This window comes from Frankia sp. CcI49 (genome assembly GCF_001983215.1).
Classification (GTDB): Bacteria; Actinomycetota; Actinomycetes; order Frankiales; family Frankiaceae; genus Parafrankia; species Parafrankia irregularis.
This window is the reverse complement of record NZ_MOWP01000040.1, coordinates 1-57,671: the sequence shown is the minus strand read 5'-3', so window position 1 is coordinate 57,671 and position 57,671 is coordinate 1. Positions and strand designations below refer to the sequence as shown.

General features: G+C 69.5%; 45 protein-coding genes and 1 pseudogene (1 of these 46 running past the window's edge). 29 read left to right on the top strand and 17 right to left on the bottom strand.

Going from position 1 to position 57,671, the window contains the following annotated elements; all coding sequences use genetic code 11:
• Nucleotides 1-1,830: the 5' portion of a molybdopterin-dependent oxidoreductase gene (locus CcI49_RS34225; protein WP_054566284.1), read on the bottom strand. Its footprint begins 342 nt before the window's first position; the window shows 1,830 of its 2,172 coding nt (coding positions 1-1,830); its start codon is at nt 1,828-1,830; its stop codon lies off the left edge, out of view.
• 93 nt (nt 1,831-1,923) lie between these two features.
• Between CcI49_RS34225 and CcI49_RS41800 the strand changes: the two genes are divergently transcribed.
• A complete protein-coding gene (locus CcI49_RS41800) occupies nt 1,924-2,790 on the top strand; it encodes a helix-turn-helix domain-containing protein (protein ID WP_054566285.1) in 867 nt (288 codons plus the stop codon).
• Between the two features lie 121 nt (nt 2,791-2,911).
• On the opposite strand, the gene CcI49_RS34215 is transcribed toward CcI49_RS41800, so the two are convergent.
• Entirely contained in the window at nt 2,912-3,565 is a 654-nt protein-coding gene (locus tag CcI49_RS34215; protein WP_054566603.1) for a TetR/AcrR family transcriptional regulator, read from the bottom strand.
• Nucleotides 3,566-3,678: 113 nt separating this feature from the next.
• Between CcI49_RS34215 and CcI49_RS34210 the strand changes: the two genes are divergently transcribed.
• The 4 genes from CcI49_RS34210 to CcI49_RS34195 all read left to right on the top strand — a co-directional run bounded on the left by CcI49_RS34210 (nt 3,679) and on the right by CcI49_RS34195 (nt 8,549).
• Entirely contained in the window at nt 3,679-4,686 is a 1,008-nt protein-coding gene (locus tag CcI49_RS34210) for a hypothetical protein (RefSeq protein WP_054566286.1), read from the top strand.
• Between the two features lie 85 nt (nt 4,687-4,771).
• Entirely contained in the window at nt 4,772-6,076 is a 1,305-nt protein-coding gene (locus CcI49_RS34205; RefSeq protein WP_076833537.1) for a hypothetical protein, read from the top strand.
• Nucleotides 6,077-6,163: 87 nt separating this feature from the next.
• Nucleotides 6,164-6,796, top strand: a complete 633-nt coding sequence (locus CcI49_RS34200) for a Uma2 family endonuclease (RefSeq protein WP_076833628.1) — start codon at nt 6,164-6,166, stop codon at nt 6,794-6,796.
• 175 nt (nt 6,797-6,971) lie between these two features.
• The gene (locus CcI49_RS34195; protein ID WP_076833626.1) at nt 6,972-8,549 is read left to right on the top strand and encodes an ATP-binding protein; all 1,578 of its coding nucleotides are present in this window, start codon (nt 6,972-6,974) and stop codon (nt 8,547-8,549) included.
• A 98-nt stretch (nt 8,550-8,647) separates the two neighbouring features.
• Here CcI49_RS34195 and CcI49_RS34190 read toward each other — a convergent pair whose 3' ends face one another.
• Both CcI49_RS34190 and CcI49_RS34185 read right to left on the bottom strand, forming a co-directional pair.
• Nucleotides 8,648-9,868, bottom strand: a complete 1,221-nt coding sequence (locus CcI49_RS34190) for a hypothetical protein (RefSeq protein ID WP_076833535.1) — start codon at nt 9,866-9,868, stop codon at nt 8,648-8,650.
• A 151-nt stretch (nt 9,869-10,019) separates the two neighbouring features.
• The gene (locus tag CcI49_RS34185) at nt 10,020-10,439 is read right to left on the bottom strand and encodes a VOC family protein (protein WP_076833532.1); all 420 of its coding nucleotides are present in this window, start codon (nt 10,437-10,439) and stop codon (nt 10,020-10,022) included.
• Nucleotides 10,440-10,515: 76 nt separating this feature from the next.
• Here CcI49_RS34185 and CcI49_RS34180 point away from each other — a divergent pair, with 76 nt between their 5' ends.
• Nucleotides 10,516-11,187: a TetR/AcrR family transcriptional regulator gene (locus CcI49_RS34180; RefSeq protein WP_076833624.1), complete on the top strand. Its 672-nt coding sequence runs from the start codon at nt 10,516-10,518 to the stop codon at nt 11,185-11,187.
• Between the two features lie 306 nt (nt 11,188-11,493).
• Here CcI49_RS34180 and CcI49_RS34170 read toward each other — a convergent pair whose 3' ends face one another.
• The 3 genes from CcI49_RS34170 to CcI49_RS34160 all read right to left on the bottom strand — a co-directional run bounded on the left by CcI49_RS34170 (nt 11,494) and on the right by CcI49_RS34160 (nt 14,896).
• Entirely contained in the window at nt 11,494-12,696 is a 1,203-nt protein-coding gene (locus tag CcI49_RS34170) for an acyl-CoA dehydrogenase family protein (RefSeq protein ID WP_076833530.1), read from the bottom strand.
• 62 nt (nt 12,697-12,758) lie between these two features.
• The gene (locus CcI49_RS34165; protein WP_076833528.1) at nt 12,759-13,946 is read right to left on the bottom strand and encodes an acyl-CoA dehydrogenase family protein; all 1,188 of its coding nucleotides are present in this window, start codon (nt 13,944-13,946) and stop codon (nt 12,759-12,761) included.
• Entirely contained in the window at nt 13,943-14,896 is a 954-nt protein-coding gene (locus CcI49_RS34160) for an amidohydrolase family protein (RefSeq protein WP_347280163.1), read from the bottom strand. Before CcI49_RS34160 ends, CcI49_RS34165 begins: the two co-directional genes overlap by 4 nt.
• Nucleotides 14,897-15,309: 413 nt before the next feature.
• Between CcI49_RS34160 and CcI49_RS34155 the strand changes: the two genes are divergently transcribed.
• The 6 genes from CcI49_RS34155 to CcI49_RS34130 all read left to right on the top strand — a co-directional run bounded on the left by CcI49_RS34155 (nt 15,310) and on the right by CcI49_RS34130 (nt 22,925).
• The gene (locus tag CcI49_RS34155) at nt 15,310-17,025 is read left to right on the top strand and encodes an acyl-CoA synthetase (RefSeq protein WP_076833526.1); all 1,716 of its coding nucleotides are present in this window, start codon (nt 15,310-15,312) and stop codon (nt 17,023-17,025) included.
• A complete protein-coding gene (locus tag CcI49_RS34150; RefSeq protein WP_076833524.1) occupies nt 17,012-18,469 on the top strand; it encodes an aldehyde dehydrogenase in 1,458 nt (485 codons plus the stop codon). The genes CcI49_RS34155 and CcI49_RS34150 overlap by 14 nt, the downstream gene beginning before the upstream one ends.
• A gap of 1 nt (nt 18,470) precedes the next feature.
• Entirely contained in the window at nt 18,471-19,583 is a 1,113-nt protein-coding gene (locus CcI49_RS34145) for a TIGR03857 family LLM class F420-dependent oxidoreductase (protein WP_076833522.1), read from the top strand.
• On the top strand, nt 19,580-20,782 hold the full coding sequence (locus tag CcI49_RS34140) for a phosphotransferase (RefSeq protein ID WP_076833520.1): 1,203 nt from the start codon (nt 19,580-19,582) through the stop codon (nt 20,780-20,782). The genes CcI49_RS34145 and CcI49_RS34140 overlap by 4 nt, the downstream gene beginning before the upstream one ends.
• Before the next feature lie 23 nt (nt 20,783-20,805).
• Nucleotides 20,806-21,603, top strand: coding sequence for a coniferyl-alcohol dehydrogenase (locus CcI49_RS34135; protein WP_083749882.1), 798 nt, complete (start codon nt 20,806-20,808; stop codon nt 21,601-21,603).
• Between the two features lie 131 nt (nt 21,604-21,734).
• Entirely contained in the window at nt 21,735-22,925 is a 1,191-nt protein-coding gene (locus tag CcI49_RS34130; RefSeq protein ID WP_076833518.1) for an amidohydrolase family protein, read from the top strand.
• A gap of 91 nt (nt 22,926-23,016) precedes the next feature.
• Here CcI49_RS34130 and CcI49_RS34125 read toward each other — a convergent pair whose 3' ends face one another.
• On the bottom strand, nt 23,017-23,961 hold the full coding sequence (locus tag CcI49_RS34125) for an alpha/beta hydrolase (protein ID WP_241840395.1): 945 nt from the start codon (nt 23,959-23,961) through the stop codon (nt 23,017-23,019).
• A gap of 129 nt (nt 23,962-24,090) precedes the next feature.
• Nucleotides 24,091-25,854: a DUF262 domain-containing protein gene (locus CcI49_RS34120; RefSeq protein WP_076833514.1), complete on the bottom strand. Its 1,764-nt coding sequence runs from the start codon at nt 25,852-25,854 to the stop codon at nt 24,091-24,093.
• A gap of 543 nt (nt 25,855-26,397) precedes the next feature.
• Here CcI49_RS34120 and CcI49_RS34115 point away from each other — a divergent pair.
• From CcI49_RS34115 to CcI49_RS34105, 3 genes are all read left to right on the top strand, one after another.
• Complete coding sequence (locus CcI49_RS34115; RefSeq protein ID WP_076833618.1) at nt 26,398-27,831, top strand: HNH endonuclease signature motif containing protein; 1,434 nt, start codon at nt 26,398-26,400, stop codon at nt 27,829-27,831.
• A 165-nt stretch (nt 27,832-27,996) separates the two neighbouring features.
• Complete coding sequence (locus CcI49_RS34110; RefSeq protein WP_076833616.1) at nt 27,997-28,746, top strand: crotonase/enoyl-CoA hydratase family protein; 750 nt, start codon at nt 27,997-27,999, stop codon at nt 28,744-28,746.
• A gap of 67 nt (nt 28,747-28,813) precedes the next feature.
• Nucleotides 28,814-30,457 carry an AMP-binding protein gene (locus CcI49_RS34105; RefSeq protein ID WP_076833511.1) on the top strand — a complete coding sequence of 548 codons (1,644 nt, stop codon included), beginning with the start codon at nt 28,814-28,816 and terminating at the stop codon, nt 30,455-30,457.
• A gap of 56 nt (nt 30,458-30,513) precedes the next feature.
• Here the strand turns inward: CcI49_RS34105 and CcI49_RS34100 are convergent, their stop codons facing one another.
• The 3 genes from CcI49_RS34100 to CcI49_RS34090 form a co-directional block, all read right to left on the bottom strand.
• Nucleotides 30,514-31,692, bottom strand: coding sequence for an acyl-CoA dehydrogenase family protein (locus CcI49_RS34100; protein ID WP_076833508.1), 1,179 nt, complete (start codon nt 31,690-31,692; stop codon nt 30,514-30,516).
• Nucleotides 31,682-32,806 (bottom strand): acyl-CoA dehydrogenase family protein, encoded by a 1,125-nt coding sequence (locus tag CcI49_RS34095; protein WP_241840394.1) that lies wholly within the window; start codon nt 32,804-32,806, stop codon nt 31,682-31,684. Before CcI49_RS34095 ends, CcI49_RS34100 begins: the two co-directional genes overlap by 11 nt.
• Before the next feature lie 128 nt (nt 32,807-32,934).
• Complete coding sequence (locus CcI49_RS34090) at nt 32,935-33,543, bottom strand: TetR/AcrR family transcriptional regulator (RefSeq protein ID WP_076833504.1); 609 nt, start codon at nt 33,541-33,543, stop codon at nt 32,935-32,937.
• A gap of 279 nt (nt 33,544-33,822) precedes the next feature.
• On the opposite strand from CcI49_RS34090, the gene CcI49_RS34085 reads away from it, so the two are divergent.
• The gene (locus tag CcI49_RS34085; protein ID WP_347280164.1) at nt 33,823-34,680 is read left to right on the top strand and encodes an amidohydrolase family protein; all 858 of its coding nucleotides are present in this window, start codon (nt 33,823-33,825) and stop codon (nt 34,678-34,680) included.
• 71 nt (nt 34,681-34,751) lie between these two features.
• Here CcI49_RS34085 and CcI49_RS34080 read toward each other — a convergent pair whose 3' ends face one another.
• Together CcI49_RS34080 and CcI49_RS34075 are read right to left on the bottom strand one after the other, a co-directional pair.
• Complete coding sequence (locus CcI49_RS34080; protein WP_076833499.1) at nt 34,752-35,666, bottom strand: cyclase family protein; 915 nt, start codon at nt 35,664-35,666, stop codon at nt 34,752-34,754.
• A gap of 221 nt (nt 35,667-35,887) precedes the next feature.
• On the bottom strand, nt 35,888-37,108 hold the full coding sequence (locus CcI49_RS34075; protein ID WP_076833497.1) for an amidohydrolase family protein: 1,221 nt from the start codon (nt 37,106-37,108) through the stop codon (nt 35,888-35,890).
• A gap of 224 nt (nt 37,109-37,332) precedes the next feature.
• Here CcI49_RS34075 and CcI49_RS44605 point away from each other — a divergent pair.
• Nucleotides 37,333-37,938 (top strand): annotated as a pseudogene (locus CcI49_RS44605) (helix-turn-helix domain-containing protein).
• 59 nt (nt 37,939-37,997) lie between these two features.
• On the opposite strand, the gene CcI49_RS34065 reads toward CcI49_RS44605, so the two are convergent.
• Together CcI49_RS34065 and CcI49_RS34060 are read right to left on the bottom strand one after the other, a co-directional pair.
• Nucleotides 37,998-38,849, bottom strand: coding sequence for an SDR family oxidoreductase (locus tag CcI49_RS34065; RefSeq protein WP_076833614.1), 852 nt, complete (start codon nt 38,847-38,849; stop codon nt 37,998-38,000).
• A gap of 95 nt (nt 38,850-38,944) precedes the next feature.
• Nucleotides 38,945-39,472 (bottom strand): nuclear transport factor 2 family protein, encoded by a 528-nt coding sequence (locus CcI49_RS34060; RefSeq protein ID WP_076833494.1) that lies wholly within the window; start codon nt 39,470-39,472, stop codon nt 38,945-38,947.
• Nucleotides 39,473-39,912: 440 nt separating this feature from the next.
• Between CcI49_RS34060 and CcI49_RS34055 the strand changes: the two genes are divergently transcribed.
• Genes CcI49_RS34055 through CcI49_RS34045 form a run of 3 tightly spaced genes read left to right on the top strand, consistent with a single transcriptional unit; the run spans nt 39,913 to nt 43,466 of the window.
• The gene (locus CcI49_RS34055) at nt 39,913-41,088 is read left to right on the top strand and encodes a hypothetical protein (RefSeq protein WP_076833612.1); all 1,176 of its coding nucleotides are present in this window, start codon (nt 39,913-39,915) and stop codon (nt 41,086-41,088) included.
• Complete coding sequence (locus CcI49_RS34050) at nt 41,085-42,302, top strand: cytochrome P450 (protein ID WP_076833491.1); 1,218 nt, start codon at nt 41,085-41,087, stop codon at nt 42,300-42,302. The genes CcI49_RS34055 and CcI49_RS34050 overlap by 4 nt, the downstream gene beginning before the upstream one ends.
• 60 nt (nt 42,303-42,362) lie before the next feature.
• The gene (locus CcI49_RS34045) at nt 42,363-43,466 is read left to right on the top strand and encodes a phosphotransferase family protein (protein WP_076833489.1); all 1,104 of its coding nucleotides are present in this window, start codon (nt 42,363-42,365) and stop codon (nt 43,464-43,466) included.
• A 199-nt stretch (nt 43,467-43,665) separates the two neighbouring features.
• Here the strand turns inward: CcI49_RS34045 and CcI49_RS34040 are convergent, their stop codons facing one another.
• Nucleotides 43,666-45,180: a helix-turn-helix domain-containing protein gene (locus CcI49_RS34040; protein ID WP_241840393.1), complete on the bottom strand. Its 1,515-nt coding sequence runs from the start codon at nt 45,178-45,180 to the stop codon at nt 43,666-43,668.
• A gap of 255 nt (nt 45,181-45,435) precedes the next feature.
• Between CcI49_RS34040 and CcI49_RS34035 the strand changes: the two genes are divergently transcribed.
• The 9 genes from CcI49_RS34035 to CcI49_RS33990 form a co-directional block, all read left to right on the top strand.
• Complete coding sequence (locus CcI49_RS34035) at nt 45,436-47,241, top strand: siderophore-interacting protein (RefSeq protein ID WP_241840392.1); 1,806 nt, start codon at nt 45,436-45,438, stop codon at nt 47,239-47,241.
• 70 nt (nt 47,242-47,311) lie between these two features.
• On the top strand, nt 47,312-47,854 hold the full coding sequence (locus CcI49_RS40190; protein WP_083749881.1) for a transposase: 543 nt from the start codon (nt 47,312-47,314) through the stop codon (nt 47,852-47,854).
• 52 nt (nt 47,855-47,906) lie between these two features.
• Complete coding sequence (locus CcI49_RS34020) at nt 47,907-48,893, top strand: ABC transporter substrate-binding protein (protein WP_076833482.1); 987 nt, start codon at nt 47,907-47,909, stop codon at nt 48,891-48,893.
• Nucleotides 48,894-48,922: 29 nt separating this feature from the next.
• Nucleotides 48,923-49,936, top strand: a complete 1,014-nt coding sequence (locus tag CcI49_RS34015; RefSeq protein ID WP_076833611.1) for an iron chelate uptake ABC transporter family permease subunit — start codon at nt 48,923-48,925, stop codon at nt 49,934-49,936.
• A 68-nt stretch (nt 49,937-50,004) separates the two neighbouring features.
• Nucleotides 50,005-51,042, top strand: a complete 1,038-nt coding sequence (locus CcI49_RS34010; RefSeq protein ID WP_241840390.1) for an iron chelate uptake ABC transporter family permease subunit — start codon at nt 50,005-50,007, stop codon at nt 51,040-51,042.
• Nucleotides 51,039-51,917, top strand: coding sequence for an ABC transporter ATP-binding protein (locus tag CcI49_RS34005; RefSeq protein ID WP_076833480.1), 879 nt, complete (start codon nt 51,039-51,041; stop codon nt 51,915-51,917). Before CcI49_RS34010 ends, CcI49_RS34005 begins: the two co-directional genes overlap by 4 nt.
• Nucleotides 51,917-53,671, top strand: coding sequence for an ABC transporter ATP-binding protein (locus tag CcI49_RS34000; protein WP_054566323.1), 1,755 nt, complete (start codon nt 51,917-51,919; stop codon nt 53,669-53,671). The genes CcI49_RS34005 and CcI49_RS34000 overlap by 1 nt, the downstream gene beginning before the upstream one ends.
• Complete coding sequence (locus CcI49_RS33995; protein ID WP_076833477.1) at nt 53,668-55,428, top strand: ABC transporter ATP-binding protein; 1,761 nt, start codon at nt 53,668-53,670, stop codon at nt 55,426-55,428. Before CcI49_RS34000 ends, CcI49_RS33995 begins: the two co-directional genes overlap by 4 nt.
• A gap of 341 nt (nt 55,429-55,769) precedes the next feature.
• Nucleotides 55,770-57,671, top strand: a 1,902-nt coding sequence (locus CcI49_RS33990) for an AMP-binding protein (RefSeq protein ID WP_158230854.1), incomplete at its 3' end; no start/stop codon positions are given.

The window sequence follows — 57,671 nt, the reverse complement described above, 5'->3', positions numbered from 1 at the left end:
GGGGCGTCTCGTCGGCAGGTTTCCCATGGCCGAGTTCAGCGCGTCCCGGGTTCGTCTCGTGACCAGTTTGAAGCGCCCCGGATCCTCGGCCCGGAGCTCCTCGAACAGGGCGTGCCCCCGGGCGAGCGTCGAACCGAGCGCCTCGGGCACGCAGTCGAGCGGGCCGTCGACCCCCAGCCGTTCCCGGGAGCGTTCGGCGCCGTCCTCATGTAACGGCACGACGCCGCCCGCCGCGCGCAGCGCGGGCACGTCGAGGCCCTTCGGGGCGAGCGCCCGGTCGAACAGCAGCGGCAGGGCGTCGGTCGCGGCCGGGTCGAGCAGGGGCGTGCGGCCCATCGCCTGCAGAATCTGGCCGAGGATGCGCCACTCCTCGCGCTGCTGCGCGTCGGCCTCGACCACGGCCGGTGTCCACTGCAGGTAGGGCTCCACCTGAATGCCCTGGACGAAGGTGTTGAGATCTGCCCGCTCGAACTGGTCGGTGGCCGGGAGCACGAAATCGGCCAGCTCACCGGTGGCGTTGCGGTAGAGGTCGATCGTGACGAGCAGGTCGAGCGAGCGCAGTGACTGCGTGAGCTGGGGTCCGCCGCCGACGCTGAGCGCCGGGTTTCCGGCCACGACGACCAGCGCCCGCAACGGCTCCTCGGCCGCGCCGATGAACTCGGGGAGCAGGGCGGCGGGGAGCAGGCCCATCGCGCGCCGGAAGTCACCCCATTGAGTCGTGTAGAACGAGGCCGCGGTCCGGTCGACGGGTCCGAAGCGTGCCCCGATCCCGCGGGCGGGGAAGTAGTTACCGCCGGGCCGGTCGAGGTTTCCCGTCAGCAGGAGCAGCATCTGGACGAGCCAGTAGGCGAGGGCACCTTGGCGGCCCATGTTCAGGCCGGTGGACACATGGATCGCCGCGGACCCGGCGGCCGCGAAGTCCCGGGCGAGCTGCGCGATGACCTCGGCGGGAAGGCCCACGACGTCGGCCACCGCGTCGGGGGAGTACGGGGCGACGAACGCGGCGACCTGCTCGGCACCGGTGACCGTTCCCTGCTCGGCGTCCGTCCGGAAGCCCACCGTGCGGTGGATCTCGTGCAGGATCGCGGCGAGCAGGTAGGGGTCGCTGTCCGGCCGGATCTGCAACGTCGGGCCGATGTCCGGTTCGACGTCGACGGGGTTCACGAAGATGACGCGGCCGCCGCGGTCGCGGATGCGCCGCAGCTCCACGACCGGGTTGGCGACGCTGATGAACGACGACTTGCTGACCCGCGGGTTGGAACCGATCACGAGCAGCAGCTCGGTGCGCCTGAGATCGGGGATCGGGTTCGCGCTCGGCGAGCCGTAGAGCAGCTCGGCGACCGCGTACTTGTTGGAACAGTCCTGCGTGGCGGCGGAGAAGACCCGATCCGTCCCCAGCGCGCCCGCGAAGTGCCCCGAGGCCGCGCTGCCCAGGGCGTTGAACGCGACCGGGTTCCCGATGTAGATGCCCGCCGCCCTCGGGCCGTGCTCGGACATGGCGTCCCGCATCCGCGCGGCGATCTCCTCGAGGGCTTCGTCCCACGAGACGGGGACGAAGCGGTCGCCTTCCCTGCGCAGCGGTACCCGCAGCCGGTCCGGGTCGCGGTGCAGGTCGATGGCGCGAAGGCCCTTGTTGCATGCGGCGCCGCGGGTGACGGCGTGATCGTGGTCCGGCCGGAGACGGACGAGATGGCCGCGCTCGACCGTGGCGACCGTTCCGCAGCCGGCCTCGCAGAGCCGGCAGTAGGTGCGGACGGTGCCAGCCGGCCCGTCGAGCAGCCCGGCCGCGGTGCCTGTGCGCCCATGGAGGTGAGAGGACTCAGGATTCATGGATCACCAGATCGTGCATGGCGGCAGACTCGCATGGTTGAGACATGCACCACAAGGGTTGCATTATGCAACCGGCGTGGCAAAAGTACGGACATGGCCCGCCCATCGCCGCAGACAGACAGGGTTGTCGCGCTCATCGAGCTGATCGCGCTGCGTCCCACCGAGGGCGTGACCCTGGCGGACGTCACCCGCGGCCTGGGCGTGAACAAGTCCACCTGCCACTCGATGCTCAGCGCCCTCACCTCGGCAGGCTGGCTGCTGCGCGACCCGGTCCGCAAGCGCTACTGCCTCGGCCCGGGTCTGGTCGCGGTCGGCCGGGCGGCCGACGACGGCTTTCCCGCGCTCGCCTTCGCCAGGCCGGCGATGGCCGAGCTCAGCGCCGCCGCCGGCGCGAACTGCCTGGTGCTGACCATCGGCCGAGACCAGTTGACCGTCGTCGACGAGGTTCGTCATCCACGGGCCGCGGCCGGCGGCCTGCGGGTCGGCTCCACGGTCCCTCTCCGTCCACCGTTCGGCACCGCCGTCCTCGCCGGCGACGACACCGACCGCTGGCTGGCGCAGGCGCCGGCCGCGCACCGCGAGCGCTACGCCGCGGCGTTGGCCTCGGTCCGGGCGCGGGGCTACGCCGTCGAGCTGGCGCCCGCCCCCACCGAACAGCTGCGTCGCCTCGCCAGCCGCCTCGGCCTGCCCGGGCTGATGGAGCGGCTCACGGAGGAACTGACTGGTGATGACTACCACCTGGTCCAGGACCTCGAGCCCGAACGCGAGTACGACACGACCTCGATCAACATCGCGGTACCCGGCCCGGGGGCCCAACCGGTCCTGCTGCTCGGCCTGACCTGCCTGCCCGCGCCGCTGTCCGGTGCCCGCATCGCCGAGCTCGGCAGCCGGCTCATCGAGGTGGCCGGCCGGCTGGGCACCGCCCTGGCGGGGACGTCCGGAGCAGCGCCAGCCTCGTAGCCCATTCACCGGCGTGCACAGACCGCTGCTGGTCAACGCTTCTTCCAGCGCGGCGGCCGCTCGCACCCACTCCGACCGCACCCGGTGACAGTCGCGGACAACCGGTCGGGCGTGCCGCACGTCAGGGTGATGACGACCGGGTGGGGCTCTCGGCGGCGTCGAAAGCGGGCGCGAGCGGGGCCAGCGCGCCGCGGAGCAGGTCGGGCAGCGGGCCGGAGGGTATGAGCAGTCCTGTCGCGCCGGCGCCGGTCGTGCCTGCGCCCTGAAGCCACTCGTCGAGCGCGATGCGCACGGCCGTGGCCACGCTCGCCGCAAGAACGCGGGCGGTGCGTGCCTCGGCATCGCCGAGGCGCTCGGCGATCACCGCCGCAAGAGGGGCCTCGATGCCGGCGGTGCTGTCGAGGAACGCCGCGCGCAGCGCGGTCCGGGTGGTGATCAGCAGCAGTGCCGCACGTTCGTCCTCGCGGGTGTTCGTGTACTGCTCGACCACCGCCTCGGTGACCGCGGCGGCCAGGCGCACCTCGGCGGGCCGGGCCGCCACCGCCGCCGCGATCCGTGCCTCCCGGTCCGCGGTGACGGCGGCGACGATCGCCTGCTCGCGGCTGGCGAAGTAGTTGTTGTACGTGCGTGGCGAGACCCCGGCCGCTTCGGCGATGTCCTCGACGCGCACTCCGTCCGGTCCGCGCTCCACGGCCAGGCGCAGGGCCGCCTCGCGCAGCGCCTCGCGCGTGGCCTGCTTCTTCCGCTCTCGCAGCCCCGGTGGTGATGTCACGATGCCAGCCTTCCACAGATGACTGCGTACACGCAAATTTGCGTGCGCGCATTTTTTCTGCGAGTCTCGGCTCCACCGCGACCGATGGAAGGGATGACGCCATGCGAGCCAGAGGAATGACCTACGACACCGGACTCGTCACACACGGCCGGATCTCCCGTGAGCACCTTGACCCCGTGGTCGTGCGACGCGAACTCACCGTCATCCGCGACGACCTGCACTGCAACGCGGTTCAGATCATCGGCGGCGACCCGGGCCGACTGGAGCTGGCCGCCGGCTGCGCCGCCGAGCTCGGTCTGGAGGTCTGGTTCTCGCCCTATCCCCTGGAGCTGGACCCGCAGCAGATCCTCGCGCTCTTCCGCGACTGCGCCGAACGGGCCGAGCGGCTACGGATGCAGGGCGCCACCATCGTGTTCGTCGCCGGTGTGGAGCTGAGTGTGATGAACCGCGGCTTCCTTCCCGGCGACCGCCCGGAGGAGCGGGTCACGCAGCTCATAAGCGATCCCGAGCGGCGAGCGCACGCGATGAGCGAGCTCGGCGTGCGCATCAACACGTTCCTGCGCGACGCCGCGGCAGCGATCCGCGAGCGCTTCCGGGGAAAGCTGACCTACGCATCCATCCAGTTCGAGCAGGTCGACTGGACTCCCTTCGACTTCATGACATTCGAACTGATCCGCTCAGCCGAGGTCGCCGACCGATTCCGAGAGGGGGTGCGTGCCCTGGCACGAGGCCCGAAGCCGCTGGCCCTGACCGGTTTTGGCACCGCGGCCTACCGCGGCGCGGGGGACCGGGGTGGGCGGGTACTGGAAGTTGTCGAATACGACCCGCACACCGGGGCACCGGTGCGGCTGAAAGGGATATACGAACGCGACGAGACCGGCCAGGCCGCATACCTCAGCGAACTGCTGGAAATCTTCGACACCGAAGGCGTGGACAGCGCATTCGTCTACCTCTTCGCGCTGTCCGGCTTCCCCTACCGCCCCGACGGTGACCCCCGCGACGACCTGGACCGCGCCAGCCTGGGCATCGTCAGACTCCTCGAAGGGCGCCAGGGGCATACCTACCCCGACCTGGAGTGGGAGCCCAAGGAGGCTTTCACCGCAGTGGCACGGCGGTACCGGTAGTCACGAGCCACCTTCACCCTCGGGCTACAGACGGATCACCGGTGGGCGCCCGGGACCAGGACGGGCAGTCAATACGATCGTCGACATGTCGCCGGTGTCGCGTGGACGCAAGCCGAAGAAAAGCAGGAAGCGGCCCGCCGGCCGTCCTGGCTCCGGGCAGAGGTCGGGGGCTGGGAGCCCGCGCGCCGATCCGGACTGGCCGACCGTTCTCGCGCATCTGCGGTCCCGGACGCGGCGTGGCGAGGAACCGTTCTGGTTCTGGCCAGGGATCGAGGAGATCCTCGACGAGGCCGGTGTCGTGCTGTCCGCTGACGGTCCGCGGGCACTGGAGGAGATGACGTCGACCCTGCTCGGCCGGCCGCTGCGCCTCGCCGCGCGCGCTGAGCTCGCCGGGGATTTCGACCGGTGGCTGCTGGAGGTCATCGCCGCGCTGACCGAGCGCGCTCGCGGTGAGCTGGAGGCTGGTGGCGATGGGTGGGAAGCGCCGTGGCGCCTGCTGTACGGCATCACCTCGGTCGCTGTCCCGCCGCTCGCGTTCGGCGCGACGAGCGCGCTCCGGAGCCTGGTTCCGCACCTGATCGCCGTGGCGCCGGAGCCGTCCTGGCTTGATGCGCTGCTCGAGATCGCCGCGACCGGCGAGGTGTGGAAGATGCGGGATGCCTACGGAACCCGCCTGGCGGTGATCGCCGGCTTCACCTACCCGGGCGGGCTGGACCCGTCGGTGTTCCTCTTCGATATCGACGCCTGCGGGGTGGTCACGATCGCCAATGCGGGCGTGCACGATGACGTCGCGCAGGCCGCCGCTGCCTGGCGGAGGTATGCCGGTGAGCCTGCCGCCGGCACCGAGCCGTGGCCCGTGACGACGGCCGACGACCTGGTGTGCCTCGTCCAGGCGGACCAGGACGAGATGGACCTCGATGGTGACGAGTCGGATTCCGCGTTGGACAACTGGTTTCGGGCACTGCGCCGCGGCATCGACGTGGCCGACGACTGGAAGCGGCGCGGGACACCGCTGCCGGCGTGGAAGTCCCTGTACGGCGACGCCGATCCGGAGCCGACCGCCGCGGCGTTCACCACCTGGTACACCGCCCGGCACGGCGAGCCTCCGGACGCCGACGCAGTCGACGTGCTCGCGGGGGAGTGGCTCGACGGATGCCTGCCGGAAGCCCGGCACGGCGCTTCGCCGCACCGGGTCCGGTACTTCCGGGAGGTGATGGGCGACTGGACGGTCGATCCGGTCACGGCCGAGGCGAAGGCACTTTTCCTCGACTGGATTCGATGGAACTGCGAACAGGCGGGCGTCTCCGACCGTCTCACCGCCAGGTCCGTCGCTGCCGCCGAGGCCCCGTTCGCACAGTTCCACCAGAACGGGTCGGCCTGCGCTCCGTGACCCCGACGGGACCTACGCTGGGCGTGGGCGGTTCTGGCCAACGGGACGGTCGGGCCCGCGATGGTTCATCCCACCGAGGAGGCGATCGTGTCGACGGCGCTGCCGGAGGACAGCTGGCTGCGTGCCCTGCGCCCGCAGCCCGCCCGAGTGACGGCCGCCGAGTACGAGGCGTTGCCCGAGGAGATCGCCCGGGCGATCGAGATCGTCGACGGCTATGTCATCTTCTGCGAGGCGCCGACCCCCGAGCACCAGACAGCCGGCCGGAGGCTGGCCAATCTGCTGGAGCGGCACGCCCGGGATGCGGTGCGATCCGGCCGGTACGGCTGCCTGACGGTTAACAACGATGTTGACCTGCGGCTTCGGGACGTCCCGCTGCTCAACCGGCGGCCGGATGTCATCCTCTATCGTTGCCTGGACCGTTCCCGCGGCGAGCGGCTGCGGGCCGAGCATGCCCTCCTCGTCGTCGAGATAGTCTCGCCCGGCTCGGAGACCCAGGACACCACCGACAAGCTGGGCGAGTACGCCCGGGCTGGTATTCCGCACTACTGGATCACCCGGCTCGACAACGACGGGGTGACCAGCATCGAGCGTTTCGCGCTCGACCGCGCCAGCATGGCCTACAAACACCTCGGCACCGTCATGAAGGACGAGGCCGGCCTCCCACCCGAGGTCACGAATCCCATTCCGCTCACCATCACCTGGTCCGACCTGACCTTCTGAGCGTGAAGTCCATTTCGGTCGTCGGTGTCAATGCGAGCGTCGGGTCGAAGACGGGCGTTGTCCGGCCAACCTCGTGGTGCTGCCGCTTGGCCGGGGCGCCGGACCGTGACGGCGGCTACGTAAGGTGGTTGTCCGGGCAGGTGGGTGGCGTCGGACGCGGCGGTCGGGGGTGACGATGAGTCGACGGTTCAACACCGCGGGTCCGTGTCGGCCCGGAATCGACTACATGGTGCCGGCGGCGGCGCGGCTGCCCGAGGCGCTGGGTCTCATCGAGCAGGATGGCTACTTCGTCGTTCACGCGCCCCGGCAGACGGGCAAGACGACGACGATGGAAGCGCTCGCCCGTGAGCTGACCGCCGCCGGCCGGTACGCCGCGCTGCTGTTCTCCTGCGAGTCCGGGCGGGCGTGGGAGGACGACATCGGTTCGGCGAGCCGTGCGGTCCTGGAACGGATCCGGGCGGAGGCCGATCGGGTACTGCCACTGCCACTGCGGCCTCCGGCCTGGCCCGAGGCCGCGGAAGGAGCCCTGCTCGTAGCGGCCCTGACCGCATGGGCGCGGGCCTGCCCCCGGCCGCTGGTGCTGTTCGTCGACGAGATCGACGCGCTGCGCGGGCAGACCCTGATCAGCGTCCTCAGCCAGCTACGCGATGGCTACCGCGGTCGCCCTGGCAGCTTTCCCGCCTCGGTTGCCCTGTGCGGTCTGCGCGACGTCCGCGACTATAAAGCGGCTTCCGGTGGTGACCCCTCGCGGCTTGGGACGTCCAGCCCGTTCAACATCAAGCTGAAGTCGCTGCGGCTGGGGGATTTCACGGCGGACGAGGTGCGCGAGCTCTACGGCCAGCACACCGCCGAAACCGGGCAGGAGTTCACCTCGGCCGCTGTCGACCGAGCGGTAGAGCTCACCGCCGGCCAGCCGTGGCTGGTCAATGCGCTCGCCCGGGAGATCGTCGAAGAGATCGGAGTTCCACCCGCCGAGCCGATAAGCATCGACCATGTGGAGCAGGCCAAGGAACGGTTGATCCTGGCCCGTGCCACGCATCTGGACTCGCTCGCGGCCAGGCTCGCGGAGCCGCGGGTCCGCCGCGTCCTGGGCCCGGTGCTCGCCGGGGACGTCCTGACGATCGAACCCTATGACGATGACATCGCCTACCTGCGCGATCTGGGCCTGATTGCGCAGGATCCGCCGGTGCGGGCCGCCAACCCGATCTACCGAGAGGTGATCGTGCGGGTCCTGGCCAGCCGCATTCAGGAAAGCGTGATCGCCGACCCGCGGTCGTTCGTGCGCCCCGACGGCACGTTCGACCTGCCGAAAATGCTCAGCGAGTTCACCGAGTTCTGGATGGAACACGGCGAGTTCCTCACCTCTCGCGACTACTACCACGAGGCTGCGCCCCAACTGGTCCTCATGGGCTTTCTGCAGCGCGTCGTGAATGGCGGTGGCTACGTCGACCGAGAGTACGGCGTCGGCACCGGGCGTACGGACCTGCTGATCCGCTGGCCCCACACCGCCGAGGACGGTACCCGCCGCCTCCAGCGGGAAGCTCTCGAGCTCAGGGTGTGGCGCGAGGGCCGGGCCGACCCGCTGCGCGCCGGCCTGCGCCAACTCGACGGTTATCTCGACCGTCTGGGCCTGGCCACCGGAGTTCTCGTCGTCTTCGACCAGCGCCCGAACACCGTCAACATCGTCGAGCGCACGCTCATCACCACCGTGACAAGCCCCGTCGGACGCACCATCACCCTCCTCCGCGCGTAGCCAGCGGAGGGGGTGATCCGTCGGTGGTAGTGCCCTGAAGCCGACGGCGGGGAAGGACGCATCGCGTTGAGCTGAACTGGCTACCGTCGAGAAGGACGTCAGGCGGCTGCGGTTCCGGCGTCGGAAGAGCGACTCGCGTCGGCGTCATCCGCTGCGGGACCGGGCGTCGTCTCCCGCAGCTTCAGGTAGACCGCACGGACGGCGAGGACCCGGCTGATCTCCTTGAGGACGGAGTTGAAATACCGCTGCCGGTACTCGTCGTCGGTCATCGACGAGACCGCGAAGTACATGACGCTGAAGCCGGCGAGCAGGGCGGACACTTTGACGGTCTCCACCGATATGCCGGGCAGGAGGTCCCGGGGCGCCGCACCGATCCAGCTCTTGGCGGTGCTGCTGGTGATCGTGATCAGACCGAGAAGCCCGAAGAACAGAAACACACCCACGCCGACCACGGTGGCCCGGATCAGCTGGCGGGAGGCCAGAACCAGCAGAATGTTCCGTTCTTCGGCCCGCTTGAGGCGGGTCACCTGCGTCAACGGCGCCAGCTCTGCCGCGACCGGTTCCAGGGGTGTGCCGTGGCACGCCCGCTCCAGCTCCGGGGTGGACATGGAAGTCACCAGATTGTCCAGCTCCTCGCGCAACCGGGCGCGGATGGCGAGTACGATCACCGCCGCGAACAGGACGAAAAGGAAGCCGAGGCGCCAGCGAGACAGATTCTGGGTCAGCTTCCATATATCGCCGGTGAAGAAGAGGAAGGCCGTCAGGAACAGCACGGCCGGCAGGGCGTGTCCCAGCAGGCCGAAGCTGTTACGGAGATCGCCGGCCACGTGCCGGAGCGCATGCATGAACAGCGCCACCAGCCCGTACCGGGTGGCGATGTTCGCGACCCCGAACGCAAAAGTCAGGACGACGAGCTCAAAGGTCACGATCAGAGTTAGGTCGCCGGGCTCGACCTCCTCGGGTCGGGCGACGACGTACGCTGTGGCCGCCAGTGGGGATGCCAGGAAGTATGCGCTCACCAGGATGACTGCCAGCCAGGTCGGTACGGGGGGCGGCGGRCGACGCCTGATACGGGTCACGAACAGCCACAGCGCGGTCGACAGGAGTACGGAGACGGCCAGCGTGACGCGCCAGTCGGCTCCGAGGAAGTCCTCGAACGGCTCTTCCACGGCGACCACGTCGACAAAGAACAGGAAGGGGAACATCCGGGCCAGTGTATGGCTGCGGAACCCCTGCTTCGCAATGAACTTCGGTAACGCCTGACGAAACAGCCACCATTCGGTGCGTCGCAGCATTATCGACCGTTCCTGGTCCACCATGGCAGCACCCTCTGAAATGGATTGAAGTGTCTTTTCGCGATCCGGATCCCGGCGATTCGGTGTTCCTGCTCGCCGCAGGGACCTCGAACAACAGTCGACTTCTATGGTGTGGTGTCTGTCGGGTTGGGGACGTGGCTGTGCGAGGCGGAGCTCATCGTGGGTTCCCCGCTTCGTGGTTGTGCTCTGCGTAGAGGCGGATCTCGATGCCGTCGGGGTCGTGCAGGCCGACGAGCACCGATCCGCTGCGGCCGGTGACCACCCCGCCGTGGGGCTCACCGAGGTCGTCAAGCCGTTGCTCCCAGGTCTGCAGGCCGGCCCGGTCGGGCACGCCGAGGGCGATCGGGTCGAACCCGGCGAGCGCGGCGGCCCGTGTCGCGTCGGCCCGGATGGCCAGCTCCACCGTGCCGGTGGGGTCGCGCAGCGCGAGACCCATCAGTACGCCGTCCTCGACGAACTCCAGCGCGACCTCGAAGCCGAGTACCCGCTGATACCAGGCGCGGCTGCGCGCAATGTCCGCGACCGGGAGTTTCACGTGATGAAACCCGCGTAGTTGGCCCACGTCGGTACCCATGCAGGTCCCCTCCAAGATGTCTGCGACTGGACTCTAGAGTTAGCTCTAATGTTTCGTCCAGCGTAGAGTGCAGCGCGTGGCGGACGATGTCAAGAGCGTGGCGAAGCGCGGCGCGCGCCGTGGGGAGCAGGCCCGCGCCACCCGGCGACGGATCGTCGAAGCGGGCCTGGACCTGTTCCTGCGGCAGGGCTACGCGGCCACCCGGTTGGACGAGATCGCCGCCCAGGCCGGTGTGGCGGTCCAGACCGTCTACTTCCACTTCGGCAACAAACGCACCGTGCTCAAAGAGGGCGTCGACATCCTCGCGGCCGGCGACGACGAGCCCGCCGCGGTGCTGGAGCGGCCCTGGCTGGAACGGATGCGCGAGGAGCCCGACGCCCGCAGGGCCCTGGCGATCTGGATCGCCAACAGTCGGGCGATCTTCATTCGGATCGCACCGATCATGCGGATCGTCCGCGACGCCGCCGGCACCGATCCGGACATGGCTGATCAGTGGGAGGCCAACCAGCGGCAACGCCTCACCGCCATGCGCGTCCTCGCCGAACAGCTCGCCGCCAAGCAGGGCCTACGCGAAGGACTGACCGTAGACGAGGCCACCGACATCTTCTTCGCCCTGAACAGCGTCGAGGTGTTCCACCTGCTCGCCGACTGCGGCTGGACGCCGGACCGGTGGGAACGCTGGATCGTCGACACCCTCACCGCCACGGTCCTGCGGGAGGATGCCCAACCGGCGTCGCGTGGGAGATAGACCGACGAGGTTCAGCAGGCGCGTGATCGAGCCGGGTGCATCCGCGCCGGCGATCGGGTTGAGATCGTGCGCCGGCCTGACCACGACGTCAGCGTCGCGCTCGCCTTCCGTGCGAGGACGTGTGAACCTGAACTGAGGCCGAGGCCGAGGCCGCGGGTCGCCGGCGCCTCGGCGGAGGAGGGCAGGGATCTGGCCCGCGGGCGTACGACCGCACAGGTTTCTTCGATGAGATCGACGCTCTGCGCGGGCAGCCCCTGATCGGCGTGCTCTGCCAGCTCCGGGATGGTTACCGCCGTCGTCCTAGGCTCAGCGGGGCAGGCCCAGACCTCGTTCGGCGATGGCGTTGCGCTGGATCTCGTCGGTGCCGCCGCCCAGGCGCAGGCCGGGGGCGAACAGCAGCCGTTCGATCCACGGGGCGGACACCTCGTCGTCGACGACGGTCGCGGCCATCCCGAGGATGGTGGTCGCGGCGTCGGCGCTGAGGCGGGCGTGCTCGGAGTAGAGCAGCTTCGTGGTCGGGCCGGCGGCGGCGACGGTGTGCCCGGCGGCGATGCGGGCCCGCAGCAGGTCGAGGGTGCGTTCCCGGATGGCGGCCTGGGCCAGCAGGTCCCGCACGACCGGGTCGCCGTCGCAGCCGAGGGTGCGGGCCAGGCCGACGAGCTGGGTGGCGGAGCGGGCGCTGGTGCCGCCGCCGATCGCGGCGCGTTCGCTCGCGAGCATCGTGCGCAGCACCGCCCAGCCTTCGCCGGGGGCGCCGATCAGGCCGTTCTCCGGCACGTGGGCGTCGTCGAGGAACACCTCGTTGAAGTGGTAGGCCCCGGACATCTGCCGCAGCGGGCGGATGTCGACACCGGGCTGCGCCATGGCCAGCAGGAAGCAGGACAGGCCCGCACGGCCCTCCTCCCGGCTGCCGGTGCGCGCGATGAGCAGCGCGTACTCGCTGCACCCGGCGTTGGACGTCCACACCTTCTGGCCGGTGACGGACCAGCCGCCGCCGTCGACCTTGGTCGCGCGGGTCTGCACGTTGGCGAGGTCGGAGCCGGCGCCCGGCTCGGACAGCAGCTGGCACCAGCTGTTCTCGCCGCGCAGGATCGGCGGCAGGAAGGTGGCGCGCTGCTCGTGCGTGCCGTGCCCGAACAGCACCGCGGGCACCATCTCCAGGCCGACGGCGAACATCTTCGTCGAGACGCCCCAGCGGGCCTGCTCCTCGATGACGACCTCGTCCTGCCAGTCGGGCGCGCCGTGCCCGCCGTACTCGGGCCGCCATGAGCGGCCGGCGAGGCCGGCGTCGAAGAGCCTGCGCTGCCACGCGCGGGTCACGGAGATCGCGTGCTGTTCCTGCGCGCGGTATTCCTCGGCGGTGGCGGCGCTGACGATGTGTACCGCGGAGAAGTCCTCCGGTGAGCCCTTGCGTGGCGCGTTCGCGGCGAACCACTCGTGGACACGGGCCTGGAACTCCGACCGCCCCTCGGCGGGCCGGTCGGACACCGGGGCGGGTGGGTTCGGCATCGGGTCTGCGCCTCCGCTGGGATTCATGACGACGGGCGTTCGGGAGATGTTCGGGGGCCTGCTCAGGCGGGGAGCGCGGGCAGTTCGGGCGGTTCGGGGAGTTCGGCGAGCAGTACCTGGGCGAGGCGCTGGCGGTGCTGCGCCGCGTTGCCGAACAGCTGACGGGAGCTGTGGGCCCGCTTCAGGTAGAGGTGGGCCGGGTGCTCCCAGGTGAAGCCGATGCCGCCGTGCACCTGGATGTTCTCGGTGGCGGCGGTGACGAACGCATCGCCGCAGCAGGCCTTGGCGAGGCTGGCCGCCGCCGGCAGCTCGAGCGGGCTCTCGGCCGCGGCCCACATTCCGTGGTAGGCGGCCGAACGCGCCGACTCGACGGCCAGGTGCAGGTCGGCGAGCTTGTGCTTGATGGCCTGGAACGCGCCGATCGGCCGGCCGAACTGGACCCGGGTCTTCGCGTAGTCGACCGCCATGTCCAGCACCCGCGACGCGGCGCCGACCTGTTCGGTGGCGACGGCGATCGCGGCGAGGTCGAGCACCCGCTGCAGGGCCGGCCAGGCCGTGCCGTCGGTGCCGAGCAGGCGGGCGGGGGCGGCGGTGAAGGTGAGGTCGGCCTGCCGGCGGGTCTGGTCGAGGGTCGCGCGCGGCTCGCGCCGCACCCCCGGGGCGTCGGCGGCGACCGCGAACACGCTCAGGCCGGCGTCGGTGCGGGCCACGACGAGCAGCAGCGCGGCGGTCTGCCCGTCGGGCACGAACGACTTGCTGCCCGTGACGGTCCAGCCGCCCGCGCCCGAGCCCGCGCCCGTTCCCGCGCCTCCGTCCGGGGAGGCCGTGCAGGTGACGGCGTCGGGGTCGTCCCAGCGGCCGGTGGACTCGGTGAGCGCGAGGGTGGCCAGCGTCGTCCCGTCGGCGATGCCGGGCAGGTAGTCGGCGCAGGCGCCCTCGTCACCCAGCTCGAGCAGGGTGGAGGCGGCGAGGACGACAGTCGACAGCAGGGGCGCGCACAGCAGCGCGCGCCCCGCCTCCTCCAGGACGATGCCCAGCTCGACGAATCCGCAGCCGGCGCCGCCGTACTCCTCCGGCACCGCCAGCCCCGCGATGCCCAGCTCGGCGGCGAGCTGATGCCAGACGTCCGGGTCGTAGCCCTCGGCCGTCTCCATGAGACGCCGGACCTCGGTCTCCGGCGAGTTCTTGTCGAGGAAGTCGCGGACCGTCCGGCGCAGCTCGTTCTGCTCGTCGGAGAAGGCGAGGTTCACGGGGTCTTCCTGTCGATGTCGCCGAGGTCGATGTCGCCGAGGCCGAGAACGCGAGCGGCGTTGTGGCGCAGGAACTTCGGCCACACCTCCGCCTTCAGGGGGACCTGGGCCAGCTCCGTCATGATCCGGTCGAGGCTCAGCCCCATCGGGAAGTAGCCGCCGTAGATGATTTTGTCCGCGCCACGGGTGTTGGCGTAGTCGATGATGTTCGCCGGGTAGTAGCGCGGCGAGAAGGCGCTGGTCGAGTAGTAGAGGTTCGGCCATTTGAGCATCAGCTTCACGGCGAGGTCCGTCCACGGCTCGGCGCCGTGGCGCATGACGAAGACGAGCTCGGGGAAGTCGTACATCACCTGGTCGATGAGCTCGACCCGCTGCACCATGGACGGGACCCGGGGGCCGGCGATCCCGACCGAAACGAAGACGGGGATCTCCAGCTCGACGCACTTGGCGTAGATCGGGTACATCTGCGGCGCGTCGATCGCGACCTGCGGGGAGACCCCGTGCGGGAACAGCGAGACGGCGCGGACACCCCATTCCTCGTGCATGCGGACGAGGGTGCGCAGCCCCGCCATCCCCTGGTTCGGGTCGCAGGTCCACGAGGCGACGAACCGGCCCGGGTGTTCGGTGAGCGCACGCTGGGCGACCTCGGTGTTCGCGCTCAGGCTGATCAGCGCGACGTCGAGGCCGTGGCGGTCCATCTCGCCGAGCACGAGGGCCACCGGGTCCGCGTCCTGCGCCTCGTGGGCGGTCGGCACGTCGTGGAACATGTACGACGCCGGCATCACGAAGTCCTCGCGCGACTCCTTGTCACGCAGCACCGACCGGATCTGCCGGTACAGCGCGGCCGGGTCCTGGGGGAGCCCCACCATCGTGTCGATCACGCCGAGGCCGAGCGGCCAGGGCTGGCCGTGAGTGGCCGGAGCGGCGGGGGACGGGTGCGCGGAAGCCACCTTGGACACCTTCCGTGACGTGATGCCGTGACGTGACGCCGGGACGTGCGGCGGCGACGTGATGCCGGGACGTGCGGCGATCGGTCGTGCGGCTCGTGTGGCGATCGGGTCGTGCGGCGGTCGGGGGTCGTGCGGCGATGTGATGCGGGCCGGATATGTGGTGCGGTCTGGATATCTGGTGCGGGCCGGCTGTGGTGCGGGCCGGACCGGGCTCACGATAGCCGCCAACCGGTCTCGATGTCGACATCGATATCAAGGTGCGTTACGCTCGCTCCCGCGACGGCGGACCGATCTTTCGTGGCCCTGCCCCGACGCACCGACCAGAGACCGAACATCCCATTCCCACGCCGTCCACGTCCATCACGGTCGGGGGACCAGCACCTCGCCGGTGAGGCTGGAGGACACGAGGACATATGCAGCCCAGCGGCTACGTGGCAGATCCCAGCGGCTACGCGACCTACGATCCGGACCGGCCCGCGCTGGTCATGGCCCGCGGTCGGCAGGTCATCACCTATGGCGCGCTCAACGAGCGGTCCGCCCGGCTGGCCCGGCTCCTGAGTGACCGAGGGCTGGTCGCCGGCGACGTCGTCGCGCTGCTGGCGGAGAACCATCCGCGGTTCATGGAGGTGCTGTGGGCGGCGGTGCGCTCGGGCCTGTATCTGACGGCCATCAACCGCTACGGCACCGCTGAGGAGATCGCCTACATCCTGCGCGACTCGGGGGCCGGCGCGCTGGTGACGACGGCGACGCTCGCCGCGACCGCGGTTCCCGCGGCACGTGAGGTGCCGGACTGTGCTGTCCGTCTGATGATCGACGGCGTCCGGGAGGGCGCCGACGGCGGCGGCGCCGACGGGTTCGAGGCCTACGAGGCCGCGATCGCCGCGGTGCCCGCCGAGAGCCCGGAGCGGCCGGTGCTGGGCGAGCTGATGCTCTACTCCTCGGGCACGACGGGGCGGCCGAAGGGGATCRAACGGCCGCTGCAGGAGCTGGACGGCAGCGTGCCCATCGTGGCGAAGGGCGCACGGATGTGCCGCAGCCTCGCCGGCATGAACGAGCGCTCGGTGTATCTGTGCCCGGCGCCGCTCTACCACGCGGCCCCGCTCGGCTGGGTGCGCGGAGCACACGAGCTGGGCGCCACCGTGGTGATCATGGAGAAGTTCGACGCCCGGGAGATGCTCGAGGTGATCGAGCGGGAGCGGGTCACCCACCTGCAGGCGGTGCCGACGATGTTCGTCCGGCTGCTGAAGCTCCCGGAGGAGATCCGCCGGCGATACGACCTGTCCAGCCTGCAGCGGGTCCTGCACGCCGGAGCGCCGTGCCCGGTGCCGGTGAAGCGGCAGATCATCGACTGGTTCGGCCCGATCGTGACCGAGTACTACTCCGGCACCGAGGGCGCCGGCATGACGGTGATCTCGTCGGCGGAGTGGCTCGAACGCCCCGGGTCGGTCGGCCGGGCGTCACTGGGCAGGATCCGCGTCTGCGGCCCGGACGGTGCCGAGCTGCCCGCCGGTGAGACGGGCTCGATCTACTTCGAACGCGAGGACACCGTGTTCGAGTACCACAACGACGCGGAGAAGACGCTGTCGGCCCGCCACCCCGAGCACGCCAACTGGCTGTCGCTGGGGGACATGGGCTACGTCGACGAGGACGGATACCTCTACCTCACCGACCGCAGCGCGTTCACCATCATCTCGGGCGGGGTGAACATCTACCCGGCGGAGATCGAGGCCTGCCTCACGATCCACCCGGACGTCGAGGACGTGGCCGTCTTCGGGTTGCCCGATCCGGAGATGGGCGAGTACGTGCAGGCGGTCGTCCAGCCCGTCGCGGGGGCGGAGCCGACACCGGAGCTGGCCGAACGGCTGCGCGCCCATGTCCGGGCGCACCTCGCCGGGCCGAAGGTGCCGCGGGTCGTCGACTTCGCGGCGGAGCTGCCGCGGCTGCCGACCGGAAAGCTCTACAAGGTCCCGCTCCGCCAGCAGTACCTCGACCGCCTGGCCGCGGTGCCACCGGCCGCGGTGCCACCGGGCGCGGTGCCACCGGCCGCGCAGGCCGGGTCGCCGGCGCCGGCGCCGACCGAAGACGTCAAAGAAGACCACGAAGTGGAGGAGAGCGGTGAGCGTGCGTAACGAGCTCTACATCGACGGGCGCTGGACCGCCCCGGCCGGCACCGAGGTGTTCGAGGTGATCTCCGCCGGCAGCGAGGAGGTCATCGGCTCGGTGCCGGTGGGGCAGCGCGCGGACATCGACCGGGCCGTCGCCGCCGCCCGCGCCGCCTTCGACTCCGGGCCGTGGCCCCGGCTGGACCCGTCCGAGCGCGGCGCGGCACTGGGCCGGCTGTCGAAGGCGCTGCAGGCGCGCTCCGAGGAACTCGCCGTCACGATCAGCCAGGAGAACGGCACCCCCGTCGCCGCCGCCCGGCTGGCGCAGGTGCTGATGGCGACGATGACGCTGGACTACTACGCGGGCCTCGCCCCCGAGATCGCCTTCACCGAGACCAGGGCGGGAATGCTCGGGCCGACCGTCGTCCGGCGGCGCCCGGTGGGGGTCGTGGGCGCGATCGTGGCCTGGAACGTGCCGCTTTACCTGAGCGCGCTCAAGCTGGGCCCGGCGCTGCTCGCCGGCTGCACCGTCGTGCTCAAGCCGGCGCCGGACGCCCCGCTGTCCCTGCAGATCCTCGCCGACGCCGCTGCGGACGCCGACCTGCCACCCGGTGTGCTCAACGTCGTCCCGGCCGACCGGGACGTCAGCGAGTACCTGGTGACCCACCCGGGCGTCGACAAGATCTCGTTCACCGGCAGCACCGCGGCCGGCCGGCGCATCGCCTCGCTGTGCGGGGAGCTGCTGCGCCCGGTGAGCCTGGAGCTCGGCGGCAAGGGCGCGGCACTCGTGCTCCCGGACGCGGACCTCGGCCGTGCGCTGCCCGGGATCCTGCAGTACGGATTCATGCTCAACGGGCAGGCCTGCGTCGCGCAGACCCGCATCCTGGCACCCCGTGACCGCCACGCCGAGCTGGTCGAGGGCCTGCTCGCGGCGGTCGGCGCGCTGAAGGTCGGTGATCCGCTGGACGAGGCCACCGGGCTCGGGCCGCTGGCCAGCGCCCGGCAGCGGGACCGGGTCGAGGAGTACATCGGGATCGGCCGGGACGAGGGCGCCACGCTGGCCCTCGGCGGCGGCCGGCCTGCCGGGCAGGCGCGCGGCTTCTTCGTCGAACCGACCGTCTTCACCGACGTCGACCCGGCGATGCGGATCGCCCAGGAGGAGATCTTCGGCCCGGTGCTGACCGTCATCCCCTACGACACGGTGGACGACGCGGTCGCGATCGCCAACGGCACCCGCTACGGGCTGGGCGGCACGATCTGGACGTCCGACGTCGAGGCGGGCTACGCCCTGGCCGACCGGATCGACGTCGGCGTGCTCGGCGTCAACATGTTCATGCTCGACAACGTCGCGCCGTTCGGTGGGGTCAAGGATTCCGGGATCGGCCGTGAGCTGGGCCCGGAGGCACTCGCGGCCTACCTGACCTACCAGACCGTCAACCTGCCGGCCGGTTCCACCGCGCCAGGAGCGTGAGATGACAACGCAGACCACCGAAACGACGGCGACCACGGGCCAGCTCACCGAGCTCGGCTTCTACACCCTGGCCGGGCACAGCGGGAGCCCGCGCGACCTGGTCGGCGAGGTGCGCCAGGCCGAGGAGCTGGGCCTGGGCGCCGCGTTCATCTCGGAACGGTTCTCCACCAAGGACGCGGCCACCCTGTCCGGCGCCGCCGGAGCGGTCAGCGACACGATCGGCATCGCGACCGCCGCGACGAACCACAACACCCGCCACCCGATCGTCACCGCGACGATGGCGACCACGATGCACCGGCTGACCGGCGGCCGGTTCGCGCTCGGCCTCGGCCGCGGCTTCGACGGCCTGTTCAAGGCGCTCGGCCTGGCGCCGATCACCGGCGCGCAGATCGAGGACGTCGTCGCGCTGCTGCGCCGGCTGTGGAAGGGCGAGATGGTGCTCGGCCACGACGGCCCGGCCGGCAAGTTCCCCTATCTGCACCAGGACCGGGACTTCGACGAGGACATCCCGATCCTCATCGCCGCGCTCGGCACCCGCACCCTGGAGCTCGCCGGCCGCTGCCTCGACGCGGTCGTGCTGCACACCTTCTACTCGGACGCCGCCGTCACCGAGGCGCTCGCCGCCGTCGCGCGGGGAGCGAAATCGGTGGGGCGGGACCCGGCCGAGGTGCGGGTGTGGTCGGTGCTCGCCACCGTCTCCGACGAGATCCCCGAGGACCGGCGGCTGCTCAAGACCATCGGTCGGCTCGCCTCCTACCTGCAGGGCTACGGCGACCTGATGGTGCGGGTCAACGACTGGGACCCGGCGGTGCTGGAGCGTTTCCGGGCCGACACGTTCGTCCGCGGATTCAAGGGCGCCTTCGACGCGAAGGCGACCACCGCCGAGCTCGAGCATCTCGCCACGCTGATCCCGGCGGAGTGGATCGCGACCAGCGCGACCGGCAGCCCGTGGCAGTGCGCCGACGCCGTCGCCCGCCAGTTCGACCTGGGTGTGACGGGCGTGATCATGCACGGCGCGACGCCGACGGAGCTCACCTCGGTGGTGGACGCGTACCGCGGGATCCGTCCACCGGCCGTCCGTGACCTGCCGGCGAACCCCGGGCGGGTCGCATGACCGGAGACGTTCGCGCACCAGCCGCACCAGCCGCACCAGCCGCACCCGCAGCCGCGTCCGGGCACGCGGCGGTCCTGGGTGGCAGCCCCGGGATCGTCGACGACCCGGCCGAGATCACTCCGGCCTRGATGACCGACGTCCTGCGGGCGGGCGGTCTCGACGCCGAGGTGACCGGGGTGCGGTTCGAGCCGGTCGGCACCGGCCAGACGGCCGTGAGCTACCGCTTCCACCTCGACGGACGTGGGGCGGACGGACGTGGGGCGCCGGCCAGCCTGGTGGTCAAGATGGCCGCCGGTGCGCCGGACGTCCGTCGGCGGCTGCGATCCGCCTACCGCAACGAGGTCGGTTTCTACGCCTACTTCGCGCACCGGGCGGCGATCCGGACGCCCCGCTGCTGGTACGCCGCGGTCAGCGACGACCTGCTGCGGTTCACCCTGGTGCTCGACGACGCCTGTCCGGCCGAGGCCGGCAGCCAGCTCGACGGCTGCTCGCCGGCGCGGGCGACGATCGCCGTGCGCAACCTCGCGGGCCTGCACGCCCCGTTCTGGAACGCCGAGAACCTGGGCGGGGAGGAGGGCTTCGGGAAGGACGCCCCGCTCGGGAGGGACACGGCCTGGCCGGTCCGCGCGGACGAACGCGGCATGGCCTACCTCGGCAAGGTCGTGACGGCGGCGGCCGCGGAGTTCACCGAGCGGTACCGGGAGCAGCTTGAGCCGGAGGACGCCGAGACGCTGCTGCGCGCGGCGGCTCTCGTCAGCGGCTGGGGCCGGCACACGGCCACCCGCCATTCCCTGATCCACGGGGACTACCGGCTCGACAATCTCCTGTTCACCGGCGACTCGGACGTCCAGGCCGTCGACTGGCAGACGCTGGAGATCGGTTTTCCGGGGCGGGACCTCGCCTACTTCCTGTCCACCGCGCTCGCGCCGGCGCAGCGGCGGGCCCAGGAGGTGGAGCTGGTCGCCGCGTATCACGACCAGCTCGTCGAGTACGGCGTGACCGGCTACTCGGGCGCGGACTGTTTCGAGGACTACCGTCGCGGAATGCTGCAGGGCCCGCTGATCACGATGATCGGCTGCGTGTACGCGAGTGCTCCGCGCACGGACAGCTCCGATCGGATGTTCCTGTCGATGGCCACCAACGCGGCCCGTGCGATTCGCGACCTGGGTGTCCTCGACCTGCTCTCGGCCTCGGCATAAGGCCTTCCGCACCGGAGGTTCACGTGGAAATTCCGTTCGGCTACCGCGGGCGGCGGGTGGTCGTCACCGGCGGTGCCTCCGGCATCGGCGCGGCCCTGCTCGACCTGCTCCAGGATCTCGGCGCCGCCGACATCACCGTGATCGACCGCAATCCTCCGGACGCCAAGGTCGACCATTTCATCGAGGCGGACCTGTCGTCCCAGTCCGGCGTCGACGCGGCCGTGGCCGCGATCGAGGGCCCCGTCCACGTGCTGTTCAACAACGCCGGTGTCGCGGGTACGCAGCCGGCGCCGGTCGTGTTCAGCGTCAACTACCTGGCGGTCCGGCGGCTGACCCAGGAGCTGGCGGCGCAGATGCCGGCGGGCGCGGCCGTCGTCATCACCTCGTCCATGGCCGGCATCGGCTGGCAGGCGCACAAGGACGAGCTGCTCAAGCTGCTGGCGATCGACGACTGGGACGAGGCCCTGACCTGGCTCGACGCCCATCCCGACCTGGCCGCCGACCCGTACGCGCTGTCCAAGGAGTGCACCCAGCTCTACACGCACTACGCGGCGCGCGGGGCCAGCTGGGCGCGGACGCGGATCAACAGCGCCTGCCCCGGCCCGGTCAGCACGCCGCTGCTGAGCGACTTCCGGGTGACGATGACCGACGAGCTCATCGACTGGTCGGTCCGGCAGGGCAACGGGCGGGCGGCCACGCCGGCCGAGGTCGCGCGGATCCTGGCCTTCCTCGGCTCGGACGCCGCCGGCTACCTCAACGGCGTGAACATCCCGGTGGACGCGGGCCTGCAGGCAGCGCTCATCACCGGCCAGACCGACTGAGGTCACCGGCCAGACCGCCTGAGGCGCCAGCACCGAAGCGGCCGGTAACCTAGTATTGACATCGACGTCGACTTTGAAGGGTTGGCGTCGAAGTATCGACCTGAGACAGTGATCGGGAAGCGAGGTGGATCGTGACCAGCCCGGCGACCAAGCCATGGATCTTCGACTTCGACAACCACTACTACGAGGCCGAGGATGCCTTCACGAGATACCAGGACCCCTCGCTGCGCAACCGGGGGGTCCGCTGGGCCGAGGTGAACGGCCGGCGGCGCCTGCTCGTGGGCGGCACCCTCAACTCCTACATCGCCAACCCGACGTTCAACCCCGTCGCGAAGCCTGGCGCGCTGTACGACTGGTACCGGGGCAACCCGCGCCAGCAGCAGATCAAGGACGCGTTCGGTGAGCTGGAGCCGCTGCCCGCCGAGTACCAGGACCGCGCGGCCCGGCTGCGGGTGATGGACGAGCAGGGCCTCGCCGCCATGCTGGTGTTCCCGACCCTCGGTGTCGGCCTCGAGGACGCGCTCAAGCGCGACACCGACGCCGCCGGCAAGGTGTTCCAGGCATTCAACCGGTGGCTCGACGACGACTGGGGCTTCCGCTACGAGAACCGCCTGTTCGCGGTGCCCTACATCCCGCTGCTCGACCCGGTGTTCGCCGCCGAGGAGCTGCGCCGCCTCATCGACGGCGGTGCCCTCGTCGTGAACGTGCGCAACGCGCCGGTGCCGGTGGCCGGCGGCTACCGCTCGCCGTTCGACCCGGTCTACGACCCGTTCTGGGGCCTGGCCGCCGAAGCCGGTGTCGCGGTGGCCACGCACGCCGGCCTGGACGGATACGACGCCCTCGTGCAGATGTGGGAGCCGGGCGGCGAGGAGACCTCGCTGTTCCGCTCGCCGCTGCGCGGCATCGTCACGAAGAGCCGCGCGGTCAGCGACTTCTACGCCGCCGCGGTCTGCCACCGGATCTTCGACCGGTTCCCGGCGCTGCGCTTCGCCAGCGTGGAGAACGGCGCCTCCTGGGTGCCGGAGCTGCTGCACCGCCTCGACGACGCCGCCAACCGCAACCCCGGCTACTTCCGCGACTCCCCGCGGGAGGTGTTCGGCGAGCATGTCTGGATCACCCCCTTCTGGGAGGACGACATCGACACGCTCGTCAAGGACGTCCGGGTCGACCGCCTGCTGCTCGGCTCGGACTGGCCGCACGCCGAGGGCGTGCGTCAGCCTGTGGACTTCCTGGACGAGTCCCTCTCCGGCCTCAGCGAGGCGGACGTCCGGCTGGTCGCCCGTGACAACGCGCTGGCGGTCACCGGAATCAAGCTCGACTGATCTCCGCCTGATCCTTCGCATCTTCGCGGTCCGCCCGGCCTGCCACTGGCAGGCCGGGCGGTGCTGTGCCGGGCCGCCCGGGAGCCCGCGGTCAGCCGGTTGACCGCGGACGAACCGTGGCGGCCAGGTCGGCGTGCAGATCCGCCAGCAGGCGCAGACATTCGTCCGTGGCGTCGAGGACGAGATGATGGTGTGCGTCGGGCACCGTCACGAACGTCGTTCCGGCCGGCAACGCGGCACGGGCGTACGCGGCGACCTCGTCGCTGACGATGAGGCTGTGCCCGGCGCGGACGAACCACACCGGATTCCGCAGCCGCGCCAGGCTCTCCGTAACCCGGTCGTTGTCGATCAGCGGCAGCCCGCGCTGATCGAACTTCCAGGTCCAGCCCTGGGCGGCCGTGCTCGGGCGCACCGCGTACTCGGCGACCGGGCGGACCACCTCGGCGGAGGGCTCCGGCTGCGGCGGGCGCAGCCGGAATCGCGCCGCGGCGACGTCCCGGGTGGGATAGCGGATCTCGCGCCCCGGCGGAAGCGACGCCATCCGAGGCGGCGGCGAGCCGGCCGGCCGGAGCATGGAATCGAACATGACGATCCCGCCGAACCGATCCGGATGATCGGCCCCGGCGACCGCGGCGATCCGGCCGCCCATGCTGTGCCCGACCAGCAGCGCCTGCCGGGAGCCGACCGCGTCGAGCACCGCGATCAGGTCGGCGGTCCAGACGTCGACGCCGTAGCGGTCGCGGTGCCCGCTGTCGCCATGACCGCTGAGGTCGAACCGGATCACCCGCCAGCGTTCCTCCAACGCCGGCAGCATCCGGTACCACCACCCGTGGTGCGCCCGGTAGCCATGCACCAGCACCAGATCGCGGCTTCCCGTCCCGGACACCGCGTAGCGGATCGGCGTGCCGTCGACCAGCACTGTGTCCGGCAGCGCGAAGTCGGACATCCGCGGTCCCTGCGCGGATGTCTCCAACGCGGCCAGCGCCGCCGGCCTGGCGGCAGCCTCGGTCTCGACCCGGCCCACTGCGCTCCCCATCGTGCGTCTCTCGTACCAGCCAGAACCGATCAATTGTCGATCGGCCCGGTCCGCGGGTGCGCTTGGATGTGGCCGGCGTAGCAGGGATGGTCGTCCTGGGCGGCGCGAAGGCCGCCGCGATGTCAGGGCTCAGCGCGTCGGGGCGGCCAGGCCCAGGATCGTGGTGAGCCGGGTACGCATCCGCTGTCTGCGCTGCTCGTAGAAGTCCAGGAACGAGGTGAGGTCGAAAGGCAGGCCGTCGAGATCGTTGTCGGCCTGGTACTGCTTGCGCTTCGCCTCGGTCCAGTGCTTCTCGGCGAGCCAGTCCGCAGGCAGCTTGGCGCTTTTCTCGATGCCGGGAATCTCGGCGAGCAGCTGCAGGTTCGGCAGCCGGTTAACCGCGTCGATGTACGCATCGATCTGGTTCGCCGGGATGCCCGCGTCGGCCAGCCGCTTCTTGGTGAACCGCGACTTCGGGAAGATGTGGTCCTGGTGGAACTGCTTGGACAGGTCGAGGCCCGGGTAGAGCAGCGCGAGGGCCGCGAAGGTCCGCTGACCGCCGTACTTCATTTCCAACAGATCGTCGATCTCGGTCGGGTCGAAGCTCAGGGACTTCCCCAGGGCGGTCATTCCGGTCTCGATCTCCTCGATCGGGAATCCGTCAGCACCATGGTCGTTGATCGTCTGGCGGATCCGGGTCAGCAGCCCGTCGAGGCCCGATCCCCAGATGCCGCGCTTCAGCAGCGAGCGGATGACCCAGCTTTGTACCCGCTCGCGGTCCTCCGCGGCCGCCGCCGACGTCAGGTAGCTGTCCTTCAGCTCGCGGTGCCGCAGATAGTAGGCGATCGGAATGATCACACTGTCGGCGGTCAGAGTACGCGCGTCGAAACCGAAGGCCCGCAGCAGAGCGGCGGCACGCAGGAGCGCGTTCCTCGTCTCCCCCCACTGGCTCTCGACCGTCGCCATCCTGCGCGGGGTGAAGTTGGCGACCTGGAACTTGATGTCTCCGCCCGCGCCCATCAGCGCGGTCTTGAGTGCCACGTCCTTGGAGAAGTCGAAGCGCCGGCCACCGCCTGTGTTCAGCTCCTCGACCAGGCTGCGTACCTCCTCCCGGGCATCGAGATACGTCCACAGGTTGGTGGCCATGGTCAGGAGAAGATCGGAGTGGGACAGCGTCGTACCACCGCTGTTGACCCGGATGAAGATGTCGACGACCTTGTCTGCCTCCTGCGACTTCTCCAGGTAGTAGTTGATCGGTTTCGTTTCGTGCAGGGCGCGGTACAGGTCGTACAGCCGCTCGAACGGTTTCTCATCAGCGCCGAGAACACCTCGCTGCTTGAGCTCGCCGATCAGGGCTGGCCCGCTGTTCGCGAGCGTGAGCGCGCCGCTGACTGGGAACCAGCGGTCCGGAGAGCCGGCGGCCGGCTTCGCCTCCTCCTTGGTGAGGAACCGCAGGTTGTACTCCAGGTCGGACTCGTCGCTTTCCGGGCCCGCGAGCAGGTCGAGGTACAGCATCTTCTTCGGGAAGGCGTTCGGGTTGGACGCTGCCATGTACTTCTTCTTCTCGGCGTGCGTGCCGTAGAACGCGATATTGAGTGCGGTGAGCCGCTGCTGGCCGTCGAGGATGGCTGTGACGCCGTGGCCAGCCGGGACCGCGGCCTTGCTGGCGTACGGATGATCTTGCTCGTGATAGTGCGTGACGAAGTCATAGAAGGTGTAGCTCAGTGCTTCCTGGGGCTCGATCTCCCAGAACAGGAAGGACCCGATCGGGTAGCCGCGCATCAGGCTGTCCACCAGGCGCACGATCTGGCTGGTGTCCCAGACGAACTCCCGCTGGATCGCTGGAAGCAGGTAGTTCTTCTTGTGGATCCCAGCCAGAACCTCGGCCACGGTCACTGGAGTACAAAAGGCCATGCGGGCAACGCTCCCTGGTTTGGTGCATGCGGGGACTAGGCGTGATGACCTGGGTGATCTCCCGTCATCGAACATGACTATGCCGCGTCAGCGAACAGGGCTGCGGGTGTTGTGTGCAAAGCGTTGCCCGCGAGCCCGACTCGATGAGCCTCCATTGATCTTTTGTGGCCGAGGGCTCCTCGGTTGCGCGGACATGCCCGTCCTGGAGAGCTGCGGAGGGCGGGTCGTGGTGCGAGAGGATCGTTGACCGGGATGACTCTCGCCGCTGCCCAACGAATGCCGTTGGGGGTTCGGAGGCCCTTTGGCGCAGGGTGTGGAGTGCGTCAGGCTGGTCAGCTGATTGTGCGCACTGGCGAGCGGGTGTTTGCCGGGTGTGGGGCGGTTCCGCTGAACCGCCCCACACCCGTCGCGGGCCGTCACGGCCGGGCCCGCCGCCGCTGCGGTCAGGGTCTGGGTTGGGTCGGGGTTGTGAGAACTGTCGGTGGTCGGTGTGACGATGCGCGGGCCCGATGAAACGACGACACCCCTGGCCCGGTGATCCTCATGATCGACACTGCCGCTGTCACTCCCGGCGCTCCCACCGACCCCATCCCCACCGACGGCCTCATGCCTACCGGCCCCGATCCGGCAGCCCGTCTCCCGCCCGCCGATCTCCCGACGGACCCCGACGCCGTCCCGGTCGCCGATCTGGAGACCGCGATCTGTCAGTGGGCGGGTCGGATCGCTGCCGCGACCTGCACCTGGCTCGGGCTGCTAGCCGTGTTCGACCGGCGTTCCGGCTGGTCCGGGATCGGGATGCGCTCGTGCGCGCACTGGCTGTCCTGGCGATGTGGACTCAGCCCTCGCACGGCCCGTGAGCACCTCGCGACCGCGCACGCTCTCGAGCGGCTTCCCGCGATCCGGGCCGCGTTCGCCGCGGGAACGCTGTCGTACTCGAAGGTCCGCGCGATCACCCGGGTCGCCCGCCCCGAGACGGAACAGACCTGGCTCAACCACGCCGTGCACTGCACCGCCGGCGCCCTGGAAAATCTGGTCCGTGCCTACCGGCAACGCAGCGCCGATCCCGACGACCGGGCCCGCACCCGGGCCGCCCGCCGGGTGTCCTGGCGCACCGATGAGGACGGCATGGTGCACCTGACCGCGGTCCTCCCGGCAGATGAGGGCGCCCAGCTGATCGCCGCTATCGAAGCCGCCCGCGACAGCCTCACCACCACCGAAACCGGCACCGCGGAAACTGGCACCGCGGAACCCGGCACCACCGAATCCACCACGGAACCGCAACCGGGGCCGGAGTCGGATCGGCAGCGTGACGCCGACGGCCTCGTTGCGCTTGCCGAAAGCTTCCAGCACCACGGCGCCCCGGGACTCGTCCATCCCACCCACACCCTCGTCCTGCACCTCGGCCCCGCCGACCTACGGCCAGACGCAACCGCGACCGGCAGCACCACCCCGGCCACGCTGCCCCCGGCGGTCCTGCAACGCCTCGGCTGCGACAGCCTCGTCCAGGCGATGCTCGTCGATCCGCATGGCAACCCCCTGCGCCTCGGCCGCCGCCACCGTTTCCCCACCAGCCGGCTACGCACCGCTGTCCAGGCCCGTGACCGCGGCACGTGTCAGTACCCGGGCTGCGACCACACCCGATGGCTGAACATCCACCACCTCACCGGCTGGGCCGACGGTGGCCGCACCGACCTCGACAACCTCACCCTCGTCTGCGGCACCCACCACCGCCACCTCCACGACGAAGGCATTGTGCTCCGCAGAACCCCCGACGGCACCATCACCGCCCTGCTCCCCGACGGCCGCACCCTCCTGCCGGCACCACCCGTCACACCCGGGCCCGGCGAACACCCCGCCACCGCACTCGCCAGCGAAACCGGACACGTCGCCCCGCACGCCGTCACCACCCGCGACGGCGGCCGTCTCAACCTCGGCGAATCCCTCTTCGTACTCCTCCAGGACCACCCGGCCGCCTAGCGCGGCGGCGTTAGCCGAGTCCGGGTCGCCCCTTTCGTCTCGGGAGGTCCGGGGAGACATCCTGGCGCGTTGCGAGGGGCGGGTCGGCCCGCTATGGTCAGGAACATTCGGATCGACGTCGATGTCGACATTGATGTCGGGGCCATTGTCCTCAAGGGAGCAGCCATGTCCGTCGACGTCGACCGGCGCGGTCCGGTCATGGTGGTCACCATCAACCGGCCAGAGGCGGCCAACGCGCTCGACGCACCCACCATGTCGGGGCTCGGCCACGCGTTCGAGCAGGCGGAGAAGGACGACGAGGTACGTGCCGTCGTCCTGACCGGTGCGGGTGAGCGGGTCTTCTGCGCGGGCATGGACCTGAAGGCGTTCCTGTCGGGCACCGTCGCCGACATCGACGGTCCCGGGATCGGCATCTTCACCCGGCGGGTGTTCCCGAAGCCGATCATCGGCGCCATCAACGGAACTGCCGTCGGTGGCGGCTTCGAGCTGGCACTGGCCTGTGATCTGCTGGTTGCCGCCGAGACGGCCCGCTTCGGTCTGCCCGAGGTCAAGCGCGGCCTCATCGCCGCGGGCGGGGGCACCCGTCTGCCCCAGCGCATCCCGCTGCCGCTGGCCCTGGAGCTGGGGCTGACCGGTGCTCCGGTCAGCGCCGCCAGGCTGGGGGAGATGGGCCTGGTCAACAGGGTCGTCCCGGTCGCCGAGGTGCTCCCCGTCGCGTTGGAGCTGGCCGACCAGATCGCCGCGAACGGGCCACTGGCGGTGCAGGTCACCAAGGCGATGATGGTCGGCGAGCTGACCGCCGCCGACTGGGACGGCATCGCGGCGACCGTCGCGCCGGTGTTCGGCAGCGAGGACGCCAAGGAGGGGGCCCGCGCCTTCGCCGAGAAGCGCCCGCCGAACTGGGTCGGCCGCTGAGCCACGGCGCTGCGTCCACGTTCCGTCCACCTGCCTGCCTGTCTGTCTGTCACGAGGAGGAGTCGCCGTGTCCGATCCGCGTTGGGGGACCAGGCCGGTTCCCGGCCAGCTGGCGGATCAGTGGCGACGCCGCGGGCTGTGGGACGACACGCCGATGGGCGTGAAGATCGACGCGGCGCTGCGAGCCCACGCCGAGCAGACCGTCCGCATCCACTCCCAGGAACGGCCGTGGGCGGGGACGTTCGGTGACCTGCGTGCGCAGGCGCTGGCCCTGGCAGGAGGGCTGTCGGCGCGTGGCGTGCGGGAGGGGGACGCGGTCGCGTTCCAGCTTCCGAACTGGGTTGAGGCCGCGGCGGCGTTCTACGCCAGCACCTTCCTCGGCGCGGTGGTGGTGCCGATCGTGCACTTCTACGGCCCGAAGGAGGTCGCCTACATCCTGCGCCGGACGGAGGTCACGGCGTTCGTCACGGCCGCCGGCTTCGGCCGCCGTGACTACCTGGACGACCTCGAGGGCGTCTGCGCCACCGCGCCGTCGTTGAAGGTCGTCGGCGTGGTCGGAGCAGGTGACCGGGCGCTGCCCGCCGGCGCGCTCGCGTTCGAGGAGCTCACCGGCGGGCCCGCGCTGGCCGAACCGGCCGCGCCCGACCCCGACGCGCCGGTGCTGGTCGCGTACACGTCCGGCACGACGGCCGACCCGAAGGGCGTCATCCACTCCCACAACACCCTGGGAGCGGAGGCGCGCCAGCTCGGCGCGATGGCCGCCAACGGTGGGCTGCCGTCGCTGACCGGCACACCCGTCGGCCATTTCATGGGAATGATCGGCGCGCTGCTCATCCCGGTTCTGCGGGGCGACTCCGTCGACCTGATCGACGTCTGGGATCCGGCCCGGGTCCTCGCGACGATGCTCGAGTACGGGCTGACGGCCGGCTCGGGCGCGACCTACTTCCTCACCAGCCTGCTCGAACACCCGGACCTGACCGACGAGCATCTGCGCTACCTGCGGTTCGCCGGGCTCGGCGGTGCGGCGGTGCCGGTCGCCGTCACGGAGAAGGCGAAGGCCGCCGGGGTCTCCGTCGTGCGCATGTACGGATCGACGGAGCATCCGTCGATCACCGGGTCGCGCCACGAGCACGACGAGCGGCTGCGTCTGCGCACCGACGGCGTCCCCCTCGACGGCGTCGAGCTGAGGCTGCTGGACGACGAGGGCCAGCCGGCCGCCGTCGGCCAGCCCGGCGAGATCTGGAGCCGCGGCCCGGACTGCTGCATCGGCTACACCGACCCGGCGCTCACCCGCGCCACCTTCGACGCCGACGGCTGGTACCGCACGGAGGACATCGGTGTTCTCGACGCCGACGGCGCCCTGACGATCACCGATCGCAAGAAGGACATCATCATCCGCGGCGGTGAGAACATCAGCGCGGCGGAGGTCGAGGAGCTGCTGCTCAAGACCATGCCCGAGGTCCTGGAGGCGGCGGTGGTGGCGGTACCCGACACCCGCCTCGGGGAGAAGCCGTGCGCGCTGCTGCGCCTGGTACCGGGATCGGCCGTGCGGGACGTCGACGACATCCGCGCGCTGCTGCTCGCCGCGGGCCTCGGACGCCAGAAGCTCCCCGAGTACGTCGAGGTCGTCGAGGACTTCCCCCGCACCTCCACCGGAAAGATCATCAAGGCGCAGATCAGACGGCAGATCGCGCCGCGCTACACCGCGTAGGCCTCCCGCCCGCGCCAGATGTCTCCCGGCCCGCGGGCCGGGAGACATCTGGATGCCTATGCTCGCGGCAGGCCGAGGAGCTGGCGACCGATCAGGCCGCGCATGATCTCCGAGGCGCCGCCGGAGATCGTCAGGGCCCGGCCCCAGAGGAAGTTGTGGTACCAGCGGTCGGCGACCGCCGCCCCGGCCTCGTCGATGGCGACCGACGAGGTGATGATCCCCATCGCGATCTCCGTCAGGGCGACGTTCGTCTCCGTGTAGGCGAGCTTGGCGACCGGGCCGTCGCTGGGATGCTCGTCGTCGACCAGGATCCGCTCCACGGTGTCGCGCACGATGAGCTTCACTTCCTCGACGCGGGCGAGTGCCTCGGCGAGAGTGGCCTGGGTGTCCTCATGCTCCAGCGCGGCGGTGCCGTCGGGGAGCCGGGCGGCGCGGGCCAGCGCGACCAGGTCGTCGAACATGCGCTCCAGCTGCAGGGAGTTCGCGCCGACGAAGGCGCGTTCGGACGCCAGCCCCGAGGTGACGACCTTCCAGCCGCCGTTCACCTCACCGAGCACGTGCTCGGGCCCGAGGCGGACACCGTCCAGGAAGACCTCGCAGAACTCGGCGTAACCGGTCATCTCGCGAATCGGTCGGATCTCGATGCCGGGCAGGTCCATCGGGATGACGAACGCGGTGATGCCGGCGTGCCGGCTCACGGACGGGTCGGTGCGGGCCAGGAGCATGCCCATGTCGGCCCACTGGGCGTCCGTGCTCCAGATCTTCTGACCGGTCACGGTGAACCCGTCCCCGTCCCCGGCTGCGTCCGGCTCCGCGCGGGTGCGCAGGGAGGCGAGGTCGCTGCCGACATCCGGCTCGCTGAACAGCTGGCACCAGACGTGCTCGCCGGCGCGGATACGCGGCAGCAGCTGGGCCTTCTGCTCGTCTGAGCCGAACTCGATGATGGCGTGGCTGGCCAGCATCACCTGGTCGAGCGGCCGGTAGACGTCGCCGCGGATGAGCTCCTCCATCAGCACCAGGTCGTGCTGGGGGAGATGGTCCGCGCGGCCACCCCACTGCACCGGCCAGCCGGCGCCGAGGAATCCGGCCTCGTAGAGGGCCCGCAGCCATCCCCGGATCGCCCGCTCCTCGTTGGCGTCCGCGGGGACCCGAACCCCCTCGCCCTGCATCGGCACGCCGTGCTCGGCGATGAAGGCACGGACCCGGGCGCGGTACTCCTCGAGGTCAGTGCGCATCGGTCCATCCTTCGGTGTCGGCGAGCGAGCGCGCGGCCGCTCGCGGGTTCGCGGCGAGGCGGGCGTCCTGATGTACCCGGCGCTGGTAGAGGTGCAGGCCGTACTCCCAGGTGAAGCCGATGGCGCCGGTCAGCTGGAGCAGGTCGTGCAGGATGTGCCCGGCGCCCGAGCTGACGCTCAGCGAGGCGAGGGCGACGGCCCGCCGGACCCGCTGTGCGTGCTCCTGCGACTGAGACCCCGGCTCGGCGTCGAACTGCCGGGCCGCCTCATGGACGAGCAGCGCCATGCCGCGGACCCGCACGGCGTGGTCGGCGAGCCGGTGCTGGACGGCCTGGAACCCGCCGATCGGCCGGCCGAAGGCCTGACGCTGGCCGGTGTAGGCGACGGTGCGGTCCAGCACCCGCTGGGTGCCGCCGATCGCGTCGGCGGCGAGGAGCAGCTCGTACAGCGCGTCGGCGTGCACCGGCGCGGCGATGCGCTGGCCGCGGCCGGCGGTCACCGTGACGTCCGTGCAGGTCCTGGTGATGTCGAACCCGTGCCGGGACGGTTCGGCGCTCCAGTCGCCAGGGGCGGCCAGGAGCAGCAGCTCGTCGCGGGTGCGGTCGAGCAGCAGCAGCGCGTCGGCGTCGGGGCCGCCGTCGACCAGCTGGGCGGTCCGGCCGTCGGGGCCGAGCCGGCCGAACGCGCAGATGCGTGCCCCGGTCGCGATGTCGTCGAGCAGCCCGCCCACGACCGGATCGCCGCCGGTGCCGGCGGTCTCGGCGGTCTGCGCGGCCTCGGCGAGAGCGTGGGCGCTCGCGGTGAGCCCGGCGAACGGGCTGGGATGCAGGGCGGCTCCGAGCTCCATGGCCGCGGTGACGGCGGCGTCGACCCGCAGGCCGAAGCCTCCTCGGGCCTCCGGAACGCAGAAGCCTGGCAGGCCGAGCTCGGCCAGGGGCTCCCACCGCTCACGCCAGGTGGTCTCGACCGTCGACGGCAGCTCCTGCCAGACGGTCCCCAGGGTCCCGCGCAGGGCGTCGCGTAGCGCGACGATGTCGTCGGAGGCGAAGGTGGTAGTCAGAACGGCGTCAACTCCTGTGCCTTGCCGGCTGCCGAGGCGTACCAATCTCGACATTGGTGTCAACATTGATACTCTTGCGCTCCGACGCCCGCCGTCAAGTCGCGACTCGGACATCTGCTGAAGCGGGTCAGCGACACCGCCCAGAAGATCGCCGACCCTCCGGTCGGCGCCCCGCGGACCGCCTAGCTGGAGGAGGGCGCCGGGGTGCCTCTGGGGCCGAGCCAGCGGCGCAGGAAGGCGCGCAGCTCGGTCGCGGAGCGGGGCTTCTCCGGTGGTGCGACGATCAGGGAAGTGATCATGCGGTGCATGACCTCGACCAGCTCATCGAGCTGGTTGTCGGCATAGCCCATGGCGGCCCAGTCGAGATCGCGGCGCACCAGCGAGACGTTCCGAGCGATCGCCTCGGCGGACACCGCGCCTCGCTCGAAGCGCTCGGAGCGGCCCGCGGTCAGCAGGACGGCGAGGTGTGGTGACCGCGGCAGCTGCTCCACGACGTGCGCGACGACCTCGACGACGTACTCCATCGGGTCCTGGATCGCCGCGAACAGGCCGTCGAGCTCCGTGCGGAAGCCGCGGTGCGCCCGCTCGGTGACGGCGGTGAGCAGCTCGTCGCGGCTCGCGTAGTACCGGTAGACGGTCGGGCGGGTGACGCCGAGCTCCTCGGCGACGTCCGAGACCGACACCTCGGCCGGGCCCCCTCGGTCGAGGCAGGTCACGGCCGCGTCGAGGATCCGCTCACGGGCCTCGTCCTCGCCGGTGGGCGGCGAGCCTCCCCAACCGTGCCGTCTCATCGCCGTCCCTTGACCGTTCCGACTCAGTCCAGCATGCTACGAGAACTGTAACAATACAGAAGAATAGATCATGCATCGTCTGGATGGCATGCTGACGGCATGTCGGCGGTCTTGTGGCACGACAAGCGTCAGCGAGCCTCCCGCGGAGCGGCCGTCAGGCAGATGGAAGATCGACCACCCCGGCCGCGACCGTAGCCTGAAAGGTGCCGAGTGACCACAACCGCGCCGAAAGCGGCGCCGACCCCGGCTGGCGGGCCGTCCCGTCCGTTCGACGTCGGCATCATCGACACCCTGGTCGGGTTCCCGCAGGACCCGGCCGCGCTCTACAGGTCGATCCGGGCGATCCTGCGGGACAAGGAGTCGCGCGAGGACTTCGTGATGCCGGCCGAGTACATGTTCCACGACGTTCCCGCGAGCCACCTCCCCGGCGACGTCGACCCGGTCGGCCTGGTGCTCGGCGAGATGGACCGGCACGGCATCGACATCTCCCTGGTGAGCGTCAGCGCGGACCCGGAGGTGGGCGGCCGGGCGCTGACCGACCACCCGACGCGGTTCGCGGGGGCCTGGACCTGCGACCCGAACAAGGGCATGGCCGGGATCCGCGAGCTCGTCCACGCCCACGAGACCTGGGGCATCCGGGCGGCGGCCATCATGCCGCACGGGACGTCGCCGCAGGTGGCGATCGACGCGCCGCAGATGTACCCGATCTACGCCAAGTGCGTGGAGCTCGGCATCCCGGTCTTCGCGACCGTCGGGATCGCCGGGCCGCGGGTCCCGTCGATGGTGCAGCGGGTCGAGCTCATCGACCAGGTGATGTACGACTTCCCCGAACTCGTCTTCGTCATGCGCCACGGCGCCGAGCCGTGGACGGACCTCGCCGTGAAGCTGATGCTCAAATGGCCGAACCTCTACTACTCGACCAGCGCCTTCTCACCGCGCTACTACCCGGCGAACATCATCGACTACGCCAACACCCGCGGCGCGGACAAAATCATCTACGGCGGCTACTTCCCGATGGGGCTGAGCCTCGACCGGATCATGACGGAGCTGGCCCAGGTCCCCCTGAAGGCGGAGGTGTGGCCGAAGTTCCTGCGCCACAACGCGGCCCGCGTTCTCGGCCTGCCCGCCGAGGGCTGAGCGCCCCGCGGAATTCAGCATCACCGGTGGCGGCCGGGAGCATCTCCCCGGCCACCCCCGGTTTCCCTGAGCTATTTCACTGCCAGCGGATTCAGCGGCGTCCCCACACCGTTCGCGACCTTCAGAGCCGGCGCCGCCAGGAGGAACTCATAAACTCCGTCGGCCGCGCAGTCCGCGGCTAGAGCCTCCAGGTCGAACATCTCGCCGAGGGTCATCCCCATGTCCCTGATGAGGACGTAATGCACCGGCATGATGGCCCCCGGATCGCCGGTCGGATACCGCTCGACCGCCCAGTTGTCGGCCGCCAGCGCCGCCACGTCGTGCTCACGAAGCCACGCGCAGCACTCCAGGGTGAGGCCGGGCTCGCCGCTCATGAACTCGGCGGCCGAGCCCTCGGTGAACCGCCGTGTCCACCCGGTACGCACGAGCAGGATGCTGCCGGGCACCAGCGTGACGCCCTGGCGGTCGAGGGTCGCGTCCAGTTCGCCTGGGCTGATCCCGTGGTCCGGCGCCAGGCAGTCGACGCCGTGGAAACGTGCGACGTCCGCGAGCACGGCCGGCCCGATGACCCCCCGCGCGATGCGGTCGATGGCGAGCCTGGCAGCTCCCTGCGGGGTGATCGACGACGCGGGCACCTCGTTGTAGCAGAAGCCGTCGTAGAAGACGTGCGCAAGGCCGTCCCACTGGGTGGCGCACTGCAACGGCATGACGATGAAGTCGTCCGCGAACCCCGCGCCGTCGGGATACACCGACTGGCCCGTCATCGACATCAGATGGACGGGGTTCACCCGCCCGCCTAATCCGACCTGCGGGCCTTTGGACGAGAGGGTGTACCCCAGGTCGAACACACGCCCCGTCCGCGCCAGCGCCGCCCCCGCGGCGACCCGGGCCGGCGTGATCAGGTTCAGCGTCCCGATCTCGTCGTCCGCTCCCCAGCGCCCCCAGTTCGACAGGTCACGGCCAACCGCGCGGAAATCCCTGGTCATCGTTCCCCTCCTGCCTACGTCAACCGCCCCGGCCCCGCGGAGCCGCCGTCGCGAACGGAGCGAGCTCGCAGGCCCGGGCGGAGCGCACGGTCGAGCGACAGCGACAGCGGCACGGTCGCCGGGAACTGACAGCCAATTATCGAGGTAGACGTCGAGTTTGAGGCTTTCGGTCGGGACGTGTCCAGCGCTCGGACCGGGCGTCCACCCAGGAAGAATCGAGGCTAGTGGAAGGTCAGCTCACGGGCGTTCTCGGCCATGATCCTGCGCTGGTCGGTGAGGGAGAAGCTGGTGACGTTCGCGAGGAAGTCGCGTGGGTCGGCGACGCCTTCGGCGTGTGGCCAGTCGGAGCCGAAGAGGAGCCGTTCGACGGGGACGTGCTTGTTGAGCTCGGGGACGCTCTCCTCGACGTAGGGCGAGACCCAGACGTTCTCGTGGAACTGGTCGACCGGGTTCTTCGTGAAGAGGCCGGGGTTCTGGCCGTGGAGCTTCTGGAGGACGTGCAGCAGTGAGGGGACCCAGATGCCGCCGTTCTCGATGGATGCGAAGCGCACGCCCGGGTGGCGCTCGAACAGGCCGTGGGCGATGAGCGCGGCGAGGAAGTCGTGGATGCGCCGGTCGTGCATGAGCGCGTCGACGAATGGCTCATAGAAGGCGAGGGAGGACGCCTTGCCCTGGCGGCGCCGGCTGGGGTAGCCCCAGGTGCGTGCGAGGGCGTCCTCGAGTTCCTGGTAGCCCTCGTCGAAGCCGGCGCGGGCGGTCATGACGAGGCGTGCTTCGGCGACCCTGGCCCAGAACGGATCGAACATCGGGTCGGCCGGCGACTTCATCCCGTCCGGGGTGAAGACCGGGCCGGACCGGATCGTGACGATCCGGGCACCACGGTCGATCACCCATTCCAGCTCCCGCAGGGCGCTGTCGAGGTCCGACAGCGTCAGGTAGGGAACGCCGAAGATGCGGTTCTGGTAGGCGAAGCCCCAGTCGTCGTCGAGCCAGCGGTTGAAGGCCCGGAAGATGTCGACGGACGCTTCGATGTCGGGCTGCATCGGCCCTTCCATGCAGACGCCCTGGGACGGGAAGAGCCACATCGCCTCGAGGCCCTGCTCGTCCATCACGGCGAGGCGGGCGTCGCGGTTGTACCACTCCGGGTGCGCAGCCGGCTCCTCGGAGGTGAGCATGTGGGCGAGGTCGGACTTGGGAGCACGGCCGGCGAAGTACTCGTACAGGGCGCCGGGCCGTGGCCGTGGGTTGACGTCTCCGGGTCCGGGGATCCAGGGGTGCAGCTCGTCGTGGACGACGTAGCGCATCCTGCCGTCGATCTGACGGATGACGACGCCGCGGTCGGTGTACTTCGGGTCGCGAYGCCGGGTGAAGGCGTCGGAGGTCTCCCAGTAGTGGTTGTCCGTATCGAAGATCGTCGGGATCTCCGCGCTCGCAGCGGTCACGTTGGTCAACCTTCCTGCTCTCGGCCCTCGTCCGGGCGCTCCCTCAGGTGGCGTCGATCCGCCGGTGAGAACCGCTCTGCCGCGCCGCGGTCACGTTCGAGGCGTCCGTGCCTGCGACCGCACGACCCGGGCGCCCTTGGGGATCGGCCATCGGGGAATCGATCACGTACATGTGACGATGCATGATTTTTACTTCTGTATTGTCACTTCTCGGAGCATGATTGATCGGGCGGCGGCGGTCAAGGGATGGTGCCATCGCTGTCGGCGTGCCCGTCAGCCGGCGCCGTCGGGCGGCCGGGCTGCGCCGCGAGGAACTGGCTGGGCTTGCCGGGATCTCGACCGACTACCTGACCCGGCTCGAGCAGGGACGGGCGACCACGCCCTCAGTGCAGGTGGTGGAGGGGCTCGCGCGGGCGCTGCGCCTGAACAGCCCGGAGCGGGACCTCCTCCACCGGCTGGCAGGTCGTGTCGCGCCCGGGCTTGACGTCGTTCCGTCACGGGTCTCGCCGAGCGTGCAGCGACTGCTCGACCGACTGGCGAACACTCCGGTCGTCGGGTAGGACGCAGCCTGGACGCCCGTGCTCGCCTACGCGCCCTACGACGCGGTCATGGGCGAGACGTCCACCTGGCGCGGGATCGAACGCAACGCTCTTTGGCGCAACGTTCTCCTCGCCACGGACGATCTGCGCATCACCGTCTACACCGCGGAGCCCGGCACCGAGGACGCCGAGCGCCTCGCGCTGGCCGTCGTGTTGGGCACCCGGGCGCTCGCGCTCGCCGACGAACGTCGATCAACTCCGCAGGTCACCGCGGAGCATCCCGCCCCCTGACGACCTGCGGCGTGACGGCGTGACGTCGTGACCGGCTGTTCCGTCTCGGTCGGAGGTTTCTAGACCTGGGTTGGTGGCTCGGCGCGGCCGAGGGCGACCTCATGGCCGCCGAAGCGGGGCTCCACGACGGCGGACCAGTCCGGCCCGCGGCGAACGCTCGTGCCGCCGTCGATGTTGACGATCTGGCCGGTGATCCGGCTCGCACGATCCGACAGGAGAAACACGACCAGCTGGGCGACGTCGTCCACCTGGGTGGCGCCACCGAGCGGGGTGTTGGCGTCGTAGCTCTCGTAGACCGGTGTTCCGGGCTGGACGAATCCCATGATCTCGGTCGCGGTGAGACCGGGGCGTACCGCGTTGAAACGGATACCGGCCTCGCCGTACTCGTCCGCGGCGTTGCGGATCAGCGCCTCCACCCCGGCCTTCGCGACGGGGTACGCGCCGAAGAACGGGTGGGTGAGGTGCCCGGCGATGGACGAGAGGCCCACGAAGGAGCCTTTGCCGGCGCGGGCGAAGATTGGCACGGCGTGCTTCGCGAGCAGGAAGGTTCCGATCAGGTTCAGGCTGATGACGCGCTCGAACTCGGAGACCTTCTGCAGGTGCAACGGTGCGAGGGCACCGCCGCCACCGGCGTTCGCGACGACACCGTCGAGCCCGTCGCGCCACTGCGCGGCCGCCGCCACGACCCGCTGGACGTCCGACTCGTTCGTGACGTCCGCGACGTGCCAGGTCACGGCCTCGCGGCCGACCTTCGCGTTGATGCCCTCAGCAGCTGATTCCAGGGTTCCCTGGGTACGCCCGCAGATGGTGACCCACGCACCCTCGTGGGCCAGCGCGGCGGCGATTCCCGATCCGATCCCGGTCCCGCCGCCGGTTACCAGGATGGAATGCCCCTCGACCGAGCCAACCATGTCGCCCACCCTCCGACCCGGAAACCAGTTGCCGCCGTATGACGACAATGGCGGCCAGACCGGGAGCTGGCCGCTGCCTTCGGACTATTTGACGTTTAGTTTGTGCCGGTGCCGGTGCCGGTGTGTCTGGTGACGACGGTGGCGCTGTTGTCGGCGTAGGTCACCTCGCGGGCGATCAGCCCATCGCGAAAGGTGACGTAGATGGCCATCGGTGTGCTGGCAAGGTAGTCCGACGACGGATCGTCGACGGAGTCGGGGTACATCGCCGCCGCGGCCGGGCCACGCAGCACCATGCGCATCAGGCCGTCCGCGGCGATGGTCCCGGTCACCCCGTCGACGGCGAGGTGATCCCAGTCCAGCCACAGCATTCGATAGGCACGGGCCAGTCCGGCGGCGAAACCGGCCACGAAGGCGTCGCGCCCCTCGCCGGTCAGCCCGCCGGCCGGATGGGATCTGAGCACGAAGTCCGGCGTCACGGCCGCGCCCAGGGCTTCGAGATCACCAACGATCTCGGCGGTCACGCGGCGTTCCAGGACGACGAGCATGGCACGCTCGCGATCGTCCTGGGCCGCCGCGAGCCGGTCGCGGAGCCGGGCGATCGATGCCGCAGGTTCAGTGTCCATCCGTCATCCCCGGTCCTCTTCCCTTCCGAATCGCCGGCGAGCGGTCGTCGCGAAGGGCTTCCACTGGCTGGGGGCCTGTCGCCGCGCGCTCGGAGGGCGTACGCGACAGAGCTAACCATTTGACCGACCGCGTTACAAGTAGCACGTGATGTCCTACCCTTCGATGTCCGCGGGCTGGCTGTGGACGGGTCTGCGGACGGGTCTGGGGCCGGCTTCGGTGCGTCGGGCGGGAGACGGAGGCGTCCGAGGTAAGACAAAAATGAGATTATGTGCCACCATGTCGCGCATGGGGCATCGTGACGCGCCACGGCCGGGGGATCGTCACCGGACTCAAGTGCACCAGTAGCCGCAGTAGCCGCAGTAGCTGTGGAGCGGCGGGCCGGCCGGCGCAGTTGTCGCCGGTCGCCGGCCACGTCCATGGCCTTGAGGGGATGAGCCAGATGGCACCGAAGGACATCGGAGCGCTGCGCGGCGCGGACGAGACTCTCACCCACCAGATCGTCGACACGTTCGCCACGGTGTCCGAGTCCGACCTGGCCTGGACCGAGAAGATCTGGGGTTCGCTCGCCAGCGTCGACGGTTCGCTACAGGTCGACTTCGGCCTGGGGAAGTACCAGAACCGTGGCATCATCGACGGCTTCGCCGGCGTCTCCCGTGGCCGCGAACAATGGACGGTCCGGGGTAGTCGCGAGCTGCGGACCGCGCCCGAGCTGATGGGCATCGGCCCGATCGAGTACGAGATCATCGAGCCGCTGACCCAGGTACGGTTCCGGCTGGCGGAGAACGACATCCAGCCGATCTCCTTCGACCTGGTCCTGTCCGGGGTGACGCAGCCGTTCTTCGAGGATCGCAACCTCGTCCGCAACCGGCACACCGGCCGTGTCGACGTGAACATCGTCCGCTATCACCAGGGCGGCTGGGCTTCCGGCACGGTCACCGTCAACGGTGAGACATACGAGGTGCGCCCGGAGACGTGGTTCGGCTACCGGGATCATTCCTGGGGTGTTCGGCAGGCCGTCGGCGCCGCTCCCACCGACCTCGCGCCACGCCGCTCCGCCACGCCGAAGGCGGGTGCCGCCCCGGTGAAGGGGCTCATGAAATGGGCGCCGGTGTTCCTTCGCCGCGCCGACGGAACGTACTACGAGACGGCCATCTTCATCGCCGGCGGAGCCTGGGGTTACACGTCGGCCTACGTGAACGAGGCGGGCGGTCGGCAGAACGCGGTGCGCCACGCCGAGCCGCACATGACCTACGACCCGCGCACCCGTTTCGTGAAGGGCGGCGAGCTGCACCTGACCATGGAGTCCGGTGAGCAGCGGGTCATCGAGGTCGAGGCGCTGGGGGAGTCCGGCTTCTTTCTCAAGACCGGGCTCTACGGCGAGTGGAAGGGCCAGATCCACGGAAGCTGGAAGGGAAAGCTGCACCTGGACGGCGAGTACATCGCGGACTGCTGGTCGGACGAGTCGCTGCGCGAGCTCGGCCAGTTCCGTGACACGCCGGTCCGGGTCCGGGAGGGAGATGCGGTGGGTTACGGAATCATGGAAAGCATCATCGGTGGCGAATGGCCGGAGCTCGGCCTCACCGCCGACTCGGACCACCAGGTGTCGTACTCATGACGACGGCGGCCGTGGCCGAGACCGAGGGCGACTCCGTGCGGCGGATCAACGTCCTGGACCCGGAGTTCTACGTTGATCCGTGGGATGCCTACCGGTGGTTAAGGGACCAGGCGCCGGTCTTCTGGGATCCGGTGCAGCGGCTGTGGGTGATCTCCCGGTTCGAGGATGTCGTCACCGTCGAGAAGGACGGGGTGCGTTACTCGTCCTTCGAGGGCTCCCGCCCGCACATCGACCTGCGCGAGGAACTGTCTATGATCAACATGGACGACCCTGATCACCAGGCGCAGCGCAACCTCGTCGCCAGCCAGTTCACCCCGCGAGCGGTGCGCCGGCACGAGCAGCACGTCCGCGACGTCGTCACGGAGATCCTCGACGCGGTGACCCCGCTCGGCGAGTGCGAGGCGATCGAGGCAATCGCCTCACGCCTGCCCGCCATCGTGATCAGCGATCTGCTCGGCTACCCGAGGGACCAGTGGGAGCGGGTCCGGCACTGGTCCGAGCAGATCATGCTGCTCTCCGGCCAGACATCGCCGGACGGGCCACCGCACGTCACACATCCGGAGATCCCCGGCCTCATCAAGGACTTCTACGAGGGCACCCTCGAGGTCGTCAAGGCCCGGCGCGCCGAGCCACGCGACGACCTCATCTCGGTGTGGGCGAACCGGCCCGACTGGACCACCAAAAAGGTTCTCGACGAGATCCTTCTGGTGCTCGACGGCGGCGCCGAGACGACCCGCACCGTCATCGGCACGATGATCCGCGACCTCGCCCTGAACCCCGACCAGCGGGCCCTGCTGCTCGAGCGGCCCGAGCTGCTGGCGTCCAAGGCCGTCGAGGAGTTCATCCGGTGGGTGTCGCCGGTGCTCAACATGCGGCGCACCGCGACCGAGGACCACGAACTGCACGGCCAGCACATCCGCCGCGGCGACCAGCTTCTGCTGCTCTACCCGGCGGCGAACCGCGACCCGCGGGTGTTCGTCGACCCGGAGACCCTGGACGTCGCCCGGACCGCTCCCCGGCATGTGGCGTTCGGCTTCGGCACCCATGTCTGCCTGGGCGCGCATCTGGCCCGCCTGGAGCTTCGGGTGATGTTCGAGGAACTGCTGCGCCGGATGCCGGACTGGGAGCTCGTCGACCCGGCCGAGCCGAAGATTCTCCCCGCCACCTTCGCCCGGGCATACGACCAGATCCGCATACGGTTCACCCCGAGCTGAACAACCGGCGGGGATGCCAGGGAAGAACGACAGGAAAGACGACAAGGAAACAGGTGCACCATGCGGGACGACAACGGTCTCGAGCGGTTATCCACATGGCTGCGGGACCAGATGCCGGCAGCCACCGACCTCCGGATCGAGAACGCCGACCGGGTCACGTTCGGCTATTCGGCGGAGATCAGCGTGCTCACGCTCGCGTGGCGCGCCGGCTGCGCCGAACATCGACGGGAGGTCGTTCTCCGGCTCAGCCCGCGAAGCCCCGGACTGCTCGAGCCGTACGACATGGAACGGCAGTTCACCATTCTGCGCGGGCTGGAGAACAGCGCCGTCCGCAGCCCGGCGGTGCTCTGGTTGGAGCCCTCCGGCTCCGTGCTGGGGCGCCCGTTCTACGTCATGGAGCGGGTGCCCGGCGAGGTCTACGAAGACCGGATTCCCGCCGAGCTCGACGCGAGCCCCGAGACGATCCGCCGCATGTCAGAAGGGATCGTCGAGCAGATAGCCGCGATCCATCGGGTTGACCTTCAGCGGAGCGGCCTGGTCGCGCTCGGAGACGGCCGGACGTACCTGGACGACGAGCTCGGGCGCTGGGCGTCGGAGCTGCACCGGGTGCGCAAGGACCGGCTGCCGGCCCTGGAACGGCTGCTCGACGTGCTGCGGGAACAGCGGCCCGCGCCCTCGGAGACCGTCACCCTCGTGCACGGCGACGTGAAACCGGGGAACTTCGCCTTCGCCGACGGCGAGGTGACCGGCGTGTTCGACTGGGAACTCGCCGCCCTCGGCGACCCGCTGGCCGACCTCGGCTACCTCGAGCTGTTCTGGGCGACGCCGGTCTTCATCACCGGCCGGCCCGGGGCGCTCACCTTCGACGAGGCCCTGGCGTACTACGAGAAACTCACCGGCCTCCCGGTCCGGCACCGGGAGTGGTACAAGGCGTTCCAGACCTTCAAGACCTGCGTGATCCTGCTCGTCGGGGCGATGCTGTTCGACAGCGGCGCCAGCGACGAGCTGCGTTTCGCGCAGATGGGCCTCGCCATTCCGCATTTCACCCGGGCCGCGCTGCACGACCTGGGCGTCGACGAGGACCTCGAGACCGGCCCGGTACTGGCCGGCCGCGAACGTTACCGCCAGGTCCGCGACCGCCTCGCCGCGAGCTCCTCCGCCTGAGTTCGACGGACGTTGCCGCGGCTGTCCGAGGTTGGCCGCGGCGACGGCGCCACCGGACCGACACCCGGGCAGGTTCCCGGGCCATGCTTGTCGTTCCTGCCCGGCCGATGATCATGCCGCGTCTGAACTGGGCGAACATCGCCAGTATCTGGAGGATCATGCGGCCGATGGAAACGGCAGCTCACATCGATGGCGTTGATCAAGCGGTGCCGATCTCGCGCTCTTGGTATTCGCGCGGTGAGAGTCCGTGGAAGCGTGTGAAGGCGGCGCTGAAGGTCGGTAGGTGAGCATAGCCAACGCGGCGGGCGACGGCGCTGGGCTTGGCGCCGCCGACGAGGAGGTCGCGAGCCATGCGCATGCGGGCCGCGTAGCGCCAGCGGGCGAAGGTCATTCCGGTCTGCTCGTGGAACGCTCGGTGGACGTCGGCGGGCAGGTCGAAGTCGGTCGATCCAGCGGAGACCCCGATGCGGCGAAGGTAGTCCATGGCAGCTTCGCGCAAACGCGGCTCGGTGGGCATCGGCACCGATAGCGCCCGCTGCGCGGCGACCTGCTCGGCGAACAGGTCGATGATGCGGGTCGGGTCATAGCCGACGGGACGCAGCGAGGTTCGGGCGCTGATGGAGGAGAACATCAGGTAGTCGTCCCACGCTCGCGGGAACTGCACCTGGATCGGTTCGATCAGTTGGAGATCGGCGGTGCTGGCGTTCCCGAGCGGTAGCGAGATGGAGTCCTGGCGAAGCCCGGTAATGTGCTCGACTCCCGCCGGTATCCAAGTCGCGACGCCACGCAGTCGCTCGTAGCGCCTAAGGTCGATGTCGAGGTAACCGCTGCCGCGATACATCCAACTGAGCACGTGACTGTCCATGGCGTGCAGGGGCGTGCGGGCGGCGGGCAGCAGATCGGGCGCATGGGCAGCGGCACCGCCTCTCCGCATCAGGCGCACGAAGTTGTCAGCCTGGCGTGCCGCGCTGGCCCGCCCGGTCAGGCCACCGGCAAGAGCGCGGGCGGCGAGCTCCCTGGCGAACTCGTGAGGGGTCAGCCCGAACTGCTGCTGGAACGCGCGCCGGAAACCGCCGCGGCTGGCGAAGCCCACTCGCGCTGCCGCCTGATCGGCGTCGTACCCGGCGGCCAGAAACTCGACGGCGGCGGTCAGCCGGCAGTGCAGTCGCCACTGCTCGAAGGTGAGCCCGGTATCGGCGAGGAACTCGCGCAACAGGGTGCGCGGACTTGAGGGCACCCGGGTCGCCCATTCCCTGACGGTGAGGTCGAGCGCGGGGTCGCGGATCAGTTCCTCGGCCACTGCTCTCGCTCCGGCGGCCTTCGGCATGGTGGGGGGATCGAGCAGTGCCGAAGGAACGGTGGCCCCGCCGCGCGGAGGTGAGGTTGGGCGTGTGCCGAGACCACGAAGGAGATCGGCCACCCCGCCAGGCGAATACCCGTGACCGGTGAACGGTGTGACCTGAAGGTTGAAGTACTGGATCAGCCAGTCCTGCCAGTCATCGGGGACGTCGAACCGTATCGGTTTGGTCGGCGCCCAGGCCCCGACGCTGGCGTCGAGCCAGTACGGGAAAGCGACCGTGCCGGGCTCGGTGATCGTCAGAGCGCGGTTTCGGTAACTCTGAGGCATCCAGATGCCTTCGCCGCCAGCGAGAGAGAACTCCGTTCCGCCGTCCAGAAGCACCCGCGCTCGACCGGCGCGGACCCAGATCAGCATGTGACTGGGGCGCTCCACCGGAACCATCCGTGCTCCCGCTATCGGCGGTGGAGACGAGCCAATCATGTCCTAACTATATGGCGACCTGCGTACCCAAGTGTGGTGAGGTTTACCGTACCTTACCAGTGGCCCCTCTGCCGTTGGCGGCGCGCGGCCTCCTCACCCCAGACGCGATTGGAAGGGGCTTCCCTCGGCATGCCGAAGACCGCACGTGGGCTCACCGTGCACCCGCTGACCCTGCGAGAGGTCGAGGTGGTGCGGGTGGTGGACCTGACGCCGGGGATGCGGCGGATCACGTTGGGTGGCGAGCAACTTCGTGCGTTCACCTCGGCGAACGGCTTCCCGCAGCCGGCGTTCGACTCGACGGGCTTCGACGACGACATTCGGTTGGTGTTCTGCTACCCCGATCAGGCCGAGCCGGTGCTGCCAGTGCAGAAGGAGAAGGGCCTCGAGCTGCCGAGGGACCCCCGGCCGTTGTCAAGGAGCTACACAGTCCGTCGCTGGAACCCCGCGACCGGAGAACTGGACGTGGACATCGTCAAGCACGGTATCGGTGTCGGCAGCACCTGGGCGTATCGCACCCAACCCGGCGACCGTATGCACTTCCACGGCCCGAGCGCATCGCGGGCGCTGCCGCAGGACGCGGACTGGCTTCTCGTCGCCGGCGACGACACAGCGATCCCCGCGATTGCCCGCCTGCTTGAGGAGTTGCCCGATGACGCGCGGGCGCAGGTGTTCGTTGAGGTCGCCGAAGACGCTCACCGGCTGGAGCTGAGGGCTCTGCCGCGGGCTGAGGTGACCTGGTTGGTGCGCGGCGGCGCCGAGGCGGGCACGACCACGCTTCTGGTGGACGCGGTCAGGAACAGTGGCTGGTGGGACGGTCGACCGTTCGCGTGGTTCGCGGGAGAGCGCTCGGTGGTGCGGGATCTGCGTCGCCATCTGGTCGAGGACCGGGGTTTACCCAAGGAGGACATCGAGTTCACCGGGTACTGGCGTCGTGGCGAGGTCATTGCCCTGGAGGCCGACGGAGCGGTGCCCGACCCCGAGAAGTCGATCACGCCCTTCGAGAGGCTCCATCAATTGACCGAACTGGTCCCACCGATCGCGATCCGCACCGCCGTCGAGCTGGGCATTCCCGAGCTGATCTCGCGTGGTGTCAGCAGCGTGGCGGACTTGGCCGTCAGGGCGGATGCCGACGAGCGGGCGTTGGGCAAGCTGCTGCGCTACCTGCATGCCCTGGACGTGCTGACCGAGACCGAACCGGGCCGCTACGATCTGACGCCGGTGGGTGAAGTCCTGACCGTCGAGTTCGTCGCGGACTCCCTGCATCCGTCCGGGGTGGGAGGCCGGGAGATGCTCGGCGTCCACGGACTCACCGAGTCGATCCGCACTGGCCGGTCGTCTTACGCCTCCGTCACGGGTCAGACCTTTGCCGAGGTGCGGGCGGAGCAGGACTACGAGGACCGCTACCTGGAACGTCTGGCCGAGTTCCAGCACGCGCTGGCTATGTCGATCGCCAAATCCGGCCTGCTTACTGGCGTCCGGCACCTGGTGATCCACTCCGGTGGCGCGGGCGTGCAGGCCCGCGAGTTCGTCGCCGCACATCCCGATCTGCGGGTGACAATCTGCGCGCTGCCCACCCAGGCGGACTGGCTACACCGCGACCTGCCCGCCACGATCCCCGACGAGCAGCAGCGGGCACGGGTCAGCGTGGCCGAGCAGTCGGTATTCGAGCCCAGCCCCGAATCGGACGTCGTGTTCGTCAGCCGCGCCTTCAAGGCGCTACCCGACGCCGACGCCGCCCACGCTCTCCGCCGAGTGTCCGAGAACCTCCTCCCGGGTGGGCGGGTGCTGCTGGTCGAGGAGGTCTTCGACACCGGCGACCTCGATGAGCATGACGGCGAAGCCGACCTGATCGGACTCGCGGTACATGGCTCCGGTCTACGCACCGCCGAGGAACTGGACACTGTGATCATCTGGTCGGGGCTCACCCGCACAGAGACGCACATCGTCGGCTGGGGCACCACAGTTCACGAACTCGTCCGCAACGACACCAACTGACCCGTGGTGCCCCTTTCCGGCCGGACTGCTGCCCCTATCAAAATTAGGGGCAGCGCGGAAGATGAAATAGTTGACACGAAAGCGCAGGAAATACTCGCCTGAATTCAAGGACGAGGTGGTAAAGATGATACCCGAGGTGTTTCGTCCGATCGTCGACGTCGCACGTGAACTCGGCGTCGTCGAAGAGAACTCGGAGTCCGGGTCGCCGCCTATCGGAACGCCCACGCCGGGCGAGACGCCCTCGCCGGCCGCCGCGGGCAACGCACGGATACGCGAACTCGAACGGCAGAACCGTGAGCTGGCCATGGAGGGCAGCTTCTTGAAAAGCCGCGGCGTGCTTCGACGAGGATCGTCGCCGAGCGACACGTTCGAGTTCATCGATGCGGAGTACGCCGCCCGCACCACCACGAACACCGCCACACCCACACCGTCCATCACCCGGATGTGCGCCTGGCTGCAGGTTTCTCGCTCCGGGTCCCATGAACGGCGCGGCCGTCCCGCCTCCGCGACCGCGACCCGCCGCGACGAGCTCGCCGCGCTGGTTCAGCGGTCGTCACCGTCATCGACACCGCCATCACCCTGGATCACCTCAATAATGACTGTCCGGATTTAACGGGGCGCACCACCCCCACCCGGATGAAGAACAGAAGGAAGAGAACGCGTCCATGACCTTTACCAGACCACGACGCCGTAGTGCGGCCCTTGTCGCCGTGTTGCTGGGCACCGTGATCCTCCYCGCGGGGTGCGGCGGCGACGACGAAAACGATCAAGGCGACGCGGTCGGGGCGACCCGCACTGTGGAGGCCGACAACGGCACGGTCGAGATCCCGGCGCACCCGCAGCGGATTGCAACGCTCGGGAGACTGACCGTGTCGTTCCTCGACCTCGGCGGCGAGCCGGTGGGCGTCACGGAGGTGGATGCCTCCGTGCTCGATCTACTGCCCAAGGAGCAGCAGGCCGCGTACAAAGCGGCCAAGCTCCTCGGCTCCGGCGCCAGCGAAGCCGACCTCGAGCTGCTGGCCACCCTCAAGCCCGACCTCATCTTGTTCTCCGCACCTGAGTCCGACTTCGAGCAGATGAAGTCGCAACTGGCATCGATCGCGCCGACGATCTTCTTCGGGTTCAGCTCGGACTGGAAGACCCGTCTGTCCGTGACCGCGGATGCCACTGATCTGACGGATGCTCTCAATGAGCAGAAGACCGAGTACGAAGGGAAACTCGCTGGTTTCCAGGGTAAGTACTCGAAGATCATCCGGGACACCACGTTCGGCGAAGTCAACAGAGGTTCGTGGCAGGACGCGGGGATGTTCACCCTCAACGGCTCGCAGTGCTCGGAGATAGCTCGCGCGGACATTCCGCTGAACATCCCCGATCTGGGTGAAGGGGGCGAGGAGCGGTCGTTCGAGAAGATCGGCGAACTGTCCGACTACGATGTGCTCATTTACCCCGTGGACGCTGAGGGTCAGGTCGCGGAAGGTTTCGCCCCCGTGGCGGACTCGAACGCGTGGAAGGCCCTTCCCGCTGTGACGTCCGGGAAGGCTCTTGGCGTCTACTGCTTCGGCGATGTCAGCTTCACCAGAAGCTATCGAACCTACTCTCAGTACCTGGATTCACTCGACAAGGCTCTGGCGACGCTCGCGACGGCGGGATGACGGCGCAGACCAGTGACGTCGAGGTCCGGATGCCCGCGGTGGCGGCATCCGGACCTCGGCTGCGCGCCGTCGGTCTGCTCGCGGTGCTGGCGACACTGCTCGTGCTGCTGGTGCTGAGCCTGTTGGTCGGCTCGAAAGCGATTGCGCTGTCGGTGATATGGGATGCGCTGTTTCATCCGTCGTCCGACATCGATCAGTTCTCGATCCGTGACTACCGTCTGCCGCGCACGATCGTCGGGCTCGTCGTAGGCATGGCGTTGGGAGTCGGGGGGGCGTTGATCCAGGCATTGACGCGCAATCCGCTGGCCGACACCGGTATCCTCGGGGTGGGCGCGGGTTCCTCTTTCGCAGTGACCGTGGCCGTCGGCGTGCTCGGAATCCGCGATATCAGTGGCTACATGTGGTTCGCGTTCGCCGGAGCGCTGATCGTCACGATCATGGTCCTGCTCCTGGGATCGACCCGACGTGGTCAATCGGCGGGAGTCATGGTGCTCGCCGGGATCTGTGTCAGCGCGGTGCTCGATGGCGCCGGGTCGGCACTTCAGCTGACCAACCCGGATGCGTTCGATGCGATGCGGTCGTGGGCCGCCGGTTCGATCCTGGGGCGCCCCCTCGACGTGGTGTGGCCGGTCCTGCCGTTCTTCGCCGTGGCACTCGTTCTGGCCTTTGCGGTGTCGGGTCCACTCAATGCGATGGCTCTCGGCGACGAGATCGCCGCCGCCCAGGGCGTCCGTCTGGCCCGTACCCGCGTCCTCGCGATCCTCGCGCTCGCACTGCTCGCCGGAGGCGCGACCGCCATCGCGGGCCCCATCGGATTCGTCGGGCTCATGGTGCCGCATGTGGCCCGCTGGTTCGTCGGCCCGCACCAGCGCTGGATCTTCGCCTACAGCGTTCTCCTCGCCCCGTGCCTGCTGCTGACCTCCGACATCCTCGGGCGAATCGTCATGCGGCCCAGCGAGATCCCCGTGGGTATCGTCACCGCCTTCATCGGCGCACCCGTTCTCATCGCACTGGTGCGGCGGAAGAAGGCGAGCGGACTGTGAGCATCGGCGTTACTTCTCGGTCCGGATCAACGCGCCTTCGCTCAACAGGAAGGGCTCCCGGGGTACGGGTGGATTTCGGGCGGCGGGTGCTGGTGCTGCGGCGAGGGAGGATCGCGGTCCGGCTTGAGTGGCGCTCGGTCATCGTCTGCGCGGTGCTCGCGGTCGCGGTCGCCTGCATGGCGGTGCTCGCGCTGATGACGGGCTCGTACCGGCTCAGCCCTGGGCAGGTGCTCTCCGCGCTGGTCGGCGGGGAGACCGGGCTGGTCCACGACATCGTGATCGAGTGGCGGGCGCCCCGAGTGGTTGCGGCGCTGGTGTTCGGTGCCGCGTTGGGGGTGAGCGGGGCGGTCTTCCAGTCGATGTTGCGCAACCCGCTCGCCGACCCCAGCGTCATCGGGTTCTCCCAGGGCTCCTACACCGGTGCGTTGATCGTGATCCTCCTCGTCAACGGCACCTACGTGCAGTTGATATTCGGGGCGTTGCTGGGGGGGATGGCCACCGCCATCGCCGTGTACCTGCTCGCCTACCGGCGAGGGGCGCAGGGGTTCCGGTTGATCATCGTCGGCATCGGCGTCTCGGCGATGCTCGGCTCGCTCAACACCTGGCTGATACTCAGAGCCGACCTGGAACAGGCGATTGCAGCCGCCGCGTGGGGCGCCGGATCGCTCAACGGGGTGTCCTGGGATCAGGTGGCCATCGGTGCTGTGGGCATCGCTGTGCTTCTTCTGCTGGCTGCGATGTCGAGCCGGCCCATGCGGCAGATGGAGCTGGGTGACGACACCGCCGCCGCCCAAGGGGTGCGGGTCTCGCCCGCCCGCCTCGGCATGGTCGTGGTGGGGGTGGCGTTGACGGCGATCGTCACGGCCGCATCGGGGCCGATCGCGTTCATCTCCCTGGTCGCGCCGCAGATCGGACGCCGCCTCGTCCGCACTGCGGGGATAACCCTCGCACCCGCCGCCTTCGTCGGCGCGCTGCTGTGTCTGGTGGCGGACTACCTCGCCCAGCACGTCGCCCCGACTCCCCTGCCGGTGGGGATCATCACCGTCATTCTCGGCGGCGGGTACCTCGGGTATCTGCTTTTCACCGAAGCCAGGAGACGCCTATGAACACCGACACCGTCCTCGATCCTGTGGTGGCGAGAGACGTACCCACTCATGTTCCGCCGCCCGGCGGCTCACGCCTGCGCGTGGAGTCGGCGACGATCGGTTACGACAGGCGCATCATCAGCGAGGGCCTGTCGGTGTCCATTCCGGACGAGTCGTTCACCGTCGTCGTCGGCCCGAACGCGTGCGGGAAGTCCACTCTGCTGCGCGGCCTGTCGCGGCTGTTGAAGCCGTCCGCGGGTCAGGTGGTCCTCGACGGTGTTGCTATCCAGTCGTACAAGACGAAGGAGGTGGCGCGGCGGGTCGGCCTGCTGCCGCAGACCTCGATCGCCCCGGACGGGATCACCGTGGCCGACCTGGTGGCTCGGGGTCGGTATCCGTATCAGGGCTTCATCCGGCAGTGGACCGAGGCCGACGAGCGGGCCGTGGTCAGGGCGATGGACCAGACCGCGGTCACTGACCTGTCCGGCCGCCTGGTGGACGAGTTGTCGGGAGGCCAGCGACAGCGGGTGTGGGTGGCGATGGCGCTCGCGCAGCACACCAGCATCCTGCTGCTGGACGAGCCGACCACGTTCCTCGACATCACCCATCAGATCGAACTGATGGAGCTGTTCACCGACCTGCACCATGTCGGCCACACCCTGGTCGCCGTGCTGCACGACCTGAATCACGCTGCTCGCTACGCCACGCACCTGATCGCCATGAAGGACGGCGCCGTGGTCGCCGAGGGGCCACCGTCGGAGATCGTGACGGCCGAGCTGGTCGAGGAGGTGTTCGGCCTGCGCTGTCTGGTGGTGCCCGATCCGGTGGCGGGCACTCCTGCGGTGGTGCCGCTGGGCCGTGACCGCGGTGGCGAAGGCGTGCGGGAGGGCCGTTGATGCGCACCGATCCGATGGAGCTGGGGCGAGGACCTCTGACGCGGTGGCTACCGGTGCTTGGACAGGCTGCGCCCGAGCCTCCTGATGTCCAGTCGTTCGAGGTCAGGGATGGTGATCGTCCCGGACAGTTCGTGGCGCGCATCATCTTCTCGCTGCCACGCATCACGATCCCCGCGATGCTGTTGGCGATCGTGTGGCAGGTGGGCGAGTCGGCTGTGCCGGTGGTGATGGGGCTCGCGATCGACCGGGCGCTCGTGACCGGGAACGCTGGGCAACTGGTGCTTTGGCTCGGTGCGCTGGTGGCCTTGTACGTAGCGCTGACGGCGGCGGCCAGGTTCACGAATCGGCTCAACACGTATGTGGTCCAGTTGTTGCAGCACCGACTGCGCGCGACACTCTCGGCCAGAGTGCTGCATTCCGACGGCAGCGCGGCGCGGGCGCCGGCGGACAATGTGGTCTCGGCCATGACCAACGACGTCTTCCGCCTGGCCAACGCCGGGATGCTCGTGGTTCTGCCGATCTCGAGGGTCGCCGCCATAATGTTCATCGCTGTCTCGTTGCTGGTGATGCACTGGCCGCTCGGGGTCATGGTGCTGCTCGGCGCGCCCGTGGCGGTTTGGTTGATGGGCCTCCTGAGCGAACGTCTCTCCCGCGACACCCGCGAATACCAGGATCTCCTCGCTGACACCGTTGGACGGGCCACCGATCTGGTCGCCGGGTACCGGGTGATCAAGGGCGTGCGCGCCGAGGCCGAGGCGACCAGGCGATACCGGCAGGCCAGCAGGGAGACCCTGGTCGGCGCCAGGCGCAACGCAGGGCTACTCGGCAGGTTTCTTGTGGGTTCCGGTGCGGTAAATGGCGTGTTCGTCGCCGCGGTGACGGGGCTGGCGGGCTGGTTCGCGGTGAATGGGCAGCTGAGCGTCGGTGAGTTGATCGCCGCGGGTGGTCTCACCCAGGCGCTGCTGCCACAGATGCAGGCGATCGCGAGTTATTCCATCCCCAATCTCGCGGGCGCCCGCGCCTCCGCCGCGCGAATCATGGACGTGCTCAGGAACGAGGGCACCGCCGCATCCGGGCACGATGACGCGATACGACAGCGGTGCACGCCGCCGCCTGTCCAGGAATTTTCCGCGCCGTATGTCGACGTTCTGGATGTCGGCGTGCCCGGTGCGTCAATCCGGGTGGAGCCCGGTGAGCTGGTGGGAGTGCATGCCGATGATCGGATCGCCGCCCGCATCGCTGACGCGCTGCTGAACCCGTGGGCCGCCAACGACATCGAGGTGCGTCTCGACGGCCGGCCGGCGCACGAACTGACCCCAGCGGAGTACCGTTCCCTGGTCACCGCCGCACCTCATCGGGCAACGTTGTTCACCGGCACCATCCGCGACAACCTCGCCGTCACCGCCTGCCTGCCCGAGAAAATGGACAGTGCAGTGTGGGCGGCTGCCTGTGAGGACTTCGCAGCCGATCTCGACACTCCCGTCGGTGAGAACGGCAATCGCCTGTCCGGTGGCCAGCGTCAACGGGTTGCGCTCGCTCGAGCCTTCGCGACCGACACTCCGGTGCTGGTGCTGCACGACCCGACCACCGCCGTCGACTCGGTGACCGAGCAGACCATCGCCAAGCGGCTGGTCGGTATCCGCACAGATCGCTCAACCCTGCTGATCGCCTCGTCCCCGGCCCTGCTTGGGTGCTGCGACCGTGTCGTCGACCTCCTCGACAACATGCCGGTGCTTGGAAGGGCGGCGCTGTGACCGGGGGATCCGCGACGACGACCGGGGGATCCCCGACGACAGAGCACGCGCTGCCGGTCGCGGGCGGACGTGAGACCGCTCGGGAGGTGTGGCGGCTCAGCCGTGGGCATCGACGCAGTCTGGCCGCCCTCGTGGTGCTGGGAATCGCAAGCACCGCCATCGACCTGATCGGACCTGTCGCGATCGGGTTCCTCATCGATCGGGTCCAGGAAGGCACCGCCGAGCTCAGTACCGTGCTGATCGTCACGGCGATCATGGCGGTCTCGGCCATTCTCGGTGCCGCTGGCACGGCGGCGACAATCGTCCTGGCTACTCGCATGTACCACACCATCCTCGCCGGGCTGCGGGAGGAGTTGGTCTCCCGTGCCCTCACGCTGCCGCAGCATGTCGTCGAGTCCGCCGGCACCGGGGATCTGATCTCGCGGTCCAGCGACGACGTCACCGCGGTTGCCGATGCGGCCCCCGCGGTGATCCCGGCGCTTACCGTCACGACCTTCACCATCGTCATGTCGCTGGGCGGGCTCGCCGCGGTGGAATGGCCCTACGCCGCCGCCCTCGCCGTCGTGCTGCCTGTATACCTGCTCTCCATGCGGTGGTACCTGCGAACAGGCCCGCGGGTGTACCTGGCCGAGCGTGCGGCGATGAGCGCGCGTGCCCAGCAGATCCTGGAATCGCAGCGCGGCCACGCCACCGTCCTCGGATTCAGGCTTGCCGAGCAGCGGCACCGCGCCGTGACCACCACCTCCTGGGGCGTATCGGTGCAGGCATTGCGGGCGCGCACCGTGCAGAGCATGCTCAACACCCGCCTGAACTTCGGCGAGTGCCTGAGCCTGGCCGCCGTGCTCGTCGTCGGCTTCGTCCTGATCGACCACGGAGCCTCGACTGTCGGGGGCGCGACCACCGCCATGCTGCTCGTGCTACGCCTGCTGAACCCGGTCAACCAGCTGCTGTTCGTCATCGACACTCTGCAGTCCGCCCTCGCGTCGCTGAACCGCATGGTCGGAGTCACCACCATCCCCGTCGTGGACGCGCCAGGCGTCGCAACGAGCAGCAGCGTCCATCTCCGCGAGGTCTCCTTCCACTACGGGGCCGGCCCCCGCGTACTTGCCGATGTCACCCTCGACATCCCCACCGGTCAGCGGGTCGCCGTCGTGGGTTCGTCGGGTGCGGGCAAGTCGACGCTGGCCACGGTGATCGCCGGCATTCACCGGCCCGGCGCCGGGACCGTGGCCCGACCGGAGCGCACGGTGATGATCACGCAGGAAGTGCACGTGTTCGCGGGGACGTTGCGCGACAACCTCACCCTCGCCGCGCCGGATGCCACCGACGGCCAGGTAGGGGCTGCGCTGGAAGTGGCCCAGGCCGCGGGGATGCTCGACCTGCTGCCCGACGGCCTTGACACGGTGCTCGGTGGTGGCGGGTACGAGCTGACCGCCGCACAGGAACAACAGGTGGCGCTCACTCGCCTGGTGCTGGCCGACCCGGAACTAGCGATCTTCGACGAGGCCACCGCCGAGGCAGGTTCCGCGTATGCCGGACTGCTCGACCGCGCCGCCGACGCTGCGCTGACCGGACGCACTGGACTGGTGATCGCGCACCGGCTCTCGCAGGCCGCCGCCTGCGATCTGGTCGTAGTGATGGAGCACGGCCGTATCGCCGAGCGAGGAACCCATACAGAGCTGATCGCCGCCGGCGGGGCGTATGCCGCGCTTTGGTCGGCATGGCGGGCCGGGCAGGAAGCTGGAGCGAACGGGTAGGGATGAGGTGAACTTTCGCTGCTGCGGCATTAGTTCCGCAGAAAAGCCCACCGCGCACCTACGACTCCAGCTCAGCGCATCAAGCGATCATCAAAGTCGAACCAGTGACCGAACTCAGGTGCTAAGCGGGCATTCTCTTGTGAAGTACGTGCTGCCGCTCTCGGGCATCTCTCGCGAGTGTCTCGTCGATGCGAGTCTCGTCAATCCGTGTAAATTTAGGTTAGGTTACCTTACACTGGTGGTATGGATGGTCAGCGCGGTGAGGGTTCGCGATGAGCGGGGATTCCCGTGAGGATGCGGGGAGTCCATCGGTTGGGGAAGCGGTGCCTTCCGGTCGGGGGGTGAGCGGTGGGAAGCGGTTGCCTCTTTCGTTTGCCCAGCGCGGGAACTGGGCGGCGCAGCGGTTGTTCCCCGGTTCTGCCGCGTTCTGTGTGTGCGACCTGGTGTGGCTTGACGGGCCTGTCGATGCCGGGGTGTTCGCTGACGCGGTGAGTGGGGCGTTCGCGGAGACGGAGGCGCTGCGGGTGGTCGTTTATGACGATGACGGGGCTCCTTCGCAGTCGGTTGGTGGGAGGCTGTCTCTGCGGACGGTGGTTCCCGAGGAGGTGCTCACCGATGAGGAGATCCGGGCCGTGGTTCGCGCCGGGGTGRGTGCGCGGGAATCTTCGGCGGTTGCGGATCTCACGTCGTCGACGCTGTTCAAACGCGCCGGTGGGGGGTGGGTGTGGTCGTTCACGACGAATAATCTTCTGCTTGACGGGTATAGCACKTCTCTTTATATCCGCCGGGTCGCGGAGCTGTACTCGGCTGCGGTCGATGCGACCCCTGCGCCGCCGAGGTGGTTCGGTCGTCTGGAGGATCTCGTCGCGGGGTCGGCATCGTCGCCGGGTGGGTCCGACATTGTTGGTTACTGGCGTGATGTGCTTGCTGTCGACGTGTTTTCCGAGCCTGCGGGAAGCGCRCCTGCTGATCTGTTCTCGTTTTCGTACCGGCCTGTTCCCGTGGCGCTTCGGGCGGGGGCTGATGATCGTCTGCGTGTGCTGGCGCGGCAGGTGAGGAGCACGTGGACGGATCTCGTCATCACCGCGTGGGGGCTGTATACGGCCCTTGCCGGGAACCGGGACTACCTCGCTGTGCGGGTGCCGTCGATGATGCGCGGTGAGCCGGAGTCGCTGCGTGTGCCGGGTGCGGTCGCCCGCGCGCTGCCCGTCGTGACCGCTCTGCGCCCGGGTGCCACCTTCGGCGAGGTGTTGTCGGTGGTGGGGTCGCAGGTCCGGGATCTACGGGATAATTCCGCGATCGAGGATCATCAGCTTGCCCGTCTCTGGACGGGAGGCGAGCTTTCCTACCTGTCGCTGCCCTCGGTCAACATCAAGATATTCCGGGCGGCACCGGTTTTCGGGGGGATTCCGGGGCTGATTGAGCTGGTCAATCCCGGGCCGACCGGCGTGTTGGATCTCTCCGTTTACGGGAGTCCGGGGCGGGGCCTGCGGATGAATGTTTCCGGCCGGTCTCCGCTCGTGCCGGCAGAAACGGCCAGCCGGCATGCTGCGGCGTTCGGCGTGTTCCTCGGCCACCTCCTCGACGGCCCTGCGGGCAGGACACTGCACGAACTCGCCGAACTCACCGTCGTTCCCTCTTCGACCGATACCACGGCGGCCGGTGTGTGGTCGGTGGGTGCGGGGGTGGTGGTTCCGGCGGTGACGGTGGATGGGCTGATCCGGGATCAGGTGGTGCGTTCTCCKGGGGCGGTCGCGGTGGTGGATGACGCGGATGGTGGGGTGTTGACGTATGCGGGGTTCGATGGTCGGGTGAACGCTCTGGCCCGGCTTCTGGCTGGGCGGGGTGTGACGGTGGGTGACCGGGTCGCGGTGGTCCTGCCGCGTTCGGTGGACCTGGTGATTTCCCTGACTGCGGTGCTGCGTGCGGGTGCCGCGTATGTGCCGGTGGATCCGGGGTATCCGGCGGAGCGTGTGGCGGCGATCCTGCAGGATTCCGCTGCCCGGGTGGTCATTGCCGATGGTGCGACGGCGGCGGCTCAGGCGGGCGTGTTCGCAGCCGCGGGTGTGGTGACCGTGGTCGTCGATGAGGGTGCTGTTCGTCGCCGGATAGAACGCGGCGACCCCGAGGCGCCGGTGTTGCCGCGTCCTCTGAGTCCCGACGATTCCGCGTATGTGATGTTCACGTCGGGGACGACGGGGCGGCCCAAGGGTGTCGCGGTGTCGCATGCGGCGGTGGTGAAC

Bases quoted from the DNA above. Each gene is read 5' to 3' on its own strand.
- CcI49_RS41800 (WP_054566285.1), top strand. From the start codon at position 1,924: ATGGCCCGCCCATCGCCGCAGACAGACAGGGTTGTCGCGCTCATCGAG.
- CcI49_RS34210 (WP_054566286.1), top strand. From the start codon at position 3,679: ATGACCTACGACACCGGACTCGTCACACACGGCCGGATCTCCCGTGAG.
- CcI49_RS34205 (WP_076833537.1), top strand. From the start codon at position 4,772: ATGTCGCCGGTGTCGCGTGGACGCAAGCCGAAGAAAAGCAGGAAGCGG.
- CcI49_RS34195 (WP_076833626.1), top strand. From the start codon at position 6,972: ATGAGTCGACGGTTCAACACCGCGGGTCCGTGTCGGCCCGGAATCGAC.
- CcI49_RS34185 (WP_076833532.1), bottom strand. From the start codon at position 10,439: ATGGGTACCGACGTGGGCCAACTACGCGGGTTTCATCACGTGAAACTC.
- CcI49_RS34170 (WP_076833530.1), bottom strand. From the start codon at position 12,696: ATGCCGAACCCACCCGCCCCGGTGTCCGACCGGCCCGCCGAGGGGCGG.
- CcI49_RS34145 (WP_076833522.1), top strand. From the start codon at position 18,471: ATGACAACGCAGACCACCGAAACGACGGCGACCACGGGCCAGCTCACC.
- CcI49_RS34125 (WP_241840395.1), bottom strand. From the start codon at position 23,961: ATGGGGAGCGCAGTGGGCCGGGTCGAGACCGAGGCTGCCGCCAGGCCG.
- CcI49_RS34120 (WP_076833514.1), bottom strand. From the start codon at position 25,854: ATGGCCTTTTGTACTCCAGTGACCGTGGCCGAGGTTCTGGCTGGGATC.
- CcI49_RS34115 (WP_076833618.1), top strand. From the start codon at position 26,398: ATGATCGACACTGCCGCTGTCACTCCCGGCGCTCCCACCGACCCCATC.
- CcI49_RS34110 (WP_076833616.1), top strand. From the start codon at position 27,997: ATGTCCGTCGACGTCGACCGGCGCGGTCCGGTCATGGTGGTCACCATC.
- CcI49_RS34100 (WP_076833508.1), bottom strand. From the start codon at position 31,692: ATGCGCACTGACCTCGAGGAGTACCGCGCCCGGGTCCGTGCCTTCATC.
- CcI49_RS34095 (WP_241840394.1), bottom strand. From the start codon at position 32,806: ATGTCGAGATTGGTACGCCTCGGCAGCCGGCAAGGCACAGGAGTTGAC.
- CcI49_RS34090 (WP_076833504.1), bottom strand. From the start codon at position 33,543: ATGAGACGGCACGGTTGGGGAGGCTCGCCGCCCACCGGCGAGGACGAG.
- CcI49_RS34080 (WP_076833499.1), bottom strand. From the start codon at position 35,666: ATGACCAGGGATTTCCGCGCGGTTGGCCGTGACCTGTCGAACTGGGGG.
- CcI49_RS34065 (WP_076833614.1), bottom strand. From the start codon at position 38,849: ATGGTTGGCTCGGTCGAGGGGCATTCCATCCTGGTAACCGGCGGCGGG.
- CcI49_RS34060 (WP_076833494.1), bottom strand. From the start codon at position 39,472: ATGGACACTGAACCTGCGGCATCGATCGCCCGGCTCCGCGACCGGCTC.
- CcI49_RS34055 (WP_076833612.1), top strand. From the start codon at position 39,913: ATGGCACCGAAGGACATCGGAGCGCTGCGCGGCGCGGACGAGACTCTC.
- CcI49_RS34050 (WP_076833491.1), top strand. From the start codon at position 41,085: ATGACGACGGCGGCCGTGGCCGAGACCGAGGGCGACTCCGTGCGGCGG.
- CcI49_RS34045 (WP_076833489.1), top strand. From the start codon at position 42,363: ATGCGGGACGACAACGGTCTCGAGCGGTTATCCACATGGCTGCGGGAC.
- CcI49_RS34040 (WP_241840393.1), bottom strand. From the start codon at position 45,180: ATGCTGATCTGGGTCCGCGCCGGTCGAGCGCGGGTGCTTCTGGACGGC.
- CcI49_RS34015 (WP_076833611.1), top strand. From the start codon at position 48,923: ATGCCCGCGGTGGCGGCATCCGGACCTCGGCTGCGCGCCGTCGGTCTG.
- CcI49_RS34005 (WP_076833480.1), top strand. From the start codon at position 51,039: ATGAACACCGACACCGTCCTCGATCCTGTGGTGGCGAGAGACGTACCC.
- CcI49_RS34000 (WP_054566323.1), top strand. From the start codon at position 51,917: ATGCGCACCGATCCGATGGAGCTGGGGCGAGGACCTCTGACGCGGTGG.